Origin of the sequence: Fibrobacter sp. UWH1 (genome assembly GCF_002210365.1) — a bacterium.
In the GTDB taxonomy this organism is placed as follows: domain Bacteria; phylum Fibrobacterota; class Fibrobacteria; order Fibrobacterales; family Fibrobacteraceae; genus Fibrobacter.
Genome location: NZ_MWQG01000005.1, coordinates 1 through 57,671, shown reverse-complemented (window position 1 = coordinate 57,671; position 57,671 = coordinate 1). Strand labels below are relative to the sequence as shown.

The 57,671-nt window shown below is 50.2% G+C and carries 50 protein-coding genes, 1 tRNA gene, 1 other RNA gene and 2 pseudogenes (1 of these 54 running past the window's edge); 26 read left to right on the top strand and 28 right to left on the bottom strand.

Features of this window, described 5'->3' with window-relative positions; translation table 11 throughout:
- From pth to B7992_RS03630, 3 genes are all read left to right on the top strand, one after another.
- Nucleotides 1–514, top strand: partial view of an aminoacyl-tRNA hydrolase gene (gene pth / locus B7992_RS03640; RefSeq protein WP_073158154.1) — the 3' portion only. The gene continues 38 nt to the left of window position 1, outside the view; only the last 514 of its 552 coding nucleotides appear in the window; its start codon lies beyond the left edge, outside the window; the stop codon is at nt 512–514.
- A gap of 64 nt (nt 515–578) precedes the next feature.
- Nucleotides 579–2,036: an IMP dehydrogenase gene (gene guaB, locus B7992_RS03635; protein WP_088665583.1), complete on the top strand. Its 1,458-nt coding sequence runs from the start codon at nt 579–581 to the stop codon at nt 2,034–2,036.
- A gap of 144 nt (nt 2,037–2,180) precedes the next feature.
- Nucleotides 2,181–3,728, top strand: coding sequence for a beta-galactosidase (locus B7992_RS03630; protein WP_176421834.1), 1,548 nt, complete (start codon nt 2,181–2,183; stop codon nt 3,726–3,728).
- 75 nt (nt 3,729–3,803) lie between these two features.
- Here B7992_RS03630 and B7992_RS03625 read toward each other — a convergent pair whose 3' ends face one another.
- Nucleotides 3,804–4,265: a hypothetical protein gene (locus B7992_RS03625; RefSeq protein WP_088665581.1), complete on the bottom strand. Its 462-nt coding sequence runs from the start codon at nt 4,263–4,265 to the stop codon at nt 3,804–3,806.
- A gap of 96 nt (nt 4,266–4,361) precedes the next feature.
- On the opposite strand from B7992_RS03625, the gene B7992_RS03620 reads away from it, so the two are divergent.
- The 4 genes and pseudogenes from B7992_RS03620 (at nt 4,362) to B7992_RS03605 (ending at nt 7,876) form a co-directional block, all read left to right on the top strand.
- Nucleotides 4,362–5,261, top strand: a complete 900-nt coding sequence (locus tag B7992_RS03620; protein ID WP_176421832.1) for a hypothetical protein — start codon at nt 4,362–4,364, stop codon at nt 5,259–5,261.
- 9 nt (nt 5,262–5,270) lie between these two features.
- Nucleotides 5,271–6,674, top strand: a complete 1,404-nt coding sequence (locus tag B7992_RS03615) for an FISUMP domain-containing protein (RefSeq protein ID WP_088665579.1) — start codon at nt 5,271–5,273, stop codon at nt 6,672–6,674.
- 216 nt (nt 6,675–6,890) lie between these two features.
- A pseudogene (locus B7992_RS17070) lies at nt 6,891–6,986 on the top strand (IS200/IS605 family transposase); the annotation flags it as partial.
- A gap of 200 nt (nt 6,987–7,186) precedes the next feature.
- Entirely contained in the window at nt 7,187–7,876 is a 690-nt protein-coding gene (locus B7992_RS03605) for a hypothetical protein (RefSeq protein ID WP_088665578.1), read from the top strand.
- A 72-nt stretch (nt 7,877–7,948) separates the two neighbouring features.
- On the opposite strand, the gene B7992_RS03600 is transcribed toward B7992_RS03605, so the two are convergent.
- The 7 genes from B7992_RS03600 to B7992_RS03570 form a co-directional block, all read right to left on the bottom strand.
- Nucleotides 7,949–8,596, bottom strand: coding sequence for a hypothetical protein (locus B7992_RS03600; protein WP_073284513.1), 648 nt, complete (start codon nt 8,594–8,596; stop codon nt 7,949–7,951).
- Nucleotides 8,597–8,677: 81 nt separating this feature from the next.
- Complete coding sequence (locus B7992_RS03595; RefSeq protein WP_088665577.1) at nt 8,678–9,589, bottom strand: hypothetical protein; 912 nt, start codon at nt 9,587–9,589, stop codon at nt 8,678–8,680.
- A gap of 515 nt (nt 9,590–10,104) precedes the next feature.
- Nucleotides 10,105–11,523 (bottom strand): Asp-tRNA(Asn)/Glu-tRNA(Gln) amidotransferase subunit GatA, encoded by a 1,419-nt coding sequence (gene gatA, locus B7992_RS03590; protein WP_073158175.1) that lies wholly within the window; start codon nt 11,521–11,523, stop codon nt 10,105–10,107.
- Nucleotides 11,523–11,846 (bottom strand): DUF4321 domain-containing protein, encoded by a 324-nt coding sequence (locus tag B7992_RS03585; protein ID WP_073158178.1) that lies wholly within the window; start codon nt 11,844–11,846, stop codon nt 11,523–11,525. Before B7992_RS03585 ends, gatA begins: the two co-directional genes overlap by 1 nt.
- Nucleotides 11,847–12,021: 175 nt before the next feature.
- Nucleotides 12,022–12,699: a uracil-DNA glycosylase gene (ung, locus tag B7992_RS03580; protein WP_073234914.1), complete on the bottom strand. Its 678-nt coding sequence runs from the start codon at nt 12,697–12,699 to the stop codon at nt 12,022–12,024.
- Between the two features lie 2 nt (nt 12,700–12,701).
- Nucleotides 12,702–13,439, bottom strand: coding sequence for a CAP domain-containing protein (locus B7992_RS03575; protein WP_073284507.1), 738 nt, complete (start codon nt 13,437–13,439; stop codon nt 12,702–12,704).
- A 373-nt stretch (nt 13,440–13,812) separates the two neighbouring features.
- A complete protein-coding gene (locus B7992_RS03570) occupies nt 13,813–15,156 on the bottom strand; it encodes a class I SAM-dependent methyltransferase (protein WP_073284505.1) in 1,344 nt (447 codons plus the stop codon).
- 242 nt (nt 15,157–15,398) lie between these two features.
- Here B7992_RS03570 and B7992_RS03565 point away from each other — a divergent pair, with 242 nt between their 5' ends.
- From B7992_RS03565 to B7992_RS03505, 13 genes are all read left to right on the top strand, one after another.
- Complete coding sequence (locus B7992_RS03565; protein ID WP_088665576.1) at nt 15,399–16,019, top strand: hypothetical protein; 621 nt, start codon at nt 15,399–15,401, stop codon at nt 16,017–16,019.
- Nucleotides 16,020–16,089: 70 nt separating this feature from the next.
- Complete coding sequence (locus B7992_RS03560) at nt 16,090–17,523, top strand: glycosyl hydrolase 53 family protein (RefSeq protein WP_176421830.1); 1,434 nt, start codon at nt 16,090–16,092, stop codon at nt 17,521–17,523.
- 58 nt (nt 17,524–17,581) lie between these two features.
- Entirely contained in the window at nt 17,582–17,836 is a 255-nt protein-coding gene (locus B7992_RS03555) for a chorismate mutase (RefSeq protein WP_073158195.1), read from the top strand.
- A 3-nt stretch (nt 17,837–17,839) separates the two neighbouring features.
- A complete protein-coding gene (locus B7992_RS03550) occupies nt 17,840–18,979 on the top strand; it encodes a prephenate dehydrogenase/arogenate dehydrogenase family protein (protein ID WP_073234928.1) in 1,140 nt (379 codons plus the stop codon).
- Complete coding sequence (locus B7992_RS03545; RefSeq protein ID WP_073158201.1) at nt 18,979–20,355, top strand: 3-phosphoshikimate 1-carboxyvinyltransferase; 1,377 nt, start codon at nt 18,979–18,981, stop codon at nt 20,353–20,355. Before B7992_RS03550 ends, B7992_RS03545 begins: the two co-directional genes overlap by 1 nt.
- Nucleotides 20,356–20,363: 8 nt before the next feature.
- Nucleotides 20,364–21,239 carry an NAD(+)/NADH kinase gene (locus tag B7992_RS03540; protein WP_073158203.1) on the top strand — a complete coding sequence of 292 codons (876 nt, stop codon included), beginning with the start codon at nt 20,364–20,366 and terminating at the stop codon, nt 21,237–21,239.
- Nucleotides 21,240–21,290: 51 nt separating this feature from the next.
- Nucleotides 21,291–23,081: a homoserine O-acetyltransferase gene (locus tag B7992_RS03535; protein ID WP_083538131.1), complete on the top strand. Its 1,791-nt coding sequence runs from the start codon at nt 21,291–21,293 to the stop codon at nt 23,079–23,081.
- Nucleotides 23,082–23,226: 145 nt separating this feature from the next.
- On the top strand, nt 23,227–24,108 hold the full coding sequence (locus tag B7992_RS03530) for a YicC/YloC family endoribonuclease (RefSeq protein WP_073284498.1): 882 nt from the start codon (nt 23,227–23,229) through the stop codon (nt 24,106–24,108).
- Nucleotides 24,109–24,491: 383 nt separating this feature from the next.
- Nucleotides 24,492–25,643, top strand: a complete 1,152-nt coding sequence (locus B7992_RS03525) for a histidine phosphatase family protein (protein ID WP_139259132.1) — start codon at nt 24,492–24,494, stop codon at nt 25,641–25,643.
- A 97-nt stretch (nt 25,644–25,740) separates the two neighbouring features.
- Complete coding sequence (locus B7992_RS03520) at nt 25,741–26,916, top strand: iron-containing alcohol dehydrogenase (RefSeq protein ID WP_073158214.1); 1,176 nt, start codon at nt 25,741–25,743, stop codon at nt 26,914–26,916.
- Between the two features lie 133 nt (nt 26,917–27,049).
- Complete coding sequence (locus B7992_RS03515; RefSeq protein WP_088665574.1) at nt 27,050–28,111, top strand: SDR family oxidoreductase; 1,062 nt, start codon at nt 27,050–27,052, stop codon at nt 28,109–28,111.
- 175 nt (nt 28,112–28,286) lie between these two features.
- Nucleotides 28,287–28,646, top strand: a transfer-messenger RNA (tmRNA) gene (ssrA, locus tag B7992_RS03510).
- 254 nt (nt 28,647–28,900) lie between these two features.
- Nucleotides 28,901–29,710 (top strand): hypothetical protein, encoded by an 810-nt coding sequence (locus tag B7992_RS03505; protein ID WP_073158219.1) that lies wholly within the window; start codon nt 28,901–28,903, stop codon nt 29,708–29,710.
- Nucleotides 29,711–30,191: 481 nt separating this feature from the next.
- On the opposite strand, the gene B7992_RS03500 is transcribed toward B7992_RS03505, so the two are convergent.
- Complete coding sequence (locus B7992_RS03500; RefSeq protein WP_073234952.1) at nt 30,192–31,076, bottom strand: phosphoribosylaminoimidazolesuccinocarboxamide synthase; 885 nt, start codon at nt 31,074–31,076, stop codon at nt 30,192–30,194.
- Between the two features lie 161 nt (nt 31,077–31,237).
- On the opposite strand from B7992_RS03500, the gene B7992_RS03495 reads away from it, so the two are divergent.
- Genes B7992_RS03495 through B7992_RS03485 form a run of 3 tightly spaced genes read left to right on the top strand, consistent with a single transcriptional unit; the run spans nt 31,238 to nt 34,260 of the window.
- Complete coding sequence (locus B7992_RS03495) at nt 31,238–32,785, top strand: hypothetical protein (protein WP_088665573.1); 1,548 nt, start codon at nt 31,238–31,240, stop codon at nt 32,783–32,785.
- A 34-nt stretch (nt 32,786–32,819) separates the two neighbouring features.
- On the top strand, nt 32,820–33,410 hold the full coding sequence (locus tag B7992_RS03490; RefSeq protein ID WP_141100351.1) for a hypothetical protein: 591 nt from the start codon (nt 32,820–32,822) through the stop codon (nt 33,408–33,410).
- A 58-nt stretch (nt 33,411–33,468) separates the two neighbouring features.
- Entirely contained in the window at nt 33,469–34,260 is a 792-nt protein-coding gene (locus tag B7992_RS03485) for an SIMPL domain-containing protein (RefSeq protein WP_073234960.1), read from the top strand.
- A gap of 187 nt (nt 34,261–34,447) precedes the next feature.
- On the opposite strand, the gene tnpA is transcribed toward B7992_RS03485, so the two are convergent.
- From tnpA to B7992_RS03415, 15 genes and pseudogenes are all read right to left on the bottom strand, one after another.
- Nucleotides 34,448–34,885 carry an IS200/IS605 family transposase gene (tnpA, locus tag B7992_RS03480; protein ID WP_088665571.1) on the bottom strand — a complete coding sequence of 146 codons (438 nt, stop codon included), beginning with the start codon at nt 34,883–34,885 and terminating at the stop codon, nt 34,448–34,450.
- A gap of 194 nt (nt 34,886–35,079) precedes the next feature.
- Entirely contained in the window at nt 35,080–38,226 is a 3,147-nt protein-coding gene (locus B7992_RS03475; protein ID WP_073158463.1) for a GH116 family glycosyl hydrolase, read from the bottom strand.
- Between the two features lie 203 nt (nt 38,227–38,429).
- The gene (locus tag B7992_RS03470; RefSeq protein WP_073158233.1) at nt 38,430–39,857 is read right to left on the bottom strand and encodes an NADH-quinone oxidoreductase subunit N; all 1,428 of its coding nucleotides are present in this window, start codon (nt 39,855–39,857) and stop codon (nt 38,430–38,432) included.
- A gap of 1 nt (nt 39,858) precedes the next feature.
- Nucleotides 39,859–41,400 carry a NuoM family protein gene (locus B7992_RS03465; RefSeq protein ID WP_073234966.1) on the bottom strand — a complete coding sequence of 514 codons (1,542 nt, stop codon included), beginning with the start codon at nt 41,398–41,400 and terminating at the stop codon, nt 39,859–39,861.
- 12 nt (nt 41,401–41,412) lie between these two features.
- A complete protein-coding gene (gene nuoL / locus B7992_RS03460) occupies nt 41,413–43,368 on the bottom strand; it encodes an NADH-quinone oxidoreductase subunit L (protein ID WP_073234968.1) in 1,956 nt (651 codons plus the stop codon).
- Nucleotides 43,361–43,666: an NADH-quinone oxidoreductase subunit NuoK gene (nuoK, locus tag B7992_RS03455; protein ID WP_073158242.1), complete on the bottom strand. Its 306-nt coding sequence runs from the start codon at nt 43,664–43,666 to the stop codon at nt 43,361–43,363. The genes nuoL and nuoK overlap by 8 nt, the downstream gene beginning before the upstream one ends.
- Nucleotides 43,663–44,259, bottom strand: a complete 597-nt coding sequence (locus B7992_RS03450) for an NADH-quinone oxidoreductase subunit J (protein WP_083538125.1) — start codon at nt 44,257–44,259, stop codon at nt 43,663–43,665. Before B7992_RS03450 ends, nuoK begins: the two co-directional genes overlap by 4 nt.
- Nucleotides 44,259–44,732 (bottom strand): 4Fe-4S binding protein, encoded by a 474-nt coding sequence (locus B7992_RS03445; protein WP_073158244.1) that lies wholly within the window; start codon nt 44,730–44,732, stop codon nt 44,259–44,261. Before B7992_RS03445 ends, B7992_RS03450 begins: the two co-directional genes overlap by 1 nt.
- Before the next feature lie 12 nt (nt 44,733–44,744).
- Complete coding sequence (locus tag B7992_RS03440) at nt 44,745–45,863, bottom strand: complex I subunit 1 family protein (protein WP_073234971.1); 1,119 nt, start codon at nt 45,861–45,863, stop codon at nt 44,745–44,747.
- A 14-nt stretch (nt 45,864–45,877) separates the two neighbouring features.
- Entirely contained in the window at nt 45,878–47,020 is a 1,143-nt protein-coding gene (locus B7992_RS03435; protein WP_073158250.1) for an NADH-quinone oxidoreductase subunit D, read from the bottom strand.
- Nucleotides 47,017–47,454 (bottom strand): NADH-quinone oxidoreductase subunit C, encoded by a 438-nt coding sequence (locus B7992_RS17340; RefSeq protein WP_369680974.1) that lies wholly within the window; start codon nt 47,452–47,454, stop codon nt 47,017–47,019. The genes B7992_RS03435 and B7992_RS17340 overlap by 4 nt, the downstream gene beginning before the upstream one ends.
- 342 nt (nt 47,455–47,796) lie before the next feature.
- A pseudogene (locus B7992_RS17335) lies at nt 47,797–48,276 on the bottom strand (NADH-quinone oxidoreductase subunit B); the annotation flags it as partial.
- Complete coding sequence (locus B7992_RS03425; RefSeq protein WP_073158255.1) at nt 48,267–48,647, bottom strand: NADH-quinone oxidoreductase subunit A; 381 nt, start codon at nt 48,645–48,647, stop codon at nt 48,267–48,269. The pseudogene B7992_RS17335 and the gene B7992_RS03425, both read right to left, overlap by 10 nt.
- A gap of 12 nt (nt 48,648–48,659) precedes the next feature.
- Nucleotides 48,660–49,253 carry a hypothetical protein gene (locus tag B7992_RS03420; RefSeq protein ID WP_073158258.1) on the bottom strand — a complete coding sequence of 198 codons (594 nt, stop codon included), beginning with the start codon at nt 49,251–49,253 and terminating at the stop codon, nt 48,660–48,662.
- Complete coding sequence (locus B7992_RS03415; RefSeq protein WP_073158261.1) at nt 49,250–51,400, bottom strand: bifunctional (p)ppGpp synthetase/guanosine-3',5'-bis(diphosphate) 3'-pyrophosphohydrolase; 2,151 nt, start codon at nt 51,398–51,400, stop codon at nt 49,250–49,252. The genes B7992_RS03420 and B7992_RS03415 overlap by 4 nt, the downstream gene beginning before the upstream one ends.
- Nucleotides 51,401–51,697: 297 nt before the next feature.
- On the opposite strand from B7992_RS03415, the gene B7992_RS03410 reads away from it, so the two are divergent.
- Entirely contained in the window at nt 51,698–53,242 is a 1,545-nt protein-coding gene (locus B7992_RS03410) for a hypothetical protein (protein ID WP_073234974.1), read from the top strand.
- Between the two features lie 73 nt (nt 53,243–53,315).
- Here the strand turns inward: B7992_RS03410 and B7992_RS03405 are convergent, their stop codons facing one another.
- From B7992_RS03405 to B7992_RS03390, 4 genes are all read right to left on the bottom strand, one after another.
- Nucleotides 53,316–54,392: a TIGR04133 family radical SAM/SPASM protein gene (locus B7992_RS03405; RefSeq protein ID WP_088665569.1), complete on the bottom strand. Its 1,077-nt coding sequence runs from the start codon at nt 54,390–54,392 to the stop codon at nt 53,316–53,318.
- Between the two features lie 5 nt (nt 54,393–54,397).
- Nucleotides 54,398–55,045: a hypothetical protein gene (locus B7992_RS03400; RefSeq protein ID WP_088665568.1), complete on the bottom strand. Its 648-nt coding sequence runs from the start codon at nt 55,043–55,045 to the stop codon at nt 54,398–54,400.
- A 24-nt stretch (nt 55,046–55,069) separates the two neighbouring features.
- Nucleotides 55,070–55,384, bottom strand: a complete 315-nt coding sequence (locus B7992_RS03395) for a YbjQ family protein (protein WP_073158272.1) — start codon at nt 55,382–55,384, stop codon at nt 55,070–55,072.
- Between the two features lie 93 nt (nt 55,385–55,477).
- Nucleotides 55,478–55,549, bottom strand: a tRNA-Thr gene (locus tag B7992_RS03390).
- Nucleotides 55,550–55,787: 238 nt separating this feature from the next.
- Here B7992_RS03390 and B7992_RS03385 point away from each other — a divergent pair.
- On the top strand, nt 55,788–56,606 hold the full coding sequence (locus B7992_RS03385) for a TIGR02147 family protein (protein ID WP_073158275.1): 819 nt from the start codon (nt 55,788–55,790) through the stop codon (nt 56,604–56,606).
- Complete coding sequence (locus tag B7992_RS03380) at nt 56,603–57,649, top strand: FISUMP domain-containing protein (RefSeq protein ID WP_141100350.1); 1,047 nt, start codon at nt 56,603–56,605, stop codon at nt 57,647–57,649. The genes B7992_RS03385 and B7992_RS03380 overlap by 4 nt, the downstream gene beginning before the upstream one ends.
- Nucleotides 57,650–57,671 lie beyond the last annotated feature (22 nt).

Below are 57,671 nucleotides of genomic sequence, written 5' to 3'. Positions count from 1 at the left end.
GTATTCTAACACCCACCACAATGCCGGTTTTATGGCTGTCGAAAAATTGGCTACTTCCGGTGACTGGAAATCTGAACACAAGGCACTGACCCAGAAGGTGGTTGTCGGTGGGCAGGAATGTCTGCTGGCCAAACCTCAGACCTATATGAATTTGTCTGGCGAGTCCGTTCAGGCTCTTATGACTTGGTATAAAATCAAGCCGGAACAGCTACTTGTTTTTAGTGATGATATTAATCTCGATGTGGGTCGCATCCGTTGCCGTGCCAACGGCAGTCATGGCGGTCAGAATGGCCTTCGTAATATCATCGAGAAAATTGGTGACAAGTTCCCCCGCATCCGCTTTGGTGTGGGTAAGTGCCCTCCCAAGTTTGACCTTTCCAACTGGGTCTTGGCGAAGTTTCCGCCCGAAGACCGCCCCGCTTTCGACGAGGCTCTCGAAAAAGTCAAACCTCTGGTGGAATGCTACTTCAAGTTCGGCATTGAAAAGTGCATGGAACGCTATAACGGCAAGTAATTCCTTTTGACGTGTCGCTCGGTTTTTTCTATCTTATCTTTGCAAAATAGAATGAGGTTCATTTATGAAAATTTTGCCTGAAGCTTTAACGTTTGATGACGTTCTTCTCGTTCCCGCAGCTTCCTCCGTTTTGCCGTCCCAGACAGACGTGAGCACTCAGCTTGCTCCGAACATTAAGCTCAACATCCCTGTGATCAGTGCTGCTATGGATACCGTTACTACGGCTCCCCTGGCAATCTCCATTGCTCTTCAGGGTGGTCTTGGCATTATTCACAAGAACATGAGCATCGAAGAACAGGCCGAAGAAGTTCGCAAGGTCAAGCGCTGGCAGTCCGGTATCGTTAGCAATCCGGTGACCCTGGAAGCTGACCAGCCGGTTTCCGCTGCATTCGAAATGCGCGCTGCCCATAAGATTAGCGGTTTCCCCATTCTCAAGAATGGCAAGCTGGTGGGTATGCTCACTAGCCGCGACCTCCGCACTATCTCCGACTACAATGTGAAGATTGAAAAGGTGATGACCAAGAATCTGGTCACCGCAAGCCCGAAGATCAGCCTTGCCAAGGCTAAGGAACTCCTGGCCGAAAAGCGTATCGAAAAGCTCCCGCTGGTGGACAATGCAGGCAACCTCAAGGGCCTCATCACCATGACCGACATTCTGAAGCGCGAAAACAACCCCTCCGCAAGCCTGGACAAGAATGGCCAGTTGCTGGTGGGTGCTGCTGTCGGTACTTCTGCAAATACTCTGGAACGCGTTGCAGCCCTCGTTGACGCTGGCGTCGACCTGTTGGTGATCGACACCGCTCACGGCCACCACATCGGTGTCCGCAACATGGTGAAGACCGTCCGCAAGAAGTATCCGAAGCTCACCATCTGCGGTGGTAACGTTTGCACTCCGGAAGCTGTTACTGAACTTGCCAAGTGCGGTGCCAACATCGTCAAGGTGGGTATCGGTCCTGGCTCCATCTGTACCACCCGTATCGTGGCTGGCGTAGGTTACCCCCAGTTCTCCGCTGTTGTGGAATGCGGCAAGGCTGCACGCAAGGCTGGCGTCAAGATTATCGCTGACGGTGGTCTCAAGTTCTCTGGCGACATCGTGAAGGCTCTGGCCGCTGGCGGTCACGCCGTGATGATCGGTTCCATGTTCGCAGGTACCGAAGAAGCTCCGGGCGAAGTCATTCTCGCTGATGGCCGTAGCTTCAAGAGCTACCGCGGTATGGGCTCTCTGGGCGCCATGGCTGCAGGTTCTGCAGACCGTTACTTCCAGGGTGGCATCAAGGAACCCCGCAAGTTCGTTCCGGAAGGCATCGAAGGCCGCGTTCCTTACAAGGGACCGCTCCGCGATACCATTTACCAGATCATCGGTGGTATCCACTCCGCTATGGGTTACGCAGGTGCTGCAAACCTGAAGGAACTCTACGACAAGGCTACCTTCGTCCGTATCACTGGTGCAGGTCTCCGCGAATCTCATCCCCACGATGTGACCATCACCAAGGAAGCCCCGAATTACAGATCCGAAGGTTAATTTGGCCGCGGACTTTGGCCGCTCGCTAACCATTTGAAAATCCCGTTGCAGTTTTTAGCTGTAGCGGGATTTTTGTTTAGAAAGACTCTGTTTTGTTTGATGGGAAATTTTTTTATTATATTCAGAATAACGTATGAGGATTGGGTGAAAAGAATTTCTTTGTTTGGTATTGCGGCTTGTTTTGCCTTAGGGTTAGTCGCATGTGGTGATGATGGAAACAGCACAAACGCAGCTAATGAGGTGTCTAGTTCCTCGGAATCTATTACTTTGGAATCAAGTTCCTCAGACGAAATCACCAGTGGTTCCGCAAGCGGTAACACTACAAAGATTGCTTACACTCTCAAACCCTTTAAAGGTCCGCTGCCCAATCCTCATAAGGGCTTTACGCTCCTTACCGAAGGTGCCTGGAATTTCGTTCCCGAATTCAGGTACGGTCCCGATAAAAATGGCGCATGGGATTTGATTACCTACGGTTCCGGATATCAGCGTTGGGACAAGTTGAATCCCGGCAAGGGAGTTTACGATTGGTCCGAACTTGAAGATTTGCTGAACGTACTTCAGGAACATGGTCTGGGTTACGCTTTGCGAGTGTTCCCTTACTCTCCCTGGTACATCACGGGTAACGATACGCCCACAAGTGAATACGACTGGACTCCTGACTGGGTTTACGAAGAGGGAGCCAAGAAGGATTACGCCATCTTTCAGGATAATGGTGCCCGCGCCCAAGTTCCCAGATGGGATGATCCTGTCTACCTGAAGGCCGCCAAGGATTTCGCTACGGCTATGGCAGAAAAGTATGATGGGGATCCCCGCCTTGAATACATTGATGTCCGTACCTTTGGTGAATGGGGCGAATGGCACGTTTCCCATCTGGATGGTAGCGATATGCCGCCCTTAAAGGTTCAGAAGGAATTGCTGGACCATTACGCTTCTGTATTCAAGAAGACTTTGCTTGCCTTGCCTTCTGATGCCTATGGCGAAATTTACACCTATGCGTTAAGCCTTGGGATTACCAAGCGTGACGACGGCTTTATTGGAATTCCCGGTACTGCAGATTCCTTGGTGCGTGCCTACGAGGCAGGGCTTCCGACTATTGCAGAAAATATTGGCAGCTACGAAAGAATGCTGACCTTTGACGATCGTGAGTACAAAAAGTGGACTCCGGAACGTTGGGTTCACGAAATTACCACAGCTCATTTGACCTACTATGTGCTGGAACAGGAAAGCGATTGCGGATTTAAAATCTACAGTGAACACAAGGACTTGGCAGATTCCCTGACCCATGTGATCGGTTACAATTTCATGGTGCAGCAGGCTGAACTTCTGACGGTTACGGGTGACAAGGAAACTACAAATACATTGAATATCACCGTAAAGAACACGGGCATTGCTCCCTGCTTCTTTGATATTTATATGGTGGCAGAATTGGTCAACGGCGAAGGCGAAGTTCTTGAACAGCTGGGTAAAACCATCAAGGTTTCCAAGGGTACTTTCAAGGACGAAATGGTTCGTGATTTTACTTTTGCTAACTCAGTTCCTGCAAGGCAGACCAATGTGGCGGCGCTGCCGGGAGTATCTGTGGCTCTTTCTATCTACGAAAGTGAAGAGGCTTTCAAAAGCGGAAAGAATCCTACCGTACGTTTCGATAACGACGGCCTGCAGGCAAACAATAAGCTGTTGCTGAAACCGTAATTTTGACGAGATGAAATTAGCCTGCACGAGTCTTCGTGGCAGGCTTTTTTTATAGGTTGATTTTGTCGGCTGTTCCTAGGTGTTGACGCCTTCTCCGGAACTGCGCAAATCTCGCATGGCCTGGCTTGCCATGTCATGAACTTCCTTTTGGCGAGGGAACTTGTGGTAGGGGAGAATTCCGATTTCCACGTTCTCTGGTTTGGGGTAGTTTTGAATATACTGGACGTTGGAGAGGAATACGATTTTTTCGAAGGTGCCCGCGCGGTTTTCAGAGCTCGCGCGGTTTTCAGAGCTCGCGCGACATTCTGACGTACCGAACTTCTCCAGGACGTGGTCCATGGCCCTGTAAATCATCTGAAATTCCTTGGTGTTAAAGTCCGACGTAGTGTAGGTGTCCACGATTTTCCCGCCAACGCCATCCTTGGAATCGGTGGCGAAGGTTTCGGCAATGTAGGCCCCGCCGCCGGCCCGTTCCTTGTGGCCGTAATCGCAGCTGCCGCCTACCCAGACGTATAAAGTGTCTTTTTCGAATTTCATTTTATGGTGCGAAAGATAAATAAATTGAATGTTTGTGCTATCTTTGAATACATGAGGTTAGTGAGATTCGTTCTTTTTTGCTTATTGATAATCGGGTTGCCTTGTCTGGCTTCAGCCAAGTATGTGGCGGTGCTTGAGACTGTCTGCAATGACTCCACGGTCATGCCCTTTCAAGAAAGGCAGTTCATCACTAACGTGTTGCGTGCCGGGGCTGTTAAGGCCTTGCCTGCGGATTTCGGATTTACCATTATGACTCGGGATAATATCAATGCCATGTTGCCTCCCGATATGTCTATCGAGGATTGCGAGGGTAGCTGTCTGGTTGAAACGGGGCGCAACATTTCTGCCGACTATGTAGCTCAGGCTCGCGTAGGTCTCTATGGTGAAAAGTTCACCCTGACAGTTGAATTGTACGAAACGATTTCTAGTAAACTGGTTTCCAGCTTTACTGGCCGCGGTGTCGATGCCGAGGAACTGCTTGGAATTGTAGAGTCTCGAGCCCACGAATTTTTTTTGATTTGCCGTGGTAATGAACCATCTCCTTATCCGTTAGACGCACCCGTCGACGAATCCCCTAAACCCGTCGATGAATCCACTAATATAGCGCCCCCGGATTCCGCACCCGAAACGGTTGAGGATTCCGAACCCAAGATTCTCGTTCCCCGTCTGTACACTTATGCCGAGGATTCCTCCATGGTGGCCCAGAAGGCCGCTCAGGAAAAGGCTAGTGCCGCAAGGAAGGTGGCACCTGCCATGGCTGAATCCAATGTGCGAACCACCTTGATTGTCGTTTCGGCGGTAACCACCGTGATTGGTGTCGTGGGGGCATTTTTTGCCGACTATTACGCTGCCGATGCTTACGACGAGATTCCCGATAACAAGTACCAATATCGAGACAACTTGAACGACATCCGTCTGGCACAGAACCTGCGTACGGTGGGAATCATCATGGGTGCCGTTGGCGCTGTTGGCTTGGGTTTCAGTATTTTCTTTTAGGCGGTAAAGATGAACGTTAGATTTTTTGTTTTGTGCTGCCTACTTGTTTTGCCTTTTGTCGCCTGCACGGATTATGTGGGTGATTATGAAGATTTGTACGGCCACCTGGAAAACGAGTCGTCCTCTAGCTTCGATAAAAAAAGCTTTGTGGCCGAGGGGTACAGTAGTTCCAGTTCCAGCTACAGGTATAGCTCTGGAGCGAGCAGTTCTTCCTGGTACAGCAGTTCCTCCTGGAGGTATTCTCAGGAGTCATCCGTAAGTTCCTCTTCTAGTATTTCCATACCTTCGTCCTCCAGTTTCGTTTCTGGGTTCAAGGGCTCCTATGGAGTCATGGTGGATTCTCGAGACGACAAGGTTTATAGGACCGTTTCTATTGGCGACCAAGAGTGGATGGCCGAAAATTTAAGGTATACCGGGGTGGAGCACGAGTGCCGTGATGATAAACCGTCAAATTGCGATATTTATGGGGCTTACTATTGGACAACTTCTGTACAAATTTATAAGGTATGCCCGGAAGGGTGGAATGTGCCTACTTTGGGGCAGTGGGAACTTTTGGTGAATTATGCCAAGGCGAAGAAAGGTTCAATCTATTATGATGACGCCCTGAAGAGTGATACGTTGTGGTCTTTGAAACGGCAGGCCGACGTATATAATTCCCTGGGATTTGCCGCTCTCCCGTTGGGGATGGCTGATGATTGGGGTTCCCCGATGGGTATGAAAGCTCATTTTTGGACATCTTCGGCTGTTGGAACCTACGATTTAGATGATATGGATGTCTGGATCTATACCATCGAAAATACGGTTGAAGCCATGCTTTACCGGACCAAGGATATTAGGATGCCGGTTCGTTGCATTAAGAATGATATGCGGATGGGGCAAATGTTAGACGAACGAGACAGCACCATATATAAGACCGTAAAGATAGGAAGTCAAACTTGGATGGCCGAGAATCTGAATTACGAAGATCCCGATGGGGAAAGCTACTGCCGTGATTTCAACCTTGATTCTTGCCTCGTGTATGGTCGTCTATATAGCTGGAATGCTGCCCAGAAAGCCTGCCCGACAGGCTGGCGTCTTCCCGAGAAAATGGATTTTGAATCTCTTCTCGATACCGTCAAGGCTCATGCTGGCGATTTCGGGGTAGGCGAGGGTTTGATGGCTGTTGGCAAGTGGGGACGTCTGAATGCCCGTGATTTCTACGGCTTTAACGCCATACCCGCTGGGTTCCGTAGGCACGACATTTTCAGTAAGACGGATTATGCCCTGTTCTGGGGTTCTACGAATTCTGTTGCCGACGACGGAGAGACCAGTGCCCACGTTGGCCTGTATCTGAGCAATCAAAACAAGGACGTGAATTTGGATCCGTTTGCAGATGACCTGTATGAAGCCAGTGTCCGCTGCATAATGGAATAACTGTTTTTTGTCAAAAAATCCATAAGTATTTGTTTGTGGAGGGGTGATTGAGGCTGGCGAAATTATAAAATTCGTTACGTTTCTGTATAAAATGAAAACCCCAGCTATGCTGGGGTGTTCAAGTAAAGCCTTCTGGCGATCATGAAAAAAGAAATCCATTGGCTAAATTGATGGTGCAGTCTGCCAACTGCATCACAATAAAACCAAAGGATTAATATGAATAATAGAAATACAACTGCACATACAACGTGGAATTGCAAATATCACATTGTGTTTGCCCCAAAATTTAGAAGGAAGGTTTTCTACGGGGAACAGTTAGGCCTATTCGGAAAGAAATAACCCGTTTACGGGTAGCCGGGTAAGGACCATCGCAGGTGGCAGACTGTGTACGCGTGTTAGCGCGTGCCGTAACATAGGGCTTTGCCCGTCTATGAAGAACCACCGGCCGGTGGGTTCCTTTTTTCTGGTTAGATTTTTTATATTTGCGTCAACCAAAATATAGGGGTTAAAATATGAAAATCAAATTGTTCTGCTGCATGGCCGCTGTGGCCATGGCATTTACTGGCTGTGCCAAGAAACCCACATTCTTCGTTGATCCGGAATGGACCGAAAAGCCCACATCCGTAACCGTTGAATTCACCAAGCCCATGGTCGAAAATCAGGATGACGTGAAGGATGACCTGGAAGAATACGCCGACAATTTCAGCGCCTGGTTCAAGGCTGAATTGACCAAGGATCTGAATCTGGTGACCAAGAATTCCGTGGCTTTCGACGTTGTTGAAGTGAATGCAAGTGACCTGGTCCACGAAAAGGATAGCATCCAGACTGTGGAATTCAACATGATGAAGCCCATGGCCATGGATGGCGAAGGTTATTACCTGGTGCTTTCTAATGTGAACTTCAGCCGTCGCGAAGATTCCTACGAAAACATGGCATACAGCCAGAATGTCGCACAAAATGGTTACGGTGCTCCTGCTAACAACAGCATGGCAACCGCAGGCCCCACCATCGCGGATAACGGTCTGTGGCTTTACGCTGACTACGCTTATTATAGCGCCAAGACTGGTAACCGTGTCGCCTTTGGACATTGGAATATCAAGAGCAAGTTTGCCTACGCCATGACCAGGGGTGATTGGGAAAAATGCGTGTTGGCTCTCGTGAAAAAGACTCTTGCAAGAACTCCAATCTTGAAAAATAAATAGAATTCGCTGTGCGATTTTAGAACCACATGCGTTATTGAAAAAGACTTGTTCTGTATTGAACAAGTCTTTTCCTTACTTTGCGGCGGGATAAGTTAGCGGCGTGTTTTCAAGGATTTCTTCTATAGAAGTCTGGATTAATCGTTTCCAGCTGTCGCGCCCTAAGTTGCGGACATATTCTTCGTTGGTGTTGAATTCGCCGTAGCCAAGGATCTTTTGGGTTCTCGTGTCGTAGAAGGCGTATCGGCCTGACATGGATATGAAGTAATTGGTGGACGATGTTGTTGGGGTGCCCGCCGCTATATTATGGGTATAGTACGAGGTCCTTTGAGTTCGTCCAAACCAGAGATTGTTCAGAACGACGTAGATTTCGGCGTCGCTGTTAAATGTCTTGGGCTTGCCGACCGTGACGGGATTTTTCCCTAAGGTCACTTTTTCTTCTAGCATTTCTTCCTTAGAAATTCTTTCGGCAGTGAAGTCAACATGGTTGGAATAGAACTTCACATTTTCTTCGAGCTGCCTTGCAAACCATACCGTGAAGTTTTCATCTTCCACAAGGACATCATCTAGATCCTCTTGATTTTCTACAACTCCGGTAGAAAAAATAAATTTTGCTTTTGCCGGTTTATTGGTCCATTGGGAATCAACAAAAAAACGGGGGCTGGAACAGCCAACGAATAAAAATGCAGCTATGGCTGCACCCAGTAAAATCTTTAAGTTCATCTTCTTAACCCTTAAAAATGAAGCTCACATGAGCGGCGAGAAAGGTAGTAAATGCTTATGCATGTGAAGGTTGGGACAGATTTACATTAGCAATGATTTTGTCATTTGCTCTATGTAAGGGATGTTCAGGGGAAGATCCGTCGTCTCGGTGGTGGTGATAAAGTTTATTCCTGGAATGTAGCCAGCGGCAGCGTAGCTTCGTTGTTTTTCTATAGCGTTTCTGGCGTAATTGGGATTGTCCATCATGCCAAAATGTTCCCAGATGAATTCCTGACGGGTGCGCTTGTTTAAGCAGGTGAAGTCGGGATAGAATGTGACTGCCTTGCTTTGCATGAGGTCGGCGTCTTGATTGAGGGTGCGTCGGCGAATGTTGTTCGTCGGTGTTTCGGCGGTTATGCTTGACGTATCCCCGATGATTAATTCCAGCGGGGCTTCGTAACGAAACGGAATGTTGTGGCGGGCGAGGCATTCGGCGATAATCACCTCAGATTTGGAACGGACCCGTAATCCGCTATTAGTGAAATGTTCTGGAGTATCCTTTGCGAAAAATTTTCCACTGTATGGCTTGGCTTGCCATTGCGCTGCAAATTCCTCGTCGGTTAAGAGCAAAGGCGTTACGAATCTCCTTTTGGCTTCCGTAAGGTTTGTATGAACCGCAATGATGTCTTCGGGATGAAAATCCTTTAGGAATCGGGCTAGCGCCTTTTGTTGCCTTTCAATAATACGGTTGCATTTTTCGAGGTACTCTTTTTGCGCAAGTGATGAAATCAGCTTGGAGTCAGACTTTGGAATGTATTTTCCGTTAGTATCTCCTTTCGTTGTGATGTGATAGTATTGAGGAGTGCCCTTGTTGATGGCGATGCGTAAGGATCCTTGCTGTTTTTTGGCCTTGCTTCGGAAAATTCGCTGAGAAAGAGCGGATAGTTGAACAACGACATCTTCCAGGATGTTGCGAATTTGGGTAATTGGTGTTTTGATAAGATGATTTTGCATTTTTTACCTATAAATTGGAATGTAATTGGTGTATTATGGGTATAATTTGGGTCGGAACCTGGTTATTTGTAAAGATGTTTTTTTGAATTACCTATAACAGACTTGAATACTGGTTTTGTTATAGGTAGTGTAGGGCTTTTTTTCCAGATTTGGTTAAATTTTGTGTTAATTTGTTTATAATTTTACCTATAAGAATTGAAAAGGATCATTTTTTATGGGTATAAATTCTGTTTAGTATCTTTTTTTTCGTTGTAGCGAACCTCCAGAAACAAAAAAAAGGATCCACCCCGAGGGGCGAATCCTTAATAAATTATGTGTACTGCGCTTTTTAGAGGGGGCGACCCATGCAGGCTCTTTGTCCCGCGTAAACATGCAGGTGAGGCGAGCTGCTTGCGAAGGTCTGCGGCATTAATCGCGGCGCTTCCTCGTGCAGGCTCACTTTGCAAGCTTTTGACGCCTTTGGCGTCCGCTGCTGCGTTCGGTCATGCCGACAAATTTGCTTGTCGGCGCGACTCTCACTTTGCAAGCTTCTCAGTTGCAGCAGCGACGCTGAGCAGGTCGGCTTCCTGGAAGGGCTTGCCGATCCACTGCAGGCCAACGGGCAGGCCGCCAGCCATACCGCAAGGAACGCTTACGCCGGGGAGACCGGCCAGGTTCAGGCTAACGGTGTAGATGTCGCTCAAGTAAACGGCCATGGGGTCGCTTTCGTTCATGCCACACTTCAGCGGGAGACCCGGCATGGTGGGGCTGGCGATTACGTCGCATTCTTCGAAAGCCTTGTTGAAGTCGTCGGTAATGAGGCGACGGACCTTCTGAGCCTGAACGTAGTAGGCATCGTAGAAGCCTGCGGAAAGCACATAGCTACCCAGGAGGATACGGCGCTGCACTTCCTTACCGAAAGCTTCGCTGCGGCTCATGGAGTACAGGTCGATCAGCTTGCGGGCGTCCTTGCTGCGGTAACCGTAGCGAACGCCGTCGTAGCGGGAAAGGTTGGAGCTAGCTTCTGCAGTTGCAATGATGTAGTAACTGGAAACTGCGTTGCCGATGTTGGGGAGGCTTACTTCCTTGATGGTGGCACCTTCGGCTTCCAGCTTCTTCAGCATGGCTTCGATGGCTGCCTTGCATTCAGGATCAAGACCTTCGGCGAAGTATTCCTTAGGAACGCCAATGACCTTGCCTTTCACGCCAGCGTCCAGCTTTGCAGTAAAGTCTTCTGCGGGGCGGGTGCTGGTGGTGTTGTCATGGGGGTCAACGCCAACAATAGCGTTCATCAAGATTGCAGCGTCCTTGACGGTAGAACCGAAGGGGCCGATCTGGTCCAGGGAGCTGGCGTAGGCCAACAGACCGTAACGGGAAACGCGGCCGTAGGTGGGCTTCAGACCCACGACGCCAGTGCAGGCGGCGGGCTGACGGATAGATCCACCAGTGTCGGAACCAAGTGCGCAGGCGACGGTACCGCTGGCAACAGCTACGGCAGAACCACCGGAGGAACCACCCGGAACGCGGGTTTCATCCAGAGGGTTCTTAACAGGACCGAAATAAGAGGTTTCATTGGAAGAACCCATGGCGAATTCGTCCATGTTGGTCTTACCGATGATGATGGCGCCTGCAGCTTCCAGCTTTTCGACAGCGGTAGCGGTGTAGGGGGCCACGAAATTTTCAAGAATTTTGGAAGCGGCGGTGGTGCGGGTTCCGACCAGGCACATATTGTCCTTGATGGCGACGGGGATGCCGTCAAGAGCGCCCAGGGTCTTGCCTTCGGCGCGACGCTTGTCGGATTCAGCAGCCTTTTCCAAAGCACGTTCGTTGAGAACGGAAATGTAGGCGTTCAAATTCTTAGTAGCTTCGACCTTAGCCAGAGCTTCTTCAGTGAGCTTCACAGAAGTTGTGGCGCCGCTAGCCAATTGAGCTTGCAATTCTTCAATAGTAATCATTACCTTTCTCCGGACCATTTCATAATGTAGATGCCGACAACCATGCCGATGATGCTGGCGAAGTTAATCTTGAAGCCAACGCCAAAGGCAATCTTGATCATGTACAAGTCAAGAACCACGGGTTCCGGCTTGTCGGGAAAACCGATATTAAAGGGAAAAGCTGTAACAAACACGTTGTGAACGATATTGTTGTAACCACCCGCATTCATCAATTCACCGAGTTGACCGAACAGCACTCCCAGGCATTCTCCCAGGACACCGCCGATAATCAAGCCCAGTACAATAAAAAGCACGAGACGTGCAAATGTATTCTTATGACTCATGAGCTCAAATATAAAAAAAGGGGAGAGATAAGGGCAGCGAACAATGAAGAGTGAACAGTGAATAATTACGAATTACAAGATATGATATAACGTTAGGCGTCGTTGGCACGATAAAAAAACTCCCATCTACCTACTGTCTACGGTCTACTGTCTACTGTCTACTTCCTACTTCCTACTACTCAATCGACCAGTCAATGGGCTCCAGCCCTTTACTTTGCAGGTAGGCGTTTGCCTTGCTGAAGTGCTTACAACCAAAGAAACCGCGGTAGGCCGAAAGGGGGCTGGGGTGGGGTGCGGTCAAGATCAGATGCCCGCGGCCGGGAGCCACCAACTCCTGCTTCTTGATGGCGAAACTGCCCCACAAAAGGAACACCAGGTTTTCGCGGGTGGCCGAAAGCCTCTTGATGATGGTGTCAGTAAATTGCTGCCAACCGATTCCCGCGTGGCTTGCGGCCTGGTGGGCGCGAACTGTCAGGGATGCATTCAAAAGCAAGATCCCCTGCTGAGCCCAGGATTCCAGATTGCCATGGGGCGGCGGGTTGATTCCCAGGTCGTCGTGCAGTTCCTTGAAAATGTTGATCAGCGAAGGGGGCGGCTCGATTCCCATGGGTACAGAAAAGCAGAGGCCATGGGCCTGACCCGGGTTGTGGTACGGGTCCTGTCCGATGATAACGGCCTTGACCTTGTCTACAGGGCAGAAGTCCAGCGCTGCGAAAATTTTAGAGGCCGGCGGATACACCACATGCTGTTTGGCGCGTTCGTCTAAAAGCGTATTCTTAATTTGTTTGAAATAGTCCTGCTCAAATTGGTCGCTGAGCAGGTTCAGCCAGGATTCTTCGAGTTTTACAGCCATAACTACTTGTGGAAATTAACGTTAAACCAGCCGGTCTTTCCGTCTGAGGATTTTGCGATGCCGCAGGCGACGGAACTGTACTTGGTACTGCTCATGTTGAGATAATGACCGATGTAGGAGTAGTCTTCCGATTTGTTGGGGTCGCGCTGGCCGCTTTCCACCAACTTCTTTTCGTTCCACATCATTTCTAGGTAGTAGTCCACGATTTTCTCTTCGGTTCCCATCCAGGAAAGTGAGATGTTGGGGCCGGAGTTCTGGGCAAATTCACCGCAGTCCCCGAAATGACCATGGGCCGAGTTTGCCTTAAGGTCGGCTGCGGCCTGTTCTTCGACACAAGTCTGCTTTGCTTCGGGGGCAAGAACTAGGGACGTCAGACCTTCTGAGGTGCGGTACTTGTTAATTACGTCTAGGCAGTAACTGCGCCAATCCGATGCTTCTGCAGTTTCACTGCTTGCCGGCGTGGAGGCCTGGCTGCTGGAGGAATTGCTTGTCAAGGATTCGCTGCTTGCCGGAACGGTCGTTGACTCGCTGCTTGCCGGGGTTGCGGAAGATCCGTTGTTGGATGAACTGCTTGCGCTAATATTTCCGTCTTCTTTTGGGGAACTGGAGGATGTTTCCGCAGACTGATAATTAGAACAGGATGAGGTTTCGTCTTGGACAGAAACGCTGGAGGAATCGTCACCGCAGGCAACGAACATCAATGCTGCAGAAACTGTAAAGATAGGGAAAAGCTTGAACATACAAGAAAAAATAATATAAGAACGCCGGAATGTCACAACAAACCTTCTCGCCGTGGGTCGTTCTGAACTTGTTTCAGAATCCCATGGCCGCACGAGACCCTGTGCTCCCTCTGGGTGACATTAGGCGTCATCGGCGCGATAATAAAAACTCATATCTGATATCTCATATCTTGTATCTGATACCTAGCCATGAAAACATGGAAATGTTTTGTATAAAATGTAAAATCGGAGTTTTTTTTGTGACCATTGATAATTAAATATGGCTTTTCGGCCTATCCGACGGGTTTCTATAAAAGTTATGGAAACATTTTCACGGGGAATGGCGATTCGCTAAAAAATAAGCCTCCGAAGTTCAAAACTCCGGAGGTCTTTTTTAAACTCGTTCTGCCAGGATTGCGATTTTCTCGCCTTTGTGACGGGTGTAGAAAAGTATGGCTTCTTTCTTGCCCTTGGGCTTTAGCCTCTTGATTTCTTCGGTGGGGTCTACCTTTACACCGCGAAGCTTTAGGGTCAGCTTGCCGATGTTATGTCGCTTGAGCATATCGCGGACGGCGCTGGTGGCTATTTCGCAGTTGTCAAGAATCTTGAAGTTGGCAAAGGCGGGGGAGGGGAGCGGACTTTCGCTTGCCACGTAGGCGATGCCTTCTGAAATCAGGTGGGCGTCTGAGTTTGCGGCCTGGGCCACGCTTCCAAAAAGGTGGCTGCGGATCAGCAGTGCCGTCGGTTCTGCCAGGTATTCCGAAACTTCGCCGACAGGCAAGTCGCTTTCGCTGGTGGCGTTGCGGAAACTTCTTTCGCAGCCGGGCAGATCGTGTTCGGCGTCCTTGTTGGAGGCTGCCTGTATCTCGGTTAGCGTTCCCTGCCAGATTGCATCCGTACCATCTGCGGCTTTTACAACCTCGCCATTTTTATCCACCATGATGGCCCGAACTTTTCCGGGGTTCTTTGCCAATGCGCCAAACAGCACCAGCAATTCGCGGCAGTCGGCGTGGCTTCCTAGGTAAACCAGTTCTGCATCCTGGGGAATTTCGTTGGTGGGGTAGCCGGGAGGAAGTTTTGCCATGCCGCCCTTGTAGTGCCTTGAAATTTCAAGAACCTCTTCGAAGGTGGGGGTGAGATTGCGGAGGTCACGCTGGTTTTCGCCTTCTACGGCACGACGGGCAGGGTCGATGGTAAAGAAGTCTGCTTTTTCTTGTGCGGGGGAGTCGCCATTTTTGCGGGCGATTTCTCGAACGTCCCCGGAGATCGTCGAACTGGATTCACCGCGGAAATTTTCTGTGTTGTAGGCGTACATCTGCAGACGGTCGGGGTCCAGGTCTACGCCAGTCACTTTGAAATTCTGGGGGATAAAGAAACTGTCGCCGCCCATGCCGCAGCAGAGGTCGTGTACCCGCGGGCTTTCGCCAATGTTTTCGGCTCCCGCTTGCCACAGGTTTGCCTTGTAACGGCCGATATCCTGGGCGGTACTCTGTTCCAAAGCTAGGCGGTCGCATAGCAAAAAGGCGTCGTTGCCTGATTTCTTGCCGGCTTCGCCAAAAAACTTTTCACGAAATTTGGGGACCAACATCATGTAGTCCATGATGGCGGCTCGTTCTTCATTGCTGTATCCGGCCTTGTTCAGTGCTGTAGAAATTTGCAGGGCATCCATCTTCTTCTTGATGGCGCTGAGGATGAATTCTTGTACGGCAGGGGATATGAGCAGGTCGGAATAAAGCATTGTTGCAAATTTAGCTTTTGTTGAAAGGGATTTGCGCTAGAAAAATGTTTTTAAGAGTAATCTAAAAGTATTGAAAAGTTGTTGATATGTAGTAAAAAAGTAATCGTTGACACCCTCGCAACGAATGTTAAGATTTTTTATCTTTGCCGCCAGATTTGATTCAGTGGGATTGGTGAGTCAAATTTATTGTTTTGGTAGTTGGATTCCCAATCTTAGGTAAGTGTATGAATGTACATGAGAAAATGAAAGCATTTGATGCTTTTCAGTTTTTCGGCCAGTTCACCTTTAACCGATTCTTTAAACAAGATAAGGCTAACAGGTTTAATGATCAATACAAAGCCGTCGTTGCCCCCCAGGGGCGCGATGGAGGTTCCAGTCGGTATCGCTTTGATGCTTTCTGGGGATCTCGCCCTTACGATATGGGCGTTGTCTCTAGGGATATCGATGGAAACCTGGTTGCTCCGACGTGTGTTACTTTGTCGGAAAGTGGCGCCAGCCTAAGATATTTGCAGCTTGATAACGGATCTGTAGACGTAAGGCTTTACCCTGCAAGAACGGATACCGATCGGGCCGATTCCGTACAGTTTATCCGATTGGGCTTGTATAAGAATCCCAGAATGCTTTTGAACAGTACAATCCTGCGCAAACATTGGAATGCCATGTACACGGTCATGGAAAACACGTCTATCTTGGGCAGCCCTTCCTTGGTATCTCAGGCAAAGATGTTCTGGTTGCTCCATGGCAAGGTATACTACAAGGATGGTTCCCTCCGTGCGCCCAGGGATCTTGTTTATCTCAAGAAGGTCCTTAACTACGTTTCGACGATTGTGTTTTGCGCCATGACGTTGAAAGTGGTTCTGTAAAACGATAAACTGCTGACTTTTTACCAACAGTTAACGAATGTTGCCCCGTAAAAAGGGTAAATTTAACTGTATGGGAAAGATTAAGGGTATTATTGGGTTTGCTGCACTGGCTTTGATCGGGTGCGGCGGCAGTTCCACTGAGGCGTTGCCTGATGAATTGGGCAATGAACCTTTGCCGGAAAGTTCTTTTGAGGTTCTTCCAGAAAGTTCAGCTGACGATTTTTTGACCAGTAGTTTTGTTGACGTGTCCGTCAGCAGTTCTGCCGACGAAATTCCTCTGAGTTACTCGGATGAACCTTCTGTAAGCAGTTCTTCAGACGGACCCATCAGCAGTTCCGCAGACGAACCTATCAGCAGCTCTTTGGATGAACCTACCAGCAGTTCTTTGGACGAACCGCTTCCCGGTTCTTCTTCCAGTTTGCGTTCTCATCCCGAGTATTCCAAAATCCTTGGTGCCGATGTTTCCCAGATGCAGGAATATGAAGCCAAGGGGATCCGTGTTTTGGATGTGGATGGAACGCCCAAGGATATTTTTGATTTGCTCTGGGATCACGGTTTCAATTATATCCGCCTAAAGACTTTTGTGGGCCCCAGCGCCAGGTATGGCTATGCCGCTCCGGGTTGCAATCAGGGGACTGGTGAATTCCCCCAAAATGTGGAAGCGTTTGGCGACAAGGATCATGTGGTGGCTTACGCAAAGCGGGCCAAGGCGGCGGGTTTCAAGCTGCTGCTGGATTTCCATTATAGCGACAACTGGGCCGATCCGGGCAAGCAGATTATTCCGGAACGTTGGCGTGGTGTAAGAACTTCTGACGCCATGGCCGATTCCGTTTATGCTTACACCAAGGATGTTCTGTTGGCTTTGCAGGCTGCAGGTGCCTTGCCCGAAATGGTGCAGGTGGGTAACGAAATTACCAACGGCATGCTCCGCGAAATTCCCAAGAGCAATACGGATTGCTGGGGCAATAACGTTCAGGCGGCCGATGGGGCCGTTAGCGGTGTCATGAGCAATGCAACAGGAATCGCCAATACGGCGAAATATCTGGCCGCAGGTTCCCGGGCTGTCAAGGAAATTTCGAACAACATAAAAGTTGTATTCCATATCGAAAGTCCCCACAAGACAAATACCGTAGATTGGTGGATGTCTTCGATCATCAAGAATTCCAAGGTGTCGCCGGATGTAATGGCTTTCTCCGCCTACTCCGCTTACGAGCATGGCAATCCCGATTCCTGGAAAAACTTGATGACCAACTTGGGCAAGACTTACACGAATCTGGAATTTCTTATTGCCGAATACAATGGTTCCTCAACGCCTGATAATTACGGCTTTGACGGATCCCGTGTAAAGACCCATCAGGTGATGGAACAGGTGCCCCGCGCTCTGGGCGCATTCATCTGGGAGCCGGAACGTTCCGGTGCCTGGGGCACTGCGTTGTTTGACTGGGTGGGCGGCGATTTGAAGGCCAACAAGCGGGCTTTTGACGAATACGAAGTTCTTTTTTAGAGCGGTCTCCTCTTGATTACACCAAATATTCAAGGGGAGATTTTCTACATTCTTCTATATGAAGATTGAAGATTGGCGTAATCGTATTGATGAATTGAACGGAGAGCTGATTGCTCTTCTGAATAAGCGTGCCACCTATGCAACCGAGATTGGCAAACTGAAAAAGGAATTGGGCTTGCCCGTTCTGGATGCTTCTCGTGAACAGGCCGTTTTGGACCGTGTGGGCTCTATGACCGAAGGCCCCCTTTCTTCTGATTCCATCAAGAGAATCTTCCAGGTGATTATGGAAGAGACCCGCAAGGTTGAGGACTAAAAAATGCAACGCATTACTCTCGTTGGTTTTGGTTTGCTGGCCAGTTCCGTTGCCGCAGCCATTAAGCAGGCGAAGTTGCCCACTATCGTTCGTGCCGTCAGTTCCCCCTCTACTTTGGAACGCGCCCGCGAAGTAAAGTTGGCCGATGAATTTTTCGGTTACGATGATACCGCATCCTGGGCCGAAGGCTCTGACTTGATTTTGCTGTGCAGCCCCATTCTTCACATTCTGAAGACTATCGACGCTCTTTCTAAGGTGCAGTTGCCGGCCGGCCATAAGAAGATTCTGGTCAGCGACATTGGCAGCACCAAGGTTGAAATTTGCAAGGCGGGTGCCAAGCTGCCTGAACCGTTCTGTTTTGTGGGAAGTCACCCCATGGCCGGTTCCGAGAAGCGCACCATGGAATATAATGATCCCAGCATTTTCGAGAACGCATACTGGTTTGTGTGTCCGCCCGATGGTGTCGAAGAATCCGCCTATGCCGACTTGCTTCAGCTGATTTCTTTTGTGGGTGCCCATTCCGTTGTGTTCCCGCCGGAACATCACGACCGTACCATGGCCTGGGTTAGCCATATGCCCCAGATGCTCAGCTCCACATTGGCTGCCAGCATGCCGGAACGTCTGCTCAAGTACAACTACCAGCATTACGCCGGACGCGCCTTTAGGGACATGACCCGTATTGCAGCCAGCGGCTGGAACATGTGGCATGACATCGCCGTTACCAACCGCAACGAAACGGCGCTTGCCCTCCGCGAAGTCCGCGATGGCCTCGACAAGACTATCGCCGCCATGGATAGCTTGCAGGTGGTTTCTGACGGAACTCCCGCCGCTGCCGACTGCTCCGAAAATCTGGAGTCCATCTTTAAGGCCGGAAACGATGGTCGCGCCAGCCTGTTTGCTCCTGGCCGCAATGCTGCCGCCGCCTTCTCCGAAATTACGGTTCCCCTGAAGGATGAACCCGGTGCCTTGCTCAGCGTGTTGAAGCCCTTGGCCGAATGGGGGCTGAATATCCGCGATATCGAACTGATGAAAGTCCGCGAAAACGTGGCCGGTACTTTGCTTCTGGCTTTCAAGACGCCCGACGAAGCCCGCCGCGCTATTCAAATTCTTACCGCCTTGGATTACGACGTTAAGGAACGCTAATGGAATTTTTGCTGAACCCCGACCGCGAGCGCATGGAGCTCACTCTGGTGATGGCCCTCTTGGTAAATGGCCGTACCGTTCTGGAAGACTTCGCCTGGGCCGCAGGCTCCGAAAAATTTGCACAAGCCCTTAAGGAATTCGGACTGAACTACGAACAGCAGGGCCACCAGCTGGTTCTTGAAGGCAAGGGCTTTCAGTACAGTCTGCCCTCCATGCTGCCTATGGATTTTGCCGAAGACGCCAACGTTCTTCTTTGGACGTTAGCTTCTAAGGATGCAGAACAGATTTACACCTTTGCTGCCGAAGCTGACGAGGCCGGTATTGCCCAGGTGGCTTCTGCCAAGGAAACGCTGCAGAAGTATTTCAAGGTAAAGCCCGTTACCGATGAACCCGCCAAGTTCGTATTCACCTTCTGCGCCGACGAAATTGTAGCCAAGAAGGATTCCCTGGGGAATTTTACTTACCCCATGCGCAACCGCTTGCTGCTTCGCGCCTTGATCCGCAACGACTATACCACTTTCGAAGAAAAGGGTACGGTTCACGATCAGTGGACCAAGATGCTCATGTACTTTGGCGTGAACCTGAAGTACGAAACCCGCGGCATGGAACAGCTGACCGAACTGGAACGTCGTATGATGATGGCCCGCGGTCAGAAGATTGAACGCACCCAGTTTACGGAACTTTCCGAGACCAAGGTGATTACGGGTCGCGATTATTTTGTGCCCGGCGATTCCACCGAGGCCATTGCCTTTATTTTGCTGGCGACTATTGGTACGCTCCCCAAGAACACGCAAATTGTTTTGAAGAACGTGGAATTGAATTCGTCTCGCGCCGGGGCATTGACCTGCCTGAAACGCATGGGCGCAAGCTACGAAGTGACCAGCCGTCGCGAACGTTATGGTGACGTGTACGGTGACATCGAAATCTTTACGCTGGCTTCTGGCAAGCGCTTGCAGGGACGTCGTTTTTCTGAAGATGTGATTGCCACGGGGCTTGAGGAATTTCCCTTCTTGGCGGTGGCGGCTTGCTATGCCGAAGGCGAAACCATTTTGCGTCTGCCTAAGGAAGTCCGCAAGCAGATGCGCCCCGTTAACGAAAAGCTGGCTGAAAACCTCCGTAAGACCGGTGCCGAAGTTGGCGTCTACGATGACGGCCTGGTAATCCGCGGTCTAGAAACCATCGTGAACGGTTCTGACTTTGACGGCGGAGACGTTCCTCAGAATGGCTTGGCCTTGAGCGTTCTTTCGCTGGCCTTGCAGAACGATGAACCGGTGGCTAATAGCGACGTGATTGAAACGGCTTATCCTGGCGTTCTCGAAAAGTTGAACCGCGTTATCGAAGAAGCTAACAAGAAGCCTGAGGCAGAAACCAAGTAAGGTGTTTTATGTTCAAGACTATCGGCATTATCGCTTGGAAAGAAAAGAGTACGGACCTGGCTCTTGCGCTGAAGCAGATTCACGCATGGGGGAGTGAACACCCCGAAGTCAAGTTCCTGGCTCTTGAAAACCTGAAGGAACTGGTTCGCGCTCCTGTAAAGGTTGTTTCTGAAAAGGCCTTGCTGAAGTCCGACTTGCTTTTGGCCATTGGCGGTGACGGTACCGTGCTTTCGGCGGCCCATATGGCTCTTGGTCATAACATTCCCATTCTGGGTGTGAACGCTGGCCGCGTCGGGTTCCTTGCCGAGACCCGCGTCAAATGCCTTTCCCAGACCCTGGATGACTTGCTGGCCGGGGTGTATTCTACCCGCGACCGCATGATGATCGACGCTTCTGTGTATCACGGTAAGAAGTGCATTGCCAAGCAGACCGTCTTGAACGAAGTCCATTTCCGCGCCCACGCTCCCGAACGTATGGTGAATGTGAACGTGGAATACAATGGTACCGACTATACGGAATACTGGGCCGACTCCCTGCTGGTTTCGACTCCCACGGGCTCCACTGCATACAACCTTGCGGCAGGTGGCCCCATTATCCATCCGGCCACATATGCCGTGGTGCTGACTCCTGTGGCTCCCGGTAGCCTTTCGGTACGTCCGCTGGTCATGTCTCTTACAGATAAAAAACTGGTGCTGCGTCCGGCCGCGGGCAAGACCCTGGACTTGGTTTTCGATGGCCGCACCTGTATTCCCCTGGAACCGGATGATTATGTCGTTCTGACTCAGAGCAAATCCTTTACCACCTTCCTCCGCATGCGTCATACGGGTTTCGTGGGCGCTCTCCGCGAAAAGCTGGGCTGGACAGGCTCTCCCAAGAAAGCCTAAGGTTTTTCTAGATAAATAAAATTTTCCTACCGCTTTTCTATATTTATGCATATGAGTGAATCTTTGCATAATGGTAGTCTTTGCCCGGTTGTTCCCCAGACTTTTAACAAGGATTATGGGGATCAAGGTTTTTTGCTTGAGAATGGCAAGACTCTTCCTGCTTTGGAAATTCGTTACGAAACTTACGGCAAGTTGAATGCCGAAAAGAATAATACCGTTTGGGTCACCTCTCCGCTGACCGCCGATGCCCACGTGGCCGGTTATTATTCCCCCGAAGATAAGAAGCCCGGTTGGTGGGATGCTCTCATTGGCCCGGGTAAGCCTGTGGATACGGATCGTTTCTTTGTGGTGTGCAGCAACATTCTGGGTGGCTGCAAGGGCTCCACTGGCCCCGCAAGTATCAATCCTCGCACCGGCAAGCCCTACGGCAGCACTTTCCCCACCATCACCATCGGCGACATGGTCCACGCCCAGAAGGAACTGGCTGACTATTTGGGAGTCAAGGAACTTTACTGCGTCATTGGCGGTTCCATGGGTGGCTTCCAGGCCATGAAGTGGGCGATCTACTATCCTGAACTGGTAAAGCGTTGTGTTCTGATTGCAACGTCTCCCCGTTTTAGCAGCCAGGCTCTCGGTTTTGAAATTGTGGCCCGCGACGTGATTACCCAGGACCCCAATTACAACAATGGCGATTATTATGAATCCGCTCACCCGGACGTCGGACTTTCCAATGCCCGCAAGCTGGCTCACATTACCTACCTCAGTGCCGTAGGAATGGAAAAGAAGTTCAAGCGCGCCCAGGATCATGAGCACAAGAATCACGCCATTACTTACAGCACTCCCTTTGACCTGGATCTGCCGCTGGAAAGCTACCTGCGCTACCAGGGTGCGAAGTTTGTGGACCGCTTCGATGCCAACAGCTACCTGCATATTGCCCATGCAACCGATAGCTTCGACCTGGAAACGGAATACGGTTCCCTGGAAAAGGCTTTTGAGAATGTGCAGGCCGAAGTGCTGAACGTGAACCTTTCTACGGACTGGTTGTTCCCGCCCCACGAATCCCGCCGTATTACGAGCGCCTTGCTGAACGATCGCAAGGTCGTGACTAGCCTTGAATTGGATACGCTGTTCGGTCACGATGGCTTCCTCATCGAAGATGAAGATCTGGGTAAGGCGGTAGGCCGATTCCTGGATAGCAAGTATGGAGCCTTGACTGGCAAGCAGACCATTCCTGTTTTCCACGACCAGAAGGATTTTGAACTGCTGGGTTCCATGGTCAAGGAAAATAGCCGCGTGCTGGACCTTGGTTGCGGTAGCGGCGACTTGATCGATTACCTCCGCCGTACCAAGAATGTGATTGGCCTTGGTATCGAAAAGCGCATGAAGGACATTATGGACTGTCTGGAAAACGACGTCCCCGTGGTCCAGCGCGATTTGGATGAACGCGGTATTTCTGATATTGAAAGCGACAGCTATGACTACGCCATTATCAACCGCACCATCCAGGAAATTCGCGACCCGGTGGCCTTGCTCAGCGAAATCCTCCGCGTGGCCAAGCGCGTTATCGTGACTTTCCCCAATTTCGGTCATTGGTCTGCCCGCGGTTCCCTGATGCTCCACGGTCGTATGCCCAAGTCCAAGGAACTGCCTTACGAATGGTACAACACACCCAACATTCGTTTGCTCACCGTTAAGGATTTCTACACCCTTTGCGAAAAGGAAGGCCTTAAGATCGAGAAGATGGCGTTCCAGAATGAACAGTGCCTTAGCAAGTTCCTGACCGCCGTTGGCCTCAAGAACTTCGGCGCCGAACACGTAATTGCAATGGTAAGTAAGCAGTGAGTTGTGAGGCGTGAGTTCTGAGCTGGAGAATGGCGCCGTAGGCGCAAAATTATAAAAACGCGTAAGCGTCAATTGTTTAACCTCAAAGCGAGCTGTGCGAGCGACCTCTTTCCTGAAAGTGCGAAGCACGAGCTCGGTACTAATTATGGCTATTTTATCGATGACTGGTTTTGGCAAGAGTGAGTCCATGTTCCAGGGCGCACCTTGTGTGATTGAAGTTCGTAGCGTGAATAACCGTTTTTTGGACATCAGCTGCAAGCTTCCCAAGAACCTGGCTTATCTTGAAAATTCCTTCAAGAATCAGATCAAGGAAAAGCTGGTTCGCGGTTCTGTGATCTTTAGCGTTACTCTTGGTGCAGGCACTGGCGGTAATGTTCCCGTTTCCTACAACGAACAGGCCATTGCGAAGTTTGTGGAAATCACAAAGGCAATGCAGACCAAATTTGGAATTGCCGGTGATATCAAACTGGAAAACATCATGGCCCTGCCTGAAGTTCTGCAGTTTACCGACAGCGGTGCCGATACCGAAGCTCTTGAAAAGCACTTGGCCGACGAACTGAACAAGGCCCTGGACAAGGTGAACGAAATGCGTGCCAAGGAAGGTGCTAACCTGGCAGCCGACTTGACAAACCGCGTGGACCATCTGAATGCCGTTCTCGAAAAGGTTGAAGTGCTGGATCCCAAGCGCATCGAAAACTGGAAGGTCAAGTTCCGCGACCGCATCAACGTGCTTCTGAAGGATTCCGAAATCGACGAAGTCCGTCTGCTGCAGGAAGCCTGCATCATGGCAGACAAGTTGGACATCAAGGAAGAAATCACCCGCTTCAAGAGTCATAACAAGTTGTTCCTGAACGCCCTCAAGGAAGGTGGCGCCCAGGGAAAGAACCTTGGCTTTATCCTTCAGGAAATGGGCCGCGAAGCAAACACTTTGGGGACCAAGTGCCAGGATGCTGAAATTGCCGCTCTCGCTATTGAACTGAAGAACGAAGTGGAATGCATCCGCGAACAGTCTCTCAATATCGCCTAAGCAGAACATTTTTTGAGCAAAATAGAGCTTCAGGAGTGATCCTGAAGTTTTTTTTACTATAAATTATGGGAAATTTGCGGGTTATCTTCCCCAAAATTGAATTCCTGTTCTATATTTAAGAACGAAGAAGGAACAAGTTGCGTCGTATGACGTTTTTAGACTAAGTTCAAAAGATTTTTTGCTAAATGATTGCATTAAAGAGCTCCTCCTAACCCCCCTGGGTTGGATACCGTAAGGTGTCCAACCCTTTTTTGTTTGCGGTACTTACTGCTTTTTACACACTTTATTTTTTTATTTGGATTCAACTCTGTAATTTTTTAGTAATAAGAATTAAATTTTATCCGTGTTTTGGTTTTAAGCACCATCAAATTCATGAGGATTCTGTGAAATATATCCCCACGATTCGTTCTGCGTTGACCGCCGGCGCGTTCTCTCTGACCGCAATGCTTTTTTCCGCCTGCCTTGATACAACAGAAGTTGTTGAAACGGTGGATCCCGAAACCATTCCCGTTTCTCGAGTGGACACCTTGGTCATCAGGGACACCCTTGTTGTCAAGGAAATGCCTGGCGAAACCTTGAAAGATACGTTGGTCGTCAAGGACACTTTAGTTGTAAATGATACCTTAGTCGTTAAGGACACTCTTGTTGTAAAGGATACCCTTGTCAATAACGATACTCTGGTGGTTGCATCCGACACATTGGTGGTTTACGACACCTTGGTTCGGCTGGATTCCGTTTTCCATGTGGATACCCTTTATCAGCTGGATACCTTGGTGGTTCTGGATTCCATTTTTAGCAAGGATACCATCTATTCCATTGACACTGTTGTCCAGAAGGATACACTTTATGTAAAGGCTCAGGCTCCCATGGCGTATTTTGTTCGCGTCGAGGACGTTCTTGAAAGCCTGAAGGATAATGAAAAGGCAACCTTGATCTTGCGCCACGCCGAACGAGGCAATGACTATTCTGCGTCGGGTGGTCTGAACGATAACGGCATGAATCAGTCTCGAGAATTTGGTCAAAAACTGAAGAACTTTACGGACGTCCATTTCTATAATACCGAGATCAAACGTTCCTATGAAACTTGTGCCTACATTGCTGAGGGGATGGGCTTGTCTTCCTTCGAAAACGACACCTTGGCTGAATTGAAGGATTCCTGGCTGATCAAGGATGAGGAACTGTATGTGCAGAAGAAAGGCGATGTCAGCAGTTGGATTGTCTTCTCTCGCTGGGCCTATTCCGGGGGCTACACGGGCGTGTTCTACGATCTCAACGAAAAGATGGTGGAACTGCAGAATTTGCTGGCCGGGGATTACGATAGCATGAGCAAGCTGAACGTGGCCATTTCCCATGACCTGCTGGTGGTTCCTCTGGTGGCATGGGCTACAGATCGACAGCTGAATTTGCGTTTTTATGAAACCCAAAGCAATAAGCAGTGGATTAATTACCTGGCTGGTGTCGCCTTTATAGTCAACGACAAGAATGAGGTCCGCGTTATTCCCGTTTGCGGCAGGAGCAAGGGGACCATGGAATAGCTGGTTTCTTTTGTGAACAAAATTACTTGATGAAATTGCCCTTTTCTTTAAAGAAAAGGGTATTTTTTATAAAAACTTTAACAGGGATTGGGTCCTAATGGAAAATTTCAACTTTTATAGTCCTACGGAATTTGTATTTGGCCGCGACCGCGAAAATGAATGCGGTGCATTGGTAAAAAAGCATGGCGGCTCCAAGGTCTTGCTTCATTTCGGTGGCGGTTCTGCCGTTCGTTCCGGATTGATTGACCGCGTTAAGGCAAGCCTCGATGCCGCAGGCGTTCCTTTCGTAGAACTGGGTGGAGTTCACCCTAATCCGCTGGATACCAAGGTCTACGAAGGCATTGAAATTTGCCGCAAGGAAGGAATTGACTTTATTCTCGCTGTAGGTGGCGGATCTTCTATCGATAGCGCCAAGGCTATTGCCATGGGCGTTCCCTACGAAGGGGACTTCTGGGATTTCTATTGCGGAAAGGCCGCTCCGGCTGTTGCCTTGCCGGTGGGTACAGTGCTGACCATTGCCGCTGCAGGTTCCGAAGGTTCCGGCGACTCCGTCATAACCAAGGAAGATGGCATGCTGAAGCGCGGTGCCGGTGGCGATTGCATCCGTCCCCGTTTTTCTGTGCTGAACCCGGCTCTCACTTGCACATTGCCGGCCTATCAGACTGCCTGCGGTGCAACCGATATCATGGCTCACGTTTTTGAACGTTACTTCACCAACACTACCGAAGTGGAAGTTACCGACCGTCTTTGCGAAGCGGTTCTCATGACCATGGTGAAGGAAACTCCCCGCGTTATTGCTGACCCCAACAACTACGAAGCCCGCGCCAACATCATGTGGGCAGGCATGGTGGCTCATAACAATATCGTCGGTGTTGGCCGCGGTCAGGACTGGAATAGCCACGCCATCGAACATGAACTTTCTGGCATGTATGACTGCGCCCACGGTGCAGGTCTTGCTGTCATTATGCCCTCCTGGATGGAATACGTCATGGACCACAATGTGATGCGTTTCTGCCAGATGGCTACTCGCGTATTCGGCTGCGCCATGAATTTCGAAAAGCCCGAAGAAACGGCTCGCGCAGGTATTCGCGCATTCCGCAGCTTCCTCAAGAGCATCGGCATGCCCATCAACTTTGCTGAACTTGGCGCCAAGGAAGAAGACATTCCCGAAATGGTGCGTAAGCTGAATCCGGGTAATGGCTGGGGCTTTAAGCCGCTGAATGCCGACGACGTGACTAAGGTTTATCAGATTGCCGCCAAGGCAACAGTTTAATTTAGCTGTGAGGTATGAGGTCGGCACTTCGTGCCTAGAGGTATGAGGCAAATTTTCTCCATAGATACCTCATACCCCAAAGCTCCCCTGTAAGGGGAGCGACCTCTCACCTGAACTTTAACAAACTCATATTATGCGTGCACTTTTTATTGGCGGAACGGGGACCATCAGCATGGCCATTACTCGCCTGGCTGTGGAACTGGGATGGGAAATCTATTTGCTGAATCGCGGAAATAGAAACGCCGCGGATTTGCCTATGGCTGTGTTGGCGGACGGAACTCCCGCAATAAAGCAGATTACCGCTGACATTTACGATGAAGCTGAAGTGGCTTCTAAAATTGCGGACTTGCAGTTCGATGTGGTTTGCGATTTTATTGCCTTCCATTACAGCGCCCTGGAACGTGACTACCGACTGTTCAAGAACAAGACCAAGCAGTTCATGTACATCAGTTCCGCCAGTGCCTACCAGAAGCCTCTTTCTGACTACCGCATTAACGAGGGAACTCCTTTGGCTAACCCTTACTGGGAATACTCCCGTAACAAGATTGCGGGGGAGGAGTACCTGATGAAAATGTACCGCGAAGAAGGTTTCCCCATTACCATCGTGCGCCCCAGCCATACCTACGACGAACGCAAGATTCCTCTGGGCGTTCACGGCAAGAAGGGAAGCTGGCAGGTGGCCAAGCGCATACTTGAAGGTAAACCTGTAATTATTCACGGAGACGGAACCAGCCTCTGGACCATGACCCACAACAGCGATTTCGCCAAGGGCTTCGTGGGACTGATGGGAAACATTCACGCCATCGGCGAAAGCTTCCAGATTACCAGCGATGAAACCGTCACTTGGAATCAGGTGTACCAGAGCATTGCCAATGTGCTGGGCGTAGAACTGAAGGCGGTCCATGTGGCATCTGAGTTCCTGGCCGCTGTGGGGGGCCCGTTTGGCTATGACTTTACGGGAAGCCTCCTTGGTGACAAGGCCAATTCCGTGGTTTTCGACAATTCCAAACTGAAGAAGGCTGTGCCTGGTTTCTGCGCCACCACACGCTTTGATCAGGGAATCCGCAAGACCATCGAGAATGTACTGACCCATCCGGAATTGCAGGAAGAGGACCCGGAATTCGACGAATGGTGCGACAAGGTAATTGAGGCTATGGAACGGACGAAGAAAAGCATATTGCAAAGCAAGTCCTAGCCGCGCCAAGGGTTGGCATGCCCGTTTAAGCGAATATTTTACTATATTTGAGATACCTTGAGAGGAGGTTTTCAACTCTCTGGGTCCCCCAACGGGGGTGCTTTCTGTCCTTTGGACAGTAGCACCTGCGGCTCGGTCATGAAAATGAACAAGTTCATTTTCGCGACACTCACCTGGGGGTGCTTTGGTTTCGACAGGGTTACTGAAGTGTTAGTTGCAAGCCGGGGTCTCAGACGAGGGCACCCGTAAAAAAGTCTGAAAAAAAATAAGTGCTGAAGAAAACTACGCACTCGCAGCCTAATTAGCGGCTACGCCGGGCCTCGACTCACTCCCATTGGGTAGTACGTCCGGACGCAATATGGGATGGGGGACTGTAATGCCTGGGTGCAGTTCCCGAGATTTACTAGGCTGGTCAAAGTTCGCGCCGACCTTCTTGGGCGTGGATTAGACGAGATCTCAAATGCGAAGGGAAAGCTTGTAGGAATGGACAGGGATGAAATCTTGGACAGGGGTTCGACTCCCCTCACCTCCACTAAAAAAGGCCTCGCTTTAAAAAGCGAGGTCTTTTTCATATACAAACAGCGCTAGGTGATTTGCAGATTACAGCTCGGGCTGCTTGCCGGTTGCATAATGAATCGGTTATGGGGTTCTCTCTTGACATCTTTTTTTAGATGTGTATATTGCTGCTGGAATGTGAAGCCCGACGTAAGGAATGGTATTCCTGGATTCTCGTTGATTTCACTGTTATTATATGTTTTAACAGTTTTTTAGGGGAAAAGGAATTTACTCATGAGTCAACTCTCTGTTGATTGTGTTTTGCCGGCTGTTGAAAAACGTTTGGCGGAATTGAATTTGTATGCGGAACGTCTTCGTAAAAAGTTAAAGAGGGCCCCCGCGGGAAGGCTTCGTCTTGGGAAAAGCAATGGAGCTGTTCAATATTTTTGGGTGAAATCAAATAAAAAATCGGAAGGCGAGTACATCTCAAAGGAGAAACTTGCTCAGGTGAGGTCTCTTGCGCAGAAACGCTATGATGAGCAAATGTTGAAGGAGATTTTGGATGAAATCAAGGTCCTTGAACTTGTTCGGAAACGGTATCATCCATCGACTTTGGAAAAAATCTATTCATCGATGGGCCATGATAGGATGTCGCTTGTGGAACCGGCTGTGTTGCAAGAGGATGCTTTTGCAGAGCGTTGGCTTTCGGTCCCTTATGAGGGGAAGGCGTTTTTGGAAGATTCGGCTGAACAGGTGACTTCTTCGGGAATTCGGGTTCGGTCAAAGTCCGAAGCGATTATTGCAGAGACTTTGAATCGTCTTGGAGTTCCGTTTCGCTACGAATGTCCGCTAAATATGGGGGCGGAATCTTGCTGGTATCCTGATTTTACTTGCTTGAATATGCGAACCCGTGAGGAATTTTTGTGGGAACATTTCGGCTTGATGGACAAACCTGATTATGTGCAGGGATTTGTTTCCAAGGTTGTCAAACTTAGTTCCAAAGGGTTTGATGTGGGGCGAAACTTGATTATTTCGGTGGAAAATTTAAACCATCCAATGACTCCGGCTTATGCGGAACGGTTAATCAAGCGCTTTTTACTTTGAAAAAGGGGGCTTTTACTAACTAAGTTGGCGAAATAGTCTGGTTTGATTAGTAAAAATCCGTTTTTTTGGAGTGTGCTGAGTGCCGGTGAAAATAAAACTACTAACCAAAAAGAATGGAAATCAATTTTGGTTAGTATCTTTCCCTGACTGGATATAAAAATCTTTACGAATAAACTAAAATACTACTAACCAAATCTATGGGGAGGGAGTGTTTGGTAAGTAGGCGTTTGGGATACTACCTACCAAATGTGCAAAAAACTCAATTTGGTTAGTAAAATTATCGTTGGCCCAAGGTTTAATCCGTGTCCCCGTCAAAAAAGAAAAAGACCTGTCATGACAGATCTTTTTCATAAGTCAATGCCGATTGGATTCGGCCTGACTTCTGGAATTACAGTTCCGGCTGCTTGCCAGTGAGACGTACGTGTCATCCCGGACTTGATCCGGGATCGTCCTGTTGATTTTTCAACAGGACAAATTTTTGTTAGAGTTCGGGCTGTTTTCCTGTGAGTCTAACAAAAATTTCGATGTACTTGTCGAGAGTGTTCTTCACGACGTCTGCCGGAATTTCGGGACCCGGATAGCACTTGCCCCAGTCCAGAGTTTCCAGCCAGTCACGGATGTACTGCTTGTCGAAACTTTCCTGGTTCTTGCCGACCTGGTACTTGTCTGCAGGCCAGTAGCGGCTGGAGTCCGGAGTCAGAACTTCGTCGATAAGAACGGTTTCGCCGTCGATTTCGCCAAATTCGAACTTGGTGTCTGCCAGGATGATGCCCTTGGATGCGGCGTAGTCGCGAGCCTTGGTGTAGATGTCCAGGGACATGTTCTTCAGGTCGGTTGCAACCTTTTCGCCAACGATTTCGAAGGTCTGTTCGAAGCTGATGTTTTCGTCGTGGCCTACATCCGGCTTGGTGCTGGGGGTGTAGAGAGCGTTTTCAAGCTTGTCGCAGAGCTGCAGGTTGGAGGGGAGCACATGACCGCAAATGCGACCAGTCTTCTGATAATCCTTCCAGCCGGAACCCACGATGTAACCGCGGACGATGCATTCCACGGAATGACGGTGAGCCTTCTTCACGATCATGGAGCGACCGCGGAGGTAGTCGGCGTGCTTCTTCAGCACTTCCGGATATTCGTCCACGTTTGCAGTGATCAGGTGATTCTTCATGCCAAGCTGCTTGAACCAGAACAGAGAGAGCTGGTTCAGGATCTTGCCCTTACCCGGAATGGGGGTGGGGAGAACCACGTCAAAGGCGGAAAGACGGTCGCTAGCAACCATCAGGAAGCTGTCGCCCAGGTCGTACATATCACGTACCTTACCCTGGTGGAACAGCGGGACTTCAGTAATCGGGGTTTCGAATTTTAAGCTCATAGTAGCCATAATTTAGTAAAACGGCCGTTTTTTGTTTAGTGATTAAAATCTTAAGTTGCTCCTTAAAATTGAAATGTCTTAAGACAAACCATGGATGTTGTTTGACAAGATTGCGGAAAAAACTAATTTTGGGCCATCAAGTACTACCGTAAGGTTTTTGTATGAACAAGAAAAGTATATTGGCTGTGTCTACTCTGGCTTTTTTGGGCCTGCTAGGTTTAAACGCCTGTTCTGATGACGGTAGCTCCTCCACCGGGGCTGAAAATGGCGAAGAAACCATCGTTTCCAGCGAATCATCTGACGAAAAACCTGCTAGTTCCGACGTTGCAAAAAATTCATCAAGTTCCTCTGTTGGTAATCAGCAGAAGAAATCTTCCTCCAGCGCAAAGGAAGAATCTCCCAAAAGTTCTGCAAAGGAAATAGAATCTTCTGTAAGCGAAACTGAAAATGCTAAAAGTTCCGCAGAAGAACAGTCATCTAGCTCTGCCGAGGTCAAGGAATCGTCTAGTTCCAGCACTCCCGCTGTGGAACACTCCCCGGCATTCAAGGAAGACTTCCGTAGTGAATGCACCATTGGTGAAATTCCCACTTCCCTGAAAAACGCTAAATTGCCTGACCCGTTTAAGACTTTGGCTGGTACCCGAATTTCCACCAAGGCTGAATGGAAGTGCCGCCGTGAAGAAATTGGCGCCATGTACGAAAAGATTATGTACGGTGACAAGCCTCGTAACCCTGAAAAGGTGGAAGGCAAACTTGCAGGAAGCACATTTTACGTGACCGTAAGCGACAAGGGAAATACAGCTTCCTTTGCTGTGGTCATCGATAATGCCGGTACCAAGGATAATCCGAAGCCCGCCATGATTGGCTTTGGCGGTGGCTTTATGGGCAATACCTGTGGAAGTCTGGGAGAATCACTCGATGGACTTGATATTGCCCAGATTATTTTTAACCCCGATAACGTGGCTCCCGAAAGTAATCGTGGAAGCGGCAAGTTCTACGACATTTACGGATCCAATGCCAGCGCCGGTACCATCATGGCCTGGGCATGGGGCGTTAGCCGCTTGATTGACGCTCTTGAAAAATATCCGGAAGCCGGTATCGATGTCAAGCGTCTTGGTATTACCGGTTGTTCTCGCTGGGGTAAGGGGGCTTTGGCCGTTGGCGCCTTCGATACCCGTATCGCCCTCACCATTCCCCAGGAATCCGGTTCCGGTGGCGCCTCCCTCTGGCGCGTTGGCGCACAGGTCAATAAGCAGAAGGGTAAGCAGTTTGTTCAGGGCCTGAACAGTGCCGGTTCCGAAGGCAACTGGATGAAGACCACCTTCAAGAACTACGACGGTCGCGAAAACACTCTGCCCTTCGACCAGCACATGCTTGTGGCTATGGTGGCTCCTCGTCCCTTGCTGATCATTGACAATGCCGGCCAGGAATGGCTTGGCGAAGTTCCCTCCAACTATTGTGGCCAGGCTTCCAAGGAAGTGTACGACGCTCTTGGCGCAAGCGACAACTATACCTATAGTCAGGAAGGCGGCCACGCTCACTGTGCACTGCCTAATGGACAGTTTGACGAAGTCAAGGACTTCATCAACAAGTTCCTGGTTGGTAAGGAAGGTATCAAGACCGGTAAGATCGACTACACCAAGAATTCTGAGTTGATCAAGTGGAATAAGTCCGAGTGGATCGACTGGGAAACTCCAGACTTGAATTAGCTTGGATGTGGATGCAATTTGTATATTGTATTCCATGAAGTTTGTACAAGTAGCATTTTTTTCCCTATTGGCCGTTTCTCTAGTTTTTGGTCAGAAGGCTCCGACGAAAGCCGCTCCTATTGACCCCAAGGCGTCTGCGCCCACTCCTGCGACGACCATGCCCGCTTTTGAAATTACCGAAGAGGATATGGCCATGATCCGTATGCTCTTGAATAATGAAATGTTCAAGAACTCCTTTGCGGAACAGTGTACGGCAGAATCCGCAACACTTCTCGGGGCGGAACAGGCTGCCAAGTCCTGCAATTGCGCCTATGACGGACTGATCAAGAATGACAAGCTGCTTTATGCCTTGGCCACAACCGATAACGACGACGGATTTGACAAGTGGGGCTTTGATGTAATTGAACCCTGCTTGCCGGAGAAGTTTACAGCCGAAATGGGAAAGGCTTTCGTGAACCAGTGCGTCGCCGAAAGTGGTGAGGCCGCCCGCAGCGTCTGTGAATGTACCTACAAGGAAATTACCAAAAAGTATACTGTAAAATCCCTGGTGAAGTCCGCTTTCGAAAATCCCGAAAAAATGCAGATGGATCTGGTGATGATCGCTGGCGGGTGCGCCTTGAAATAATATTTTTTTCTGCAAATTGAGAACGTTATATTTTTAATTAAAAAAGGTTGGGTGATTCATGTCTCAAAAATTTTCATATCTGGTTATTGTGGCCTTGGCTGTCCTGTGTTTCATTCTTGTGAACCAGAAGAGTGCTGCCGATAATACAGTCCCTGTTGCGGTGCCGGGAAATGCTCCTGTCAACACTCAGATGGTAACGCCGTCCATCGAAGTGAATGCCACGGAATTCAAGAAATTCCAGGCGAATCAGTTTGTGGTTTACGCCTCCATTCAGATGGCCAACAGAGACAAGAGCGTTCTTTCTCAGCAGATGGGGGAACGTCGCAATAAGATTTTTGCCATTGCGAAAGAACTGGAAATTCCCGAGAGTGACGTTCAGCAGAACAGCGTTGAACTCCGTAAGGAATGGTCCTATCGCGAAGGCGTTCGCAAGTTTGTTCAATATAACGGCACTCAGAATTTTTCCATTACCGTAGACGATAAGCAGAACGCTGCTAACCTGGTGGAAGCCTTGTCTATCGAGTTTGATATTGATGTGGGCCGTACCATCGCCACGCTGAAGAATACGGATTCTCTGCAGAAGTCCATCGTCGATGCCGCCGGCAAGAAGGCCATGGAAAAGGCTGCTATGTATGCAGGCAGCGTTGGTGCCAAGCTGGGCAAGATCATCAATATCGGTACCGGCTATAGTGACGGTGTGGTTATGCATGATGCCGGCGATGTGATGCTTTTGTCTAACGGTCCCATGATGAAGGGCGCCCGCTTAAACCGTTCCGCCGACATGAACGCCATTGCTGATTCCGTAACGCTTTCCGCAGAAATCAGGTTGGTGGTAGAAATCAAGCAGTAGCTTATTTCGGCTCTTGTCTTTTTTAACTCCTCTGCGTTTGCGGGGGAGTTTTTTTATAACGCAAAAAAGTGACCCGCCGGCGGTTCTTCATATACGGGCGTAGCCCTACGATACTAGCGGCGTGCAAGGGCACGCACGGTAAACTGCCACCTGCAAGGGTCCTTACTAGGCCGCCCGTAAACGGGCACTAACCGCCAAACATTGACTGTTGCTCGCCCAGTTTGTCGTCCTCCAACTGTTGCTGAATATACGCCTTGATACGATCTGCGTTTTTACCAGCCGTATCAACGTAGTAACCACGGCACCAAAAGACCCTGTTTCGGTACCTATTCTTCAGTTCCGGGATGATGTCAAACAATTCAAGACTGCTCTTTCCTTTCAAATATCCCATAAAACTCGCAACAGAGAGTTTCGGCGGTATGGCAACCAGCATGTGGACGTGGTCCGGACAGACTTCGGCCTCAATTATCTCAACATCTTTCCATTCGCACAATTTTCTAAGGATTTTTCCGACGATCTCTCGTTTCTGATTGTAGAGAATCTTCCTTCTGTACTTAGGCGCGAACACAATATGGTACTTGCAATTCCATGTGGTATGAGCAGTCGATTTATTTCTATCATTCATTTTATATCCTTTGATTTTATTGTGATGCAGCTTGCAGACCGCATTTCAATATTAATCAAAGGATTTCTTTCTCCCATGACCGCCAGAAGGCTTTTACGGAACTACCGGCCTAGCCGGTAGTTTTCTTTATACAAAAAAGAAGCGCCTGAAACCAGACGCTTCTTGAATTTCCTTTAGGAAAAATGGGCTTACTCTTACTTGTACAGCAGAGCGAAAACCATGCCCGGACGGAAGTACTTACCGGCGGTGTACTTCAGAGCGGTGCTGTGCATGAGGGTGAACAGCTTTTCTGCGTCAACCTTTGCATCCTTGGCGATGGCGCCGTAAGCCTTGGTGAAGGCGGCCACGTTGCGGGGGAGCTTGGGGCTGATGCGAGAGTCGGCGAGGAGAGCACCCTTAGCGAGGAGAGCCTTGTGCATCTTGTCTGCAGCGGCCTGAGACAAACCGAAGTTTGCGACCAGGGCAGCAGCGTGGAGGCGGCAAGAACCGTTAAAGCCTTCCGGTGCTGCAAAGGGAACCTTTGCTTCGTCGTAGAGGTTACGGGTCATGGAATCGCCAAGGTCAGCGGCTTCCTTCACGAGGCCGTGCATCATGCAAGCGGTCATGACGCTGTACTGAATACCGATCCAAACGTCGTGAGCCTGGAAGTTGAATTCATCCAGCGGGCTGCCATCCTTGTGAACAAGGTTTGCGGCACCGATCAGCGGGCTGTTTGCCTTGTAGTTGGTGTTGAAGACCTTCAGGAGGTTCTTCTTGGCCTTGTTTGCATCGCAGATGGGCTTCAGGTCCAGCATGCGCAGGTAGGTGTCTGCCAGGAGGGTGTCAACAAAAACGTCGTCGCAATCGTTAGCAACCTTCTTTTCCCAAGAGGCGTTGAAGGCTTCCTTGCACTGAGCGGTGAGCCATGCCTTCTTGAGGCCGCGGAGTTCGGACTTGGAAAGTTCGACGTCAGACGGAATTTCGCCAGAATTCAGCCAGGCATTGATTGCTGCAACGCCAGCCTTGGGGCATTCGGGCAGTTCAATGGATTCCTTGACAGCTTCACGAAGTTCTGCATACTTTTCGGTATTGATGTCCTTCAGTTCCATGGGGGTAACGAAGAAGTGGTAGTAACCTTCGTTTTCGTCCCACAGGGCTTCGTCGAATTCCTTGTTGGCGGCGATGGACTTTTCGTTCCACTTGGCAGCCTGTTCCTTGTCGCCCAGGAGTTCTGCGATCTTTGCTGCTGCGCGGAGGCCAGCAATCCAGAGAGAACCGCAGTAAACGGAAATACCGTGAGAGCTGAGGTTGTCGAAGGTATCGTCGGTACCGTGAGTCAGCGGGAAGTTTTCGCCTTCATTCACCATCTTTTCAAGATATTCCATGGCGGCGTAGACAGCTTCCTTACAGTCGGCCAGGCACTGCATGTCCTGAGTCTTGTGGAAGTGACGGAGTACCATCAAAACGTACTTGGGAGCCAGATCCTTCCATTCCTTAACGTTGTGCCAGTCGTAGGCATCCGGTTCTGCATCGAAGGGGCTGCCAAGGTCATGAATCACGGCGCCGCGAACAGCGCGGGGGCCTTCCAGCTTCGGATCCGGAAGATCGGCAAAGGGCAGGTTCACGTATTCGTGATGACGACGGCGGTTTTCGTTAACAGCGAGAATGGCGTCACCGAAACGCTTCATCACAACACCGTCCAGGCGGGGCATGAGAGCCAGCAGGCTGAAGCTGCCGTAGAAGTAAACGTCCAGAGAGTTGAAGAAGGGATAGTCTGCACATTCACGAACCAGGAAGCGATCGTCCTTGTCCCAAACGGTGGCTTCGGCCAGGAAGCTGAGGGTGTTGATGGCGAGGCTCTTGAATTCAACCTGCTTCTTGGCTTCCTTGTAGATCTTAGCGACCTTGGCCTTGGGAACCAGAGCTTCGAATGCCTTGAGACGTGCGTCGAAAGTCTTGTCTGCTGCCAGGGCTTCTTCCAGGATAGCGCCTACGCGGCCGAATGCTTCGGGGTAGAAGGCGGTGTACTTCTTCTGGCTGGTGAGCTTTACAAGCTTGATTTCGGGGAAGTCCAGAACGGTGTTGAACTGGAAGGAAACCTTCTGCTTGGGCTTGAGAACGACGGTCACGGCGATGGCGCCTGCGATAGTTTCACGACCGCTGTAGACGTTCTTCACGAAAGTGTTGGAGAGACGACCGCTCTGGAGTGCTGCCTTAACGGTAGCGGCTGCGTCGTCCTGATAGAACATGGGCTTTACGGAAACGTTCAGGTTGTCCTTCTTGTTCCATGCCACAGAGATGCCCATGCAGCCGTTGAAATCGCTAGCGGGCTGTTGTTCTTCGTTGTAGAATTCGATACCTCGAACCTGGCGACCATCGGCAACTTCCTTGTCGAACTGAACTGCCTTGGGATTCTTGGCCATGGGAACCAGGACGAAGCTGGAGTCCTGAACACCCTGACGATCCTTACGGGCATAGTAGCCGCAGAGGCTGTCCTGCACCTGGACCAAAGTCACTTCACGAGTTTCCTTGGTGGTGTTTTCCAGAGTGAACACGGTTGCGCTAACCGGCAGGCTGGAGAGGCGTTCATCACCCGGAGTCACGTAGCTAGACTGGGTCTTGGTAATCTGGACGCCCTTGCCTTCGTACTTGGTTTCGCTAACGGGGTAGAGTGCGGTGTACTGCATCTTGGATGCATCGTAACCTTCCTGACCCAGGAAAGTGGTATCGTCTGCCCATGCGGCAGTCAATGCGCCCTGACGAGCGATCTTTTCGCCAACAACGCCATCGAAGAAATCAATGACAACGGCACGGTTTACTTCTTCAACCTTTGCGCCCTTCTTGGAAAGAATTGCAGCGGTGCGGTCGCTCCATTGGATGTGCCAGCGTTCGAAAGCGGCGGAGTTGTTGTTCAGGAATTCCTTGTCAGAAAGAATCTTGTTCAGCTTGGATTCTGCCTTCTTCTGGTCGGCCAGGTCGGCTGCGGTGAAGAGGGCTGCACCCTTGGCGTCAACCAGGGCGAACTTGCCCAGGTAGGTGGTGAATGCTGCAAAGTTGTGGATGGCCAGAGCAGCCTTGTCGCTGATGACTGCTTCACGGAAGAAGAAGTTGTTGAAGCGGAGGTCGGAAGCCTTTTCGGTGCGAACCTGAACACCCGGCATCACGTTCATTACGGGAGTGGTGCCTGCGGGAGTTGCAGTAAAGGTGGAACCAATGCCGCCCACTGCGATACCGGTGGTAGACGGAGTGGTAGAAAGCGGGGTATACCAGGGCTGGATGAATTCCACGGCGAGACCCGGGGTCATAAGCTTCTGGACGGAACCGGCCATCTTGGCGCCGGCAAGGTATTCTTTAGTGCTCATATAGATTTCCATTGAATGGAGGGTTAAAATTTTTTCGAAAATAAAAATAGCATTTTTAAAACCGCAGACCATAAGGAAAGCGACGAAAGTGTTTACAACTGTTCATAGTGTTTGAACGTTTTGACTGCGAAATAAAAAAAACGAGCCCAAAAAAAAGGCCCCTAGATTTTCTAGGAGCCTTTTCATCATGTTCTCTTTTCAGGTTAGAATGTAAAACCTGCGAACACATTATTACTGATGAAGGGCAACACACCAATGAGGATTACGGTCGCTGTCAGGGCGATGATCACCCAGCGCTGACGCTTGGTCATACGGAGGGGGCTCAGGTTATCGTCGGCTTCATCTGCCCAGGCACTCTTGATGACCTGCAGGTAGTAGAACAAAGCAAGAACGTTGTTCAAAACGGCGAACACTACAATGCCATAATGGCCGGTAGATGCACCGCTAAAGAACAGGTGGAACTTGCCGAAGAAACCTGCAAGGGGAGGAATGCCTGCCAGGCTAAACATGGCTACTGCCAGGGCTACCGCCAGGGGGGTATTCTGCTTGGAGAGACCGCGGAGGCTGTCGAAGTTTTCTTCGCGGTAGTGTCCGATGATGGCGAAAACGAAGAATGCCAGGTAGTTTGCGACGGTGTAGACAAACAGGTAGTAGATGATGGCTGTCTTTGCCAATTCTCCGTTACCCAGCAAGGCGACCATGATGTAACCGGCCTGGGCGATGGAACTGTATGCCATGAAGCGACGGAGGCGAGTCTGCTTTAGGGCTCCCAGGTTTCCTACAAACAGGGTGATTCCTGCAAGCAGGGCGATGAGGGGGGCAATCTGTTCGCGGATCGGAGCCAGGGGGCCATACACCAGCACCACCAGGAATGCGATTGCTGTTGCCTTGGAGGTTACGGAAAGCACCGCGGTAACGGGGGTGGGGGCGCCTTCGTAAACATCGGGGGCCCAGGTGTAGAAGGGGAACAGGGTCAGCTTGAAGCCGATGCCGCAGAATAGGAACAGCACGGCGATCCAAAGCAATGCGTTGGGTGTGCTTGCTGCGCTCTGGATGGCGTCAAAGCGGATGTTTCCTGCAAAACCGTACAAGTAGCTGAATCCGAAGAGTTCAAAGGCTGTTGCCACGGAACCCATCAGTATGTACTTGGTTGCGGCTTCGGATCCGAACTGGTCGCGTTTATTCCATGCGGTCAAGGCATACATGGGGATGGTTGCGATTTCGAGACCCAGGAAGAATGTGAGCAAGTCGCTGGCGGAAATAACCGTGATTCCACCGAAAGTGGCAAAGACGATGGTTCCAATGAACTCAGCCAGCTGGCGCATGGCCGGTTTGCCGTCTCCACCATGATCGAAGTAATCCTTGGAAAGCCATACCCCGAGAATGGCGCTGAGTACCAGTACTTCACGCATGAGGGTGCCGAAATCATCCACACGCCAGTTGCTGATGAAGAACTTTGCGCTTGCCAGGGGGATGGTGTTCAGCAGGATGAAAATCAGAACCAGGCCGATGTTGGCAACGCGCCAGGGAATCTTGGAATTTTCATTGACGAACAGTCTGCTACCGATGACGAGGAAGGGGAGCAGCAAAAGCAACAAGTCGGGAATAACGTAATTCGGAATGTAAGTCATGTTAACCTCCAATTCCTGCGGTGGATGCGCTAGAAGCTGCTGCAGAGATCTTTGCAAAGATGGGGGCGATGCTCTGGTCCAGCATGTTTGAAATCCAACCCGGGAAAATACCGATCAGCAGGAGGCATGCCACCAGAACGATGATAACCAGCTTTTCGCGGAAGCATCCGTCGGTAAGGGTTTCGTACTTGGCGGGCATATTGCCGTGAAGCATACGGTTTGCGGTCTGTAGAATGTACACTGCAGTGGTTGTAATGGAGAGGATTGCAAGGATGGTCACGATGCGGGTGAGGGTAGATTCCTGGGCAAAAGCTCCAATAAAGATGGTGCTTTCGGCGACAAATCCGCTAAAGCCCGGAAGGCCGAGACCTGCAAAACCGGCGATTACGAAACCCACGCCCAGGAAGGGCATCTTACGCATGATGCCGCCCATCTGGGTGATGTCGCGGGTGTGAGTGCGTTCGTAAATCATACCGATAGTGGCGAAGAACAGACCTGTCAGGAAACCATGGGAAATCATCTGGAGGGCTGCACCGCGGAGACCCACGGGAGTGATGGCGGCAAGGCCCAGGAAGATAAGACCCAGATGGCTAATGGAACTGTAGGCGGTAATGTACTTCAGATCCTTGTGGCGGAGGGCGATGAAAGGTCCAAGAACCACGTTGAAAATCAGGAAGGCTACAACCCACGGGAGCCAAATCTTGGCGGCTTCGGGCATCAGGAACATGGCGATGCGAAGGCAACCGTAGGCACCCATCTTCATCATGACGCCTGCAGCAAGCATAGAAACCGCGGTAGGTGCGCTGGCGTGGCCGTCGGGACTCCAGAAGTGGAAGGGGAACAAAGAGGAACTGACGGCGAAACCCATGAACATGAGGGGGAAGGCCCACATCTGGAAATCCATAGGAATCGTAATCTTGGAAAGTTCCATGATGCTCCAGCTATTGATTCCGCTTTCGAAGTAGAGACCGAACAGCGTTGCCAGAATCATGGAGGAACCGAATGCAAGGGTAAGGGTCAGTTTCTTACCACCGTAATCCTTGCGACCGGAACCATAACCTGCGATCATCAGATACATGCACAGGGCTTCCATTTCGTAGAACACGAAGAACAGAACCAGGTCCATGCTCATGAACACGCCGTAGACGCTGGTGGCCAGCATCTGGATCAAGGCGAAGAACACCTTCTGGTTGCCCTTGATTTCCCAGCTGACAAATACACCGGCCCATACGATGACAGCGGTGAGCAACAGCAGGAACATATTCAGACCGTCGGCGCCAACCATATAGTGGGCGTTGAAGGCTGTTATCCAGGGAATGTCCGTGAAAAACTGAAGCAGGAGCGGAGCCGTTGCTTCATTGGCGGGGGTGCCGCTCAGCATATAGAGACGATAGGTCAGATAACCCACCAGCAACAACACCAGCGTGGCGGAGGTGCCGTGGATGCCCTTGATCAGTTTTGCCTTTGCCGAAGGAATCGGAGCACAGACAAGAACTGTGAAAAGGGGAACAAGCCAAATCAGGTTAAAAAGTAAAGTATCCATGCTTAAACCTGCTTAGAAGGGGAGATTCCCGATGAAACGCCAAATGATAATGCCCACGATCAGTGTGCCCACGTAGAAAGTCAGGTTGCCGCTCTGGGCGGTACGAACCAGATTTCCCAACTTGTGTACGAACCAGACGGCGAATGCGACCAGACCTTCGATAACCACGTCCTGAATTCCACGAGCGATTTTTGCGATGCCACCAATGACGAACTGGCGGACGACGCAGTAATACATTTCGTCGAAGTAGAACTTGTGATAGATGGTCTTGTAGATTCCGCAGCGGTTGGTGTCATCCAGGGCCCGTTCAATTTTAGCCTTGGGACTTGCATAAAGGAACCAGGCAATCAACAGGGCGAGAACAGCAACGCCTATGGCGACAACAGGAATCCAATGAGCCTCGGGGAGTAAGACCAGTTGAGGAACACGGAGCTTGCCCGGCACAAAGAAATGTTCGAACAGACCCTTTGCTGCAAAACCGCTAGCCAGAGCAGGGATTGCAAGGATTGCGATAGGCAAGGTCATGGCGAAGTCTTCGTGAACGTGGCCTTCTGCAACGGAGTGGCAACGGGGCTTACCGTGGAATGCCAGGAAGAACAGGCGGAACATGTAGAAGGTGGTGAGACCGCTGGTGAGCAAGGCCAAACCGAACACTACATAATGATGACCCTGGAATGCCGCCAGAATGATTTCGTCCTTGGAGAAGAAACCGGAGAAGGGCGGAATACCGGAAATGGCCAAAATGGAAATCAGGGCGCAGATGTAGGTGATGGGCATCTTCTTGCGGAGACCACCCATGGCATCCAGATCATTGGTATGAACTTGATGAATCAAGCTACCAGCAATCAGGAACAAACTGCACTTGAAGAAGGCATGAGTAAAGATATGGAAGGTGGAGGCTGTCCAACCGGTTACGATGACGGCATCGCCAATCTTACAGGCTCCGAGAGAGAACATCATATAGCCCAGCTGACTCAGGGTAGAGTAGGCGAGGATACGCTTGATATCCTTCTGGGTGCAGGCGATTACAGCGGCAAATACCATAGTGAATGCGCCAACCCACATAATCAAGGTAAGTGCATCGCCGCAGGCGGCGAAGAAGGGGAACAGACGTGCTACCAGATAGACACCTGCCACCACCATGGTTGCACTATGGATGATGGAGGATACCGGGGTCGGACCTTCCATGGCATTGGGCAGCCAGATGTGCATGGGGAACATGGCAGACTTGCCCCAGCCACCAGTAAAGATCATGATGGAACCAAGAATCAGGGCGTCTGCCTGGGAAATGCTCATGATGCCCAGGTTTATGACCTGCTTCTTGAATGCAATGAGGGAAATGCTGTTGATGTTGGCGAAGTCAAATGTCTGCAGAACATAGCTGACCAACACGATGCCGAACAGGAAGAAACTGTCAGCGAAGCGGGTGAGGATGAAGGCCTGCTTGGAGGCGCTTACTGCAGAAGGCTTGTGATACCAGAAACCGATCAGAAGGTAGCTTGATACACCCACCAGTTCCCAGAAGATGAACATCTGGAATAGGTTGGTGGCGGCAACCAGGCCCAGCATGCTAAAGCTGAACAGCGAAAGCAGCGCGAAGAAACGTCCTTCGGCGCGGTCGCCACGCATATAGCCTACGCTGTAGATATTGACCATGAAGGCGATAAAGGTAACCACCACCAGCATCATGATGCTGAGAGGGTCTACCAGAAGGCCTATGTTGGCCACGAAGGTTTCTGCAAACTTCAGGAACGGAAGCTCGAAAAGAATTGCCTTCTGGGGAGCGTATCCGGAACTGAAGTAGCTTATGGCCAGGGACAGAGCCGAAGCGAACGCGATGCCGTTGCAGATAATTGCAAAGATTGCTGCACCCTTGGCTGATTTACGTCCCAGGAAGAGACCGTTTACCACAAAAGTGAGAAGCGGCATCAAGAAGATAAGATAGCTGATGGAAACGTCGTTAATCATGGAGGTCCCTCAACTGTTCAACGTCAAGACTCTTGTAGCGGCGATACATACTGACTACAATGGCAAGGGCGATTGCCATTTCGCAGGCCGTTACGGCAATGACGAAAATGCTAAACAGGGCGCCCGCCGTAGCGTCACTAGCTGTGAAATAGGCGAACGAGATAAAGTTGATGTTTGCTGCGTTGAGCATGAGTTCAATGGAAATCAGCATACCCACCAGGTGACGACGGTGCATAAGGCCCCAGACGCCAATGCCAAACAGCAAAAATGCGAGGATTAGGCAGTTCATCAAAGTCATTTTTGAACCTCCTTGTTTCCCTTCATGTCTTCCTTGCCCTTGCGAGCTATGGTGATGGAACAGATCAAGGTCATCAAAAGTAAAATGCTTACAACTTCAAAAGGTATGACGAATCCGTCTGCGCCGTAACTCAAAAGCCGTAAGGCAAAGGCGTTCAGCGAAGCGAATCCTTCGGGTGCGCTAGGCGTAGAAACTGTCAGTTCCTTAACAGGCAAGATCATCTTGACCATTACGGCAACAAAGGCGATAGCTAGTGCGAATGCCGCAAAGGTGCGAGGCATCTTAGCCTTGAAGGAATCTTCTCCCAAGTGGCTTGTAAGCAAGATGGTGAATACGACGAAAATCACCACGCCGCCCACGTAAACCATGATCTGGGCCAAGGCGATGAATTCCGCATGGAGCAACATGTAAAGGATTGCTGTACCCACAAAGGAGAAAATGAGGAATACGGCACTTTGCAGTATGTTTCGTACGGCAACAGTCAACAGTGCGGTAAACAGCATGATGGCTGCAACCACATAGAATGCAATGTCCATGCCGCCGAGGGGGAAGGCCTGAGACAGTGCAGGAAGTATCTGGGAAATGTTAGGCATTAACCTTGTCCCTCCTTCTTGTTCAAGATCATTTCCAGCGTGCTGGGGTCTGTGGTAGCCACTTCAAATTCCTGGCACATGCGGATTGCGCCAAAGGGGCAGGCTTCTACGCAGAGACCGCACTGGGTGCAGCTGGCAAAATGATAGACGTAACGGCCCAGCACTTTCTTGCCGGCGATGTTCTTCGTGGGAAGAACGTTGATGCTTGCGTTGGGGCAGGCACGTTCGCACATGCCGCAAGCGGTGCAGTGGTTGTTTCCTTCGGCGTCTTCAACCATCTGGAGACGGCCGCGGTAACGTTCGTGCATCTTCAAAGTCTTGCGGTTTTCGGGGTACTGTTCCGTAACAATACGCTTGGGGTTGAAGAAGTACTTGAGGGTAACGGACAAACCGCACATCAGACTCCAGGGACCCGTAATGCAGCGCTTCAAGTAGCGCTTGAAATACTGTTTTGCAGTTATTCTTTCAGCCATTATAAAATCCTCTTAGAACAACGCGATGTAGATTGCGCCTGCTACCAGTACCAACAAGTTTACCGGCAGCAGGAACTTCCATTCGAAACTCATCAACTGGTCTACACGGGGGCGCACAAAAGTCCAGCGGACCATCATGTAGCACCAGATCATAAAGTAGACCTTTGCAAAGAACCAGATAACACCGGGAACCATGTTCAGGTAGGTGTCTACGGCAGCGACTCCGATGCAGGGTGCGTGGAAACCTCCCAGGAAGCAGGTGGTGGCCAGTGCGGAGTTGGTGACGAGGGCAATGTATTCTGCCAGGTAGAACATGGCGAAGGGGGTGCCTGTGTATTCCGTGTGGTAACCGCCGGTCAATTCCTGTTCCGCTTCGGCAATGTCAAACGGTGCGCGGTTCATTTCTGCAGTACTGGAAATGAAGAACAGGATAAAGGCGATAAAGCCAAGCACAGGAACCTTGAAAATCATCCAGTCAAGAACGGTACCGCTCTGGCTCTGGGTGATATCCATCAGGTTGGTCGATCCGGAAAACATCACCACGAAAAGCAGAATCATGGCGAAGGAAATTTCATAGCTGATCATCTGGGCGCCGCTACGGAGGGCTCCGAGCAGGGAGTACTTGTTGTTACTGGACCAGCCGCCCAGCAAGATGCCGAGAACGCCAAATCCGTTGACTGCGATAATCAGGGGAATGCCCATATCTACATCGGCAACCACCAGGGTGGGGCCAAAGGGAATAAGGGCTGCTACCATGAAAGGGGCTATCAGCACGATCAGCGGGGCCATGTAGTACATGACTTTGTCAACGCCACCGGGGTTGTACACTTCCTTAAAGAGCATCTTCAGAACGTCGGCGATGGTCTGGATGGTGCCGTGCCAGCCAAGGCGCATGGGGCCAAGACGGCATTGCACATGGGCGCAAACCTTACGTTCCATATAGATGAGGATGGGGGCGGAACCGATGTTTACGGCGCAAACTGCAATGACGCAGATGACTGCGTTTACCAGGAAGGCTACGATCGTGTTCAGTGTGTCGGACTGGATGGCTGCCGGCAGGTATTCTGCAAGCTTCGGCACCCATTCGCGAACAACATCGCCAATTGGATTTGTGATAGAGGGTACGAACATAAAAGTCAAACTCCTTATCTGTCAATTTCCGGAATCACCGGGTCCAGAGTTGCCATGATGGTTACCAAGTCGGAAACCGTGTGACCTTGCACCATCTTGTTCAATGCTGCAATATGGGGGAAGCTGGGGCCGCGGGTATGAATACGATAGGGCTTGTCGCTGGCGGTTTCTGCAACCACATAGGTGGCGTAGAGACCCTTCGCGGTTTCAACTTCGCTGTAGAAACGACCGACGGGAAGCTTCACCGGCTTTTCCTTGGAACGCCAGGGACCTTCTGTGGGGAACTTGTCGATGCACTGACGGAGGATTCGCATAGATTCGTGGATTTCAGCAATGCGAACGTTGTAGCGGTCATAGCAGTCGCCATTGGTTGTGGTGGGTACGTCAAATTCCAGCTGATTGTAGATGCTGTAGGGATTTGCCTTACGCACGTCGAAGTCAACGCCGCTGGCGCGAAGTACGGGGCCTGAACATCCGTAGGCAATTGCGTCTTCCCTTGAAAGTACGCCAATACCGATGGAACGTTCCTGCACAATGATGTTCTTGGAAAGGAAACGTTCGTAGTCCCGCATGGCACCGACCAGATGATCCAGGAATGCCTTGACGCGAGGAATGAAATTTTCGGGGACGTCGAAACGGCTTCCGCCGGGGCGGAAGTAGTTTGTGGTCAAGCGGGAACCGGTGACTTCTTCAAGAATGTCATGAATCATTTCACGTTCCTTAAAGCCGAACAGCAAGCAGGTCTGTCCGCCAAGGTCGCCGCCAAAGCAGCCGAAGAACACCAGATGACTTGCGATACGTCCAAGTTCGCAGAGCATGACGCGGATGTATTCCTGTCTTTCGGGAACGCCGATGTTCATGCCTTTTTCCAAAGCAAGAACTACGCCAAGATTGTTCTGGATGGCGGTCAGGTAGTCCTGACGGTCAGACATACCGATGTACTGCAGGTAAGTCATGGACTCAGCCTGCTTTTCCATACCGCGGTGGATGTAACCGAAGTGGGGAACGACTTCAATGATGGTTTCGCCATCCATTCGAAGGGCCAGACGCAAGGCACCGTGAGTACTGGGGTGCTGGGGGCCCATGTTCACGAAGAATTCTTCGGTGTTAGATTCTCGGGTGATCTTGAATCCCGGGGGGAGCTGTGTTACACTCATACGGGCCTCTTAATCATATCGGGGTGAGTAAAGTCCTTACGGAGGGGGTAGCCCACAAAATCCTTGTCCAGGAAGATGCGGCGGAGATCTTGATGACCTGTAAATTCTATGCCGAACATGTCGAAGACTTCACGTTCCTTGACTTCGGCGGCGGGGTACAGGTGGCTGACGGTAGGAACCTTGGCGAGCAATGCGGTGGCTCGCTTTTCTGCGGCGACATTTTCGTCCTTCTTAAGCTGTGTGCAGAAGAACAACTTGTGTCCGTGTTCCATGCTGCGGAGCATGGTAATCAAGTCAAAATGATCGCTGTAGTCGGCGGCGGTTACGTCAATTAGGTAATCCATCTTGAACGAGGCGTCGTTCTTTACGAATTCAACGGCTGCAAGATAGTCGTTGGAATCGACTAGAACTTCCAGGGGAGTGTCTGCGGTCATATTCTGGACCGTCGTTTCCACGGAATCTTCTCCAGCGGTGCGGACGGTAATTGACGGGAATTTTTCCTGCAGTTTCTTCAACATTTCTGCCTGGGAAAGACCGCGGGTTGCTACAGGTTCACGTACAATTTCGGGGAAGGTTTCCTTTACGACGCGAACAGGCTTGAAGGCGCTCTTGTAGTCCGGATTCTCTTCCTTGAACTTGACGCGGGCTTCGGCCATTTCTTCGTCCTTGATTTTTTCAAGTTCGGCCCAGGCCTTGGCGGCTTCGCGGTAACGGTCAAAATTGGATGTATCCTTGGTTTCACCTTCGTGCCAGGGGTCGCGGCAGGTTTCCTTGAGGATTTTTTCGCGGAGGGTCAGCAGACCATGGAAAAGTGCTTCGGGACGGGGCGGGCAACCGGGAACGAATACGTCTACGGGAATAAGGTTTTCGGCTCCGCGAACGACGGAATAGTTGTCGTACTTGAAGGGGCCACCGCTAATAGTGCAGGCTCCCATGGCAAGCACATACTTGGGGCCCGGCATCTGTTCCCACAGCATCTGCAGGGCGGGGGCCATGCGACGGGTAATGGTTCCCGCAATAATGAACAAGTCTGCCTGACGGGGAGATGCTCGGAACACTTCGGAACCGAAACGTGCAATATCATAGCGGGCCATGGAACTGCTCATCATTTCGATGGCGCAGCAGCTGGTGCCGTAAGTCAGGGGCCAAATGGAATTGGCACGGGCCCAGTTGACCACATAGTCAACCGCATTCACGACGTACTTGCCGCCGGGAATGGGGTCCAGAATCTTAGGAGCAAAGTTGATTATTCCCATTTGAGAAGTCCTTTTTTCCAGGCGTAGGCAAGGCCAGAAACAAGAATGGCGAGGAAGATTACCAAGTCAATTACAACAACGATGGGGGAGAGGGCTGTATGCCCTGCCATGATTTCCTTGAAGTTCGCCATGACAGGAAGCAGGAACAGCGCTTCGATGTCAAAAACAAGGAAAAGGAGGGCAAACAGATAGTAGCCCACCTTGAACTGAATTCGAGCATTGCCGATGGTTTCCATACCGCATTCGTAGGGAGCCATCTTGTTTTTTGTTTTCTTGGTGCGGTAACCTAGCAATAGGCCTGTCACGGTAGCGGCCGCGGCGATAAACGCTCCCAAAAAAAGGAAAATGGATAGAATTACATATTCTGACATTTCTCGCGCCTCTTAATAGAAGTTCTGCAGTTCCTGTACGGTTCCGAAGAGTGTGTTGCCGATCTGGAATCGGTCTAGGACGTGCTTGAGCAGATCCTTGAATTCATCAATGGTGGCTGCATTCATTTCGTTCAACTTTTCTTGAATAGCGTTGACGTAACCATAACCCACCGGCTTGGTTTTCAAATCTTGCATTTCGCCTGCCCATTGTTGAAGCATCTGGTCTGTCTCGATTCTTGCAATCACGTAACGTGTCGTCGACAAGAGCTCTCGCAAAAAGTGTACCAAGAAGATTTCTTCTTGCAAAATACCCCAACGCTTGTCCTTGCTATAGAGGGAGGCGTTTTCGGCTTTGCCGTAAAAAACTGCTGCCTGGGCATATTCAAGGCACGTCACAAGACGATGCTCGAAATGCTTGGTCTCGTGACCAAGATGCTGAAACCAGATGGCATCGGCAACCGGGTTTGGTTCTTTGCGTTCGGCCACTTCGTTTGGGAACATGGCTCTGAAGGCGTAGTATACTTCTTCGTAGTAACGATTGCGCATTCGGCAGTTGAATGCACGATTCTTCAATGTATAGTCGCTGTGGTGGAGGGTTGTAATCATGATTTAACCACCTGGCGTACGCCTGGAATTTTCTTGATGTTTGAAATAAGGTTGTCGACCTGTTCCTTGCGGTATGCCTTGAATACGAGACGAACCCTGCCGGAATAATTGACACCGGCAGAGGAAATCCGATCCATAAACAGATTCTCGTCTTTCAGGGCTTTCAGCACATCGTAGGTAAAGTTCTTGCGGTTGTCGTTTTCGATGGACAAGTGAACTTCGAAGGCGTGGGTTGACTGCTCGCTCCACTGCACGGCGATTTGCTGACCATCGGTCAGTTTCTTTAGTTCGGGGCAATCTTCGTTGTGGACTTCGATACCGATCTGGGGGCGTAGGACACCGACAATCTTGTCACCGGGAACAGGGGCGCAACACTTGGCGAAGTGGATCATCAAACTGGTTTCGCGCCCGATCTGCAGCGGCATTTCGTCGCGGTATTCGGCCTTCTTGTCCTTGTTGAACGAGGGGAAGAACTTCAGAGCCTTTGCAGAATCGTTGCCGTTCTGGGCGCGGTCGCCGTTGAGGAATCTCTGGATGTCTACCAGGGGCAGTTCACCTTGGCCGATTCGTTCGTAGAAGTCGTCGACGCTTGTGGTCCCGAAATATTTGTTGATGGCTTCTTCTGCAGGACGTTTGTCCTTTTCAATTTTTGCAAGACGCAGTTCTCGAATCCAGATTTCCTTGCCCAAGTCCTTGGACTGTTGGATCATGCTGTTTCGCATCCAGCGACGCAGTTCCTGCTTGGCCTTTACGGTCTTGACCATTTCGAGCCATTCGGGGCTGGGTTCCTGGTGGGGGCTCTTCAAAATCTGGATGGTGGCTCCATGGGTGACCACGGTGTCAAGATTTACCACTTCATCGTTGATTTTTGCGCCAATGCAGTGGAGACCCAGTTCCGTGTGTACGGCAAAGGCGAAGTCAAGGACAATGGCACCCTGGGGCAGTTCTATGGATGTACCCTTGGGGGTGAATACGGTCATGCCGCTAGGTTTCAAGTCAACCTTCAGGAAGTCCAGGTATTCCTTGGAGTCGGAAATCTCGGACTGGAGCTTCACCATGTGGTTCAACCAGGCCAGCTCTTCACCTTCGTGCTGGGTTTCCAGTTTGTAGGCCCAGTGTGCGGCAAAACCCTTTTCTGCCGTAAGGTCCATATCCTTGGTTCGAATCTGGACTTCGACCATCTTGTTGTCGGGGCCGATAACCGTGGTATGGATACTCTGGTAAAGGTTGGGCTTGGGGGTGGCGATGTAATCCTTGAAGCGGCTCTGCAGCGGAGTCCACAGGTTATGGACGTAGCCTAGGGCCAGGTAGCATTCGGGGATGGACTCCACGATGATGCGGATTGCGAAAATGTCGAAAATATCTTCGAACTGGCAGCCGCGACTGAGCATCTTGTTGTAGATACTGTAGATGTTCTTGGTGCGTCCCTGGATGGTACAGTCGAAATCTTCCAGGGCCATCTTGATCTGGAGCGGGCCAATCACGGACTGGATGTACTGTTCGCGGGATTCCTTGTTCTCGATAAGAGCGTCTACCAGTTTTTGGTATTCGTCGGGGTTCACGTACTTGAAACTCAGGTCTTCAAGTTCGTTTTTAAGCTTGTAGAGACCGAATCTGTGGGTCAGCGGAATGTAGATGTCCAGGGTTTCCTGGGCAATCAGCTGGCGCTTTTCGGGCTTCATGTACCGCATGGTTCGCATGTTGTGGATACGGTCCGCGATCTTGATCATGATGACGCGGGGATCCTTGGCCATGGCGATAATCAGCTTTCGGTAAGTCTCTGCCTTCTGGGCAGTCTTGTTGGCTTCCTGGGCTGCTGTAATCTTTGTGACGGCGTCCACCATGAATGCGGTGTCTTCGCCGAACATTTCGGCAAGTTCTTCCAGGGAATGATCCGTATCTTCGACGACGTCGTGCAACAGGCCTGCCAAAACGGTGGGCTGGTCCTGCTTAAGGTCTGCAAGAATCTTGGCTACTTCGTAGGGGTGCTCGGTGTAGGGCATGCCGCTCTTGCGGTACTGTCCTTCGTGAGCTTGGGCGATAAAGGCAACAGCCTTAGACAGAATCCCACGATCTAGGTCGGGATTCTTTCTAATCAGCACATCAATAATGTGCTCTTGGTTAGATGAAAGATTCAGTTGATCCATTACCCTCAATTATATCTAAAAAAGGGGGTGTCGTGTTGTACAGATTGTGAAATAAGCGAAAAATAAGGGCTTTGGGGTTTTCATGCTAAAAATCCAAAAAGGAACTTTTCAAGAGACGTAAAACGTTTGACCTTAAAAACAAATTTTGTAAAGCGCGGTAGGGGCGTTTTTCCCGGGAAAAAATGTTGTAGTGTCTAACAACGTTAATCGTGGACAAAATGTGATTCTTGTCACGTTTGAGATTATATTGTATGGGCCTCGATCTCAAATGGTTGAGAAGAGGGATTGGATGGGTTTATGAAAACAAGAAAAATGCTGGCAGTTTCTGCCATAGCTGTTTTGGGGCTGTTCTCTGCGAATGGCTGTTCTGATGATAAAAGCAATGGTCTTGGACCAGAGGGAGACGTCAATGGGGTTGTCTCCAGTGAAAGCCTATTGGGGCCGGAAAGCTCCGAGTCGGTGTTGCAGGATCCCGTAGGTGGAGAGGCCCTGAGTTCTGAGCAAGAGGAAGTTCCTAATCTGGAGGGGGAAAGTAGCTCCTCCGTCAATCCGGAAAGTTCCGTTTCAGAATTGCCTTTAAGTTCTGCAGATTCCGCGGAAAGCGAGGTGCTGTCTTCCAGTTCAGAAGTCGCAGAGATTTCTAGTTCCAGCGCGATAGTGGAGGCCGCCCCTGCTTTCAAGGAAGACTACCGAGATGAGTGCTCGATTAGTGAAATTCCTACTAGCGTCAACAATGCAAAACTTCCGGACCCGTTCACCACTTTGGCTGGAACACGAATTTCTTCCAAGGACGAGTGGAAGTGCCGTCGTGAAGAAATTGGCGCCATGTACGAAAAGATCATGTACGGCGATAAGCCTCGTAATCCCGAAAAAGTGGAAGGCAAACTTGCAGGAAGCACCTTTACCGTGACCGTGACCGACAAGGGTAAGTCGGCTTCCTTCGCTGTAACCATCAATGGCGCAGGCACCAAGGATAACCCGAAGCCCGCCATGATCGGCTTTGGCGGTGGCTTTATGGGTAACACTTGCGGTAGCCTGGGTGGCTCCCTCTCTGGTCTTGACATTGCTCAGATTATCTTCAACCCCGATAATGTTGCTCCTGAAAGCCAGCGTGGTAGTGGCAAGTTCTACGACATTTATGGATCCAACGCTAGCACTGGCACCATCATGGCATGGGCATGGGGGGTGAGCCGCCTGATTGACGCTCTGGAAAAAACTCCGGAAGCTGGCATCGATGTAAAGCATCTTGGTATTACCGGTTGTTCTCGCTGGGGCAAGGGCTCTCTTGCTGTTGGCGCCTTTGATACCCGTATTGCCTTGACCATTCCCCAGGAATCCGGTTCCGGTGGCGCTTCTCTTTGGCGTGTAGGCGCTCAGGTTAACAAGCAGAAGGGCAAACAGTTTGTACAGGGCCTGAATAGTGCGGGTTCAGAAGGCAACTGGATGAAGACAACCTTCAAGAACTACGACGGAAAGGAAAACACCTTGCCCTTTGACCAGCATATGCTGGTGGCCATGGTGGCTCCTCGTCCCTTGCTGATTATCGACAACGCAGGCCAGGAATGGCTTGGTGAAGTTCCCTCCAACTACTGCGGCCAGGCTTCCAAGGAAGTCTTTGACGCATTGGGCGTAAGCGAAAACTACACCTACAGCCAGGAAGGCGGTCACGCCCACTGCTCTTTGCCCAACGGACAGTTTGACGAAGTGAAGGACTTTATCAACAAGTTCCTGCTGGGTAAGGATGGAGTTCAAACGGGAAAGATTGACTACACCAAGAATTCTGAGCAGATTAAGTGGAATAAGTCCGATTGGATTGACTGGACTACTCCGACGCTCCGATAATTGATTGCGCTAATATGAAAAAGGCTGTTCCTGAAAATGGGACAGCCCTTTTTGATATCTGTTTTTTTTGAGGTTACGCCCCTGCGTCTTCCAAACGCTTGACGTGGCAGTATGCCAATTCCTTGGTCTTCTCGTCACGAAGGTGGAGGCTGGAACCTTCGCAGTAACGCCAGTACTTGCAGGTCTTGCAGTCTCCTAGGCGGGTCCACTTTCGGTCGCGCATGATCTGGTACTTGTTCTGCCAAACATCCCAGATGTCATCCTTGTAGATGTTTCCCTGGATGTAGTCGCCACGGAGGCTGGGGCATGCCGAAATATCGCCATTGGCAAGGACTGAACCTACGTTTACGCCGGCTCGGCAGAAGAAAGGATAGTTGCGAGATTCCTTTTCGTAGCTGCCCAGGAATCCTTCGCAGCCATAGTTTACGTTGATGACTCCCATCCGCTTTGTTTCGCGGATGAAGTCAAAGACCTGCTTGAATTCCTGGTTGGTTAGCTGGAACAGCGGATTGTCCTTGGCTCGCCCCTTGGGGAATACGGTGGCGATTCTCCAACGCTTGACGCCAATCTTGATCAACATGTCGCGAATTTCGGGGAGCTCCGGCAGGTTCTGCTTGTTGACGCAGGTCATGGTGTCAAAGGTAAGGCCTGGCGTGTGGGCTGCCATATTGATGGCTCGGATGGCGTTGTCGAAACTGTTGGGACTTCCGCGGAAATGATTGTGGCTGTCGTGAAGGCCGTCTAGGCTAATGGTGAGGGAACGGAGACCTGCGTTTAGCAAGTCCACGAATTTTTGCGGCGTCATGGCAAGGGCGTTGCTGACCATTCCCCAGGGGTAACCGCGCTTCTTGATTTCTTGACCGCATTCCACCAGGTCTTGGCGCATCAGAGGCTCGCCACCGGTGATGACCACCATGAAGTGCTTGGGGTCAATGTGTGGGGCCAGATGGTCCAATACTGCCATGAAATCTTCACGAGGCATGTCGGGAATGGCATCCTTAAGGCAGTCGCTACCGCAGTGCAGGCAATGCAGGTTGCAGCGCAGGGTGCATTCCCAGAAGAAATAGGTCAGTGGGTGCGTCTTTATTTCATTATGGCGATAAAGACGGTAGAATTCCAGTGCAAGACGTTTCTTGAAGCCTAGCTTCATCGGGACTACTCCTTTTCCTCGGTGCTGGGAACGTCGTTACATGTCCCGTTGAAAAAGCAAGGAGGCCCGTAAACTGCGGGTTGGTCGATGAAGGCGGTGTCCTTGACGAAGGGAGGCTCGTCAATGCCCATGGAACTGCTGGAGTTTTCCTCGCTGGAATTGTTCGGATCTGTTGCGTTGCCAGGATTGCATTCTCTTGCGGCGTCTTCATCAACGCCAAAGAGATTGGAAAATTGTTCCAGAGTGTAGGAACTTCCATCACTGCAATCGCAACCTTCCGTTTTCACAATTTCAACACCGTAATCCGGGCAGATTTCGTCGTGACAAGGAGGAATCGAATAGCTTTCGACCACGGATGGCTTACAGGTCGGCTGTAGCGGCTCCTGCACTACACCATACAGCGGCTCTATCTGGGGAATGGAATTTGACGAACTGCTTGAGGGACGAATCGTATTTTCGCTGTTATTGGATGTCGGTTCCACATTGCTGCTAGAATTAGGGGTTGTCTCGTTGGAACTAGACATTGCTGCGTCGGAACTAGACGGCCCGTCGTAAACAGGCTGTGTGGATGATTCCGAATCGCTGCAGCTGGCCCAGAAACTGGCGAACGAGGCAATAATGAACTTTTGCCAATGCTTCTTTAATAAACTCATTTTATGTCTCCTAATCGAATGAGGTTACTTCTTGATTTTTACTGCGGTTCCATAAACGATGATTTCTGCGGCGCCTGCCATGACGGCTGAAGTCATAAAGCGAATTCCAACGATGGCGTCAGCGCCAACATTGCGGGCGTCCCGTTCCATTCGTTCTGTAGCCTGCTGCCTAGCTTCGTTCAGCATTTCTGTATAGCCTGCCAGTTCGCCACCGATAATGGATTTAAGACCTGCAAAAACATCGCGGACTACATTCTTGCTGAAGACGACGCTACCTTTGACCATGCAGATAGTTTCGATTTCCTTGCCCGAGATAAAGTCTGTGGTGAAAAGTCTCATGGGAACCTCCGTGACGTCGAAAAAAGGATAGATCTTTCCCTAAATATACAATAAAACCCGCCTTGTAGTTAAAGGCGGGTTTTGCTCTTTAAGAGCCCAGATCGGGAGTCGGACCCGAGACCTCTTCCTTACCAAGGAAGTGCTCTACCACTGAGCTACCTGGGCTTTTGCTTAGGTGAGCCCAAAGATAGTACAATATTTGGAACTTTGCAAGGGTTTTTTTGCGGTTGTTGCAAAATTGAGGGAAGAAAGTTAAAAAGGGGAAGTTTTTCCTATATGTCTCATGGTGAGACATATGACGTTTTTTTGCTTTTTTTGATGGCAAAAACTTCAGTTTGTTGTCTTTTCTCCTCTGTAATAAAATTGAAATTTATTGCTTAAAAACATAAATTTGGAACGCTCCATGAAACCGATTTCTGACTACAACGATTATCGCCTTTACATTAGGGATTTCTACGAAGAACGCAAGTTGATGACCGGCTTGTCCTGGCGCGGTTTCAATAAAATGGCTGGCTATGCTTCTCCAAGGTTCTTAAAACTAGTTTGTGACGGGAAGTCGAAGCTGAGTAGTGTCGGCGCGATCCGCCTTGCAAAGGTCATGGGACTTTCTAAAGTTCAATCATCGTACTTCTTAGCATTGGTTTCCTATTGCAACACTTCGGTAGAACGCAGAAAACAAGTCGCCTATGAGCATATGCAGGCTATAGCGAAGGACGAGAAAGTTCGGATTGTAGGGGACGACGCTTATGATTATTATAAAGATTGGTGGAATCCGATACTAAGGGAACTTGCCCCTAGAGTAGCGGTTGCGATACCTGCAAAAATCGCGAGCCTGTTCTATGAGAATGTGTCTTCGGAGGATGTGAGGAAATCTCTGGATTTCATGGTTCAGGCTGGCTTCCTGAAAAAGAACAAGAAAAGTTATGTGCAGACCGATAAGGCTATTCTTGGTTCCTCGGAAAAGATTCCGAAGGCCATTCGCAACATGCATAAACAAATGGCATTTTTTGCAGAGAAGGCCGTAGATAATTTCTCCGTAAGTGACCGTAATTTTTCTGGCATGACGCTTTCTGTAAATCGGGCTGCTTATGATCAGATTGTGAATGAACTTGACTCTTGCCGCAAGAAAATCGCCGCAATTGTCTCGGCCGCAGAGGAGTGTGACCGGATTTACAGGTTGAACTTGCAACTGTTTCCGGTGACAAAAGAGATTGAAAAATGAAGTTTTCTTTGGGAATGATTCTCGCTTTTTGTTGGACTTTCTTGTTCTTTGCCGCCTGTAGCGATTCTGAGAAGAAAGTTGCAAACGGCTATACAGAGGAACAGAACGCGACCAATTTGGATAGCGCGGCTTATGCGCTGTTGATGACATGGGAACCTGCGTCCCCTGTGGCTTTGAGAAAGGTTAACAACGCTGAATTTGGCAAGTCTTGGTACGAAATCCAGTTTACGACGGCAGGCAACTCCTATTACAAACACACTGGCAAGACAGTGGAAGATGCCTGCACCGTAGATCTGTATACCGAACAGAATGGTGTCCGCATGAACCTGACCCGCGTTTACAAGAAAGATGCGCATACGGAATTCTTGAGCCGCGATTCCCTGGACGCCGTGGTGGAAGACCATCTGAACAATACCTACGAAGGCAACAGCGCCGTGGCAAACTGCCAGGCAGATTCTACGGCCTTTGTGGATTATTGTTCCGAAAACGACGGAATCGTCACAGACCTATTCAAGCTGGACAAATGTACCATTCTCCATTTGATATGTGTTGTAAAATTCAAGCCGAAGGTTACCGCAAACGAATATTTGCAAGGCACCGCCAAGAAGATGAAGGACCGCTGCATCGCTGAATTCTACGCCCCGGAGGATCCTGAAGATGAGGAACCTGCGGAAGTTGCTTCCACCTTGTTTGTAGATGAACGCGACGGCCATGTGTATAAAACTGTGAAGATCGGCGACCAAACATGGATGGCAGAAAATCTGAACTACGCCTACCTGGTTTCTACAGAAACATTGGATTCACTTAGCTACTGCCCGGGAGGAGATCCGGCCAACTGTGAAAAGTACGGCAGATTGTATTCCTGGTCCGCTGCTGTGGATTCCGCGGATGTTTTTGGAAAGGGCGTAAAAGATTGTGGAGGAATGGATATCTGCAATCCCGGTCGAAACATCCAGGGCATTTGCCCCGACGGCTGGCGCATCCCGAACCTAGATGACTTTGAAATTCTTGGCGAATTTAAGTCGCCAAGTAAATTTGTTTAACTTGCCTAGAAATATACTCTAA

Excerpts from the sequence above, each read along its gene's own strand:
- B7992_RS03585 (WP_073158178.1), bottom strand. The coding sequence starts at position 11,846 with ATGAGTCATAAGAATACATTTGCACGTCTCGTGCTTTTTATTGTACTG.
- B7992_RS03500 (WP_073234952.1), bottom strand. The coding sequence starts at position 31,076 with ATGAGCTTAAAATTCGAAACCCCGATTACTGAAGTCCCGCTGTTCCAC.
- B7992_RS03440 (WP_073234971.1), bottom strand. The coding sequence starts at position 45,863 with ATGTTCGTACCCTCTATCACAAATCCAATTGGCGATGTTGTTCGCGAA.
- B7992_RS03420 (WP_073158258.1), bottom strand. The coding sequence starts at position 49,253 with ATGATTACAACCCTCCACCACAGCGACTATACATTGAAGAATCGTGCA.
- B7992_RS03435 (WP_073158250.1), bottom strand. The coding sequence starts at position 47,020 with ATGAGTGTAACACAGCTCCCCCCGGGATTCAAGATCACCCGAGAATCT.
- B7992_RS03425 (WP_073158255.1), bottom strand. The coding sequence starts at position 48,647 with ATGTCAGAATATGTAATTCTATCCATTTTCCTTTTTTTGGGAGCGTTT.
- B7992_RS03475 (WP_073158463.1), bottom strand. The coding sequence starts at position 38,226 with ATGAGCACTAAAGAATACCTTGCCGGCGCCAAGATGGCCGGTTCCGTC.
- B7992_RS03515 (WP_088665574.1), top strand. The coding sequence starts at position 27,050 with ATGCGTGCACTTTTTATTGGCGGAACGGGGACCATCAGCATGGCCATT.
- B7992_RS03530 (WP_073284498.1), top strand. The coding sequence starts at position 23,227 with ATGGCTATTTTATCGATGACTGGTTTTGGCAAGAGTGAGTCCATGTTC.
- B7992_RS03470 (WP_073158233.1), bottom strand. The coding sequence starts at position 39,857 with ATGACTTACATTCCGAATTACGTTATTCCCGACTTGTTGCTTTTGCTG.
- B7992_RS03495 (WP_088665573.1), top strand. The coding sequence starts at position 31,238 with ATGAACAAGAAAAGTATATTGGCTGTGTCTACTCTGGCTTTTTTGGGC.
- B7992_RS03540 (WP_073158203.1), top strand. The coding sequence starts at position 20,364 with ATGTTCAAGACTATCGGCATTATCGCTTGGAAAGAAAAGAGTACGGAC.
- B7992_RS03565 (WP_088665576.1), top strand. The coding sequence starts at position 15,399 with ATGAAAGCATTTGATGCTTTTCAGTTTTTCGGCCAGTTCACCTTTAAC.
- B7992_RS03465 (WP_073234966.1), bottom strand. The coding sequence starts at position 41,400 with ATGGATACTTTACTTTTTAACCTGATTTGGCTTGTTCCCCTTTTCACA.
- B7992_RS03625 (WP_088665581.1), bottom strand. The coding sequence starts at position 4,265 with ATGAAATTCGAAAAAGACACTTTATACGTCTGGGTAGGCGGCAGCTGC.
- B7992_RS03575 (WP_073284507.1), bottom strand. The coding sequence starts at position 13,439 with ATGTTCAAGCTTTTCCCTATCTTTACAGTTTCTGCAGCATTGATGTTC.
- B7992_RS03570 (WP_073284505.1), bottom strand. The coding sequence starts at position 15,156 with ATGCTTTATTCCGACCTGCTCATATCCCCTGCCGTACAAGAATTCATC.
- B7992_RS17340 (WP_369680974.1), bottom strand. The coding sequence starts at position 47,454 with ATGACCGCAGACACTCCCCTGGAAGTTCTAGTCGATTCCAACGACTAT.
- B7992_RS03405 (WP_088665569.1), bottom strand. The coding sequence starts at position 54,392 with ATGAAGCTAGGCTTCAAGAAACGTCTTGCACTGGAATTCTACCGTCTT.
- B7992_RS03385 (WP_073158275.1), top strand. The coding sequence starts at position 55,788 with ATGAAACCGATTTCTGACTACAACGATTATCGCCTTTACATTAGGGAT.
- B7992_RS03605 (WP_088665578.1), top strand. The coding sequence starts at position 7,187 with ATGAAAATCAAATTGTTCTGCTGCATGGCCGCTGTGGCCATGGCATTT.
- nuoL (WP_073234968.1), bottom strand. The coding sequence starts at position 43,368 with ATGATTAACGACGTTTCCATCAGCTATCTTATCTTCTTGATGCCGCTT.
- B7992_RS03380 (WP_141100350.1), top strand. The coding sequence starts at position 56,603 with ATGAAGTTTTCTTTGGGAATGATTCTCGCTTTTTGTTGGACTTTCTTG.
- B7992_RS03600 (WP_073284513.1), bottom strand. The coding sequence starts at position 8,596 with ATGAACTTAAAGATTTTACTGGGTGCAGCCATAGCTGCATTTTTATTC.
- B7992_RS03415 (WP_073158261.1), bottom strand. The coding sequence starts at position 51,400 with ATGGATCAACTGAATCTTTCATCTAACCAAGAGCACATTATTGATGTG.
- B7992_RS03485 (WP_073234960.1), top strand. The coding sequence starts at position 33,469 with ATGTCTCAAAAATTTTCATATCTGGTTATTGTGGCCTTGGCTGTCCTG.
- B7992_RS03505 (WP_073158219.1), top strand. The coding sequence starts at position 28,901 with ATGAGTCAACTCTCTGTTGATTGTGTTTTGCCGGCTGTTGAAAAACGT.
- B7992_RS03450 (WP_083538125.1), bottom strand. The coding sequence starts at position 44,259 with ATGCCTAACATTTCCCAGATACTTCCTGCACTGTCTCAGGCCTTCCCC.
- B7992_RS03410 (WP_073234974.1), top strand. The coding sequence starts at position 51,698 with ATGAAAACAAGAAAAATGCTGGCAGTTTCTGCCATAGCTGTTTTGGGG.
- B7992_RS03535 (WP_083538131.1), top strand. The coding sequence starts at position 21,291 with ATGAGTGAATCTTTGCATAATGGTAGTCTTTGCCCGGTTGTTCCCCAG.
- B7992_RS03555 (WP_073158195.1), top strand. The coding sequence starts at position 17,582 with ATGAAGATTGAAGATTGGCGTAATCGTATTGATGAATTGAACGGAGAG.
- gatA (WP_073158175.1), bottom strand. The coding sequence starts at position 11,523 with ATGATTACTATTGAAGAATTGCAAGCTCAATTGGCTAGCGGCGCCACA.
- nuoK (WP_073158242.1), bottom strand. The coding sequence starts at position 43,666 with ATGACTTTGATGAACTGCCTAATCCTCGCATTTTTGCTGTTTGGCATT.
- B7992_RS03395 (WP_073158272.1), bottom strand. The coding sequence starts at position 55,384 with ATGAGACTTTTCACCACAGACTTTATCTCGGGCAAGGAAATCGAAACT.
- B7992_RS03400 (WP_088665568.1), bottom strand. The coding sequence starts at position 55,045 with ATGAGTTTATTAAAGAAGCATTGGCAAAAGTTCATTATTGCCTCGTTC.
- B7992_RS03595 (WP_088665577.1), bottom strand. The coding sequence starts at position 9,589 with ATGCAAAATCATCTTATCAAAACACCAATTACCCAAATTCGCAACATC.
- B7992_RS03545 (WP_073158201.1), top strand. The coding sequence starts at position 18,979 with ATGGAATTTTTGCTGAACCCCGACCGCGAGCGCATGGAGCTCACTCTG.
- B7992_RS03560 (WP_176421830.1), top strand. The coding sequence starts at position 16,090 with ATGGGAAAGATTAAGGGTATTATTGGGTTTGCTGCACTGGCTTTGATC.
- B7992_RS03490 (WP_141100351.1), top strand. The coding sequence starts at position 32,820 with ATGAAGTTTGTACAAGTAGCATTTTTTTCCCTATTGGCCGTTTCTCTA.
- B7992_RS03550 (WP_073234928.1), top strand. The coding sequence starts at position 17,840 with ATGCAACGCATTACTCTCGTTGGTTTTGGTTTGCTGGCCAGTTCCGTT.
- B7992_RS03445 (WP_073158244.1), bottom strand. The coding sequence starts at position 44,732 with ATGGCTGAAAGAATAACTGCAAAACAGTATTTCAAGCGCTACTTGAAG.
- B7992_RS03520 (WP_073158214.1), top strand. The coding sequence starts at position 25,741 with ATGGAAAATTTCAACTTTTATAGTCCTACGGAATTTGTATTTGGCCGC.
- ung (WP_073234914.1), bottom strand. The coding sequence starts at position 12,699 with ATGGCTGTAAAACTCGAAGAATCCTGGCTGAACCTGCTCAGCGACCAA.
- B7992_RS03615 (WP_088665579.1), top strand. The coding sequence starts at position 5,271 with ATGAACGTTAGATTTTTTGTTTTGTGCTGCCTACTTGTTTTGCCTTTT.
- tnpA (WP_088665571.1), bottom strand. The coding sequence starts at position 34,885 with ATGAATGATAGAAATAAATCGACTGCTCATACCACATGGAATTGCAAG.
- guaB (WP_088665583.1), top strand. The coding sequence starts at position 579 with ATGAAAATTTTGCCTGAAGCTTTAACGTTTGATGACGTTCTTCTCGTT.